This window comes from Thalassotalea sp. 1_MG-2023, from assembly GCF_030546745.1.
GTDB lineage: Bacteria > Pseudomonadota > Gammaproteobacteria > Enterobacterales > Alteromonadaceae > Thalassotalea_C.
Window position 1 is genome coordinate 1 of the sequence record NZ_JAUOPD010000018.1, and the last position, 57,671, is coordinate 57,671.

The 57,671-nt window shown below is 37.9% G+C and carries 50 protein-coding genes and 1 pseudogene (1 of these 51 running past the window's edge); 25 read left to right on the plus strand and 26 right to left on the minus strand.

All coding sequences use genetic code 11. From position 1 onward, the window contains the following. A pseudogene (locus Q4489_RS13500) lies at positions 1 to 326 on the plus strand (hypothetical protein); the annotation flags it as partial. A gap of 342 nt (positions 327 to 668) precedes the next feature. On the opposite strand, the gene Q4489_RS13505 reads toward Q4489_RS13500, so the two are convergent. From Q4489_RS13505 to Q4489_RS13515, 3 genes are read right to left on the minus strand one after another with little or no spacing between them, the layout of a single operon-like run. Beyond that, complete coding sequence (locus Q4489_RS13505; protein WP_303481298.1) at positions 669 to 1,208, minus strand: hypothetical protein; 540 nt, start codon at positions 1,206 to 1,208, stop codon at positions 669 to 671. Then, positions 1,091 to 1,393 carry an RHS repeat-associated core domain-containing protein gene (locus Q4489_RS13510; protein WP_368389608.1) on the minus strand — a complete coding sequence of 101 codons (303 nt, stop codon included), beginning with the start codon at positions 1,391 to 1,393 and terminating at the stop codon, positions 1,091 to 1,093. The genes Q4489_RS13505 and Q4489_RS13510 overlap by 118 nt, the downstream gene beginning before the upstream one ends. 34 nt (positions 1,394 to 1,427) lie before the next feature. Beyond that, the gene (locus tag Q4489_RS13515) at positions 1,428 to 1,976 is read right to left on the minus strand and encodes a YkvA family protein (RefSeq protein ID WP_303481216.1); all 549 of its coding nucleotides are present in this window, start codon (positions 1,974 to 1,976) and stop codon (positions 1,428 to 1,430) included. Positions 1,977 to 2,151: 175 nt separating this feature from the next. On the opposite strand from Q4489_RS13515, the gene Q4489_RS13520 reads away from it, so the two are divergent. Next, the gene (locus Q4489_RS13520; RefSeq protein WP_303481218.1) at positions 2,152 to 3,381 is read left to right on the plus strand and encodes a DUF3667 domain-containing protein; all 1,230 of its coding nucleotides are present in this window, start codon (positions 2,152 to 2,154) and stop codon (positions 3,379 to 3,381) included. 73 nt (positions 3,382 to 3,454) lie between these two features. Here Q4489_RS13520 and lysS read toward each other — a convergent pair whose 3' ends face one another. From lysS to dsbC, 4 genes are all read right to left on the minus strand, one after another. Beyond that, entirely contained in the window at positions 3,455 to 5,008 is a 1,554-nt protein-coding gene (gene lysS / locus Q4489_RS13525; RefSeq protein ID WP_303481220.1) for a lysine--tRNA ligase, read from the minus strand. A 59-nt stretch (positions 5,009 to 5,067) separates the two neighbouring features. After that, positions 5,068 to 6,166 (minus strand): peptide chain release factor 2 gene (gene prfB / locus Q4489_RS13530; protein ID WP_303481222.1). Its coding sequence is split into 2 segments (ribosomal slippage): positions 5,068 to 6,090 and positions 6,092 to 6,166, totalling 1,098 coding nucleotides; the frame shifts between segments, so codons are not numbered across the junction. 113 nt (positions 6,167 to 6,279) lie between these two features. Then, positions 6,280 to 8,016 carry a single-stranded-DNA-specific exonuclease RecJ gene (gene recJ / locus Q4489_RS13535; RefSeq protein WP_303481224.1) on the minus strand — a complete coding sequence of 579 codons (1,737 nt, stop codon included), beginning with the start codon at positions 8,014 to 8,016 and terminating at the stop codon, positions 6,280 to 6,282. Positions 8,017 to 8,028: 12 nt separating this feature from the next. Next, positions 8,029 to 8,796, minus strand: coding sequence for a bifunctional protein-disulfide isomerase/oxidoreductase DsbC (dsbC, locus tag Q4489_RS13540; RefSeq protein ID WP_303481226.1), 768 nt, complete (start codon positions 8,794 to 8,796; stop codon positions 8,029 to 8,031). Positions 8,797 to 9,069: 273 nt separating this feature from the next. Between dsbC and fldB the strand changes: the two genes are divergently transcribed. The 4 genes from fldB (at position 9,070) to Q4489_RS13560 (ending at position 15,218) form a co-directional block, all read left to right on the plus strand. After that, positions 9,070 to 9,594, plus strand: coding sequence for a flavodoxin FldB (fldB, locus tag Q4489_RS13545; protein ID WP_303481228.1), 525 nt, complete (start codon positions 9,070 to 9,072; stop codon positions 9,592 to 9,594). A 226-nt stretch (positions 9,595 to 9,820) separates the two neighbouring features. Next, entirely contained in the window at positions 9,821 to 11,056 is a 1,236-nt protein-coding gene (gene srmB, locus Q4489_RS13550) for an ATP-dependent RNA helicase SrmB (protein WP_303481229.1), read from the plus strand. 184 nt (positions 11,057 to 11,240) lie between these two features. Further along, on the plus strand, positions 11,241 to 12,263 hold the full coding sequence (locus tag Q4489_RS13555; protein WP_303481231.1) for a FecR family protein: 1,023 nt from the start codon (positions 11,241 to 11,243) through the stop codon (positions 12,261 to 12,263). A gap of 228 nt (positions 12,264 to 12,491) precedes the next feature. Beyond that, positions 12,492 to 15,218 (plus strand): TonB-dependent receptor, encoded by a 2,727-nt coding sequence (locus tag Q4489_RS13560; RefSeq protein ID WP_303481233.1) that lies wholly within the window; start codon positions 12,492 to 12,494, stop codon positions 15,216 to 15,218. A 36-nt stretch (positions 15,219 to 15,254) separates the two neighbouring features. Here Q4489_RS13560 and yaaA read toward each other — a convergent pair whose 3' ends face one another. Then, positions 15,255 to 16,025, minus strand: coding sequence for a peroxide stress protein YaaA (yaaA, locus tag Q4489_RS13565; RefSeq protein ID WP_303481234.1), 771 nt, complete (start codon positions 16,023 to 16,025; stop codon positions 15,255 to 15,257). A gap of 204 nt (positions 16,026 to 16,229) precedes the next feature. On the opposite strand from yaaA, the gene tal reads away from it, so the two are divergent. From tal to Q4489_RS13580, 3 genes are all read left to right on the plus strand, one after another. Then, positions 16,230 to 17,183 (plus strand): transaldolase, encoded by a 954-nt coding sequence (tal, locus tag Q4489_RS13570; protein WP_303481235.1) that lies wholly within the window; start codon positions 16,230 to 16,232, stop codon positions 17,181 to 17,183. A 155-nt stretch (positions 17,184 to 17,338) separates the two neighbouring features. Then, on the plus strand, positions 17,339 to 17,512 hold the full coding sequence (locus Q4489_RS13575) for a DUF3545 family protein (protein ID WP_074497120.1): 174 nt from the start codon (positions 17,339 to 17,341) through the stop codon (positions 17,510 to 17,512). A gap of 120 nt (positions 17,513 to 17,632) precedes the next feature. Further along, positions 17,633 to 18,127 carry a hypothetical protein gene (locus Q4489_RS13580; RefSeq protein WP_303481236.1) on the plus strand — a complete coding sequence of 165 codons (495 nt, stop codon included), beginning with the start codon at positions 17,633 to 17,635 and terminating at the stop codon, positions 18,125 to 18,127. On the opposite strand, the gene Q4489_RS13585 is transcribed toward Q4489_RS13580, so the two are convergent. From Q4489_RS13585 to Q4489_RS13645, 13 genes are all read right to left on the minus strand, one after another. Beyond that, complete coding sequence (locus tag Q4489_RS13585; protein WP_303481238.1) at positions 18,109 to 18,882, minus strand: EAL domain-containing protein; 774 nt, start codon at positions 18,880 to 18,882, stop codon at positions 18,109 to 18,111. The two genes, Q4489_RS13580 and Q4489_RS13585, sit on opposite strands and share 19 nt — an antisense overlap. 94 nt (positions 18,883 to 18,976) lie before the next feature. After that, positions 18,977 to 21,283 (minus strand): DNA topoisomerase IV subunit A, encoded by a 2,307-nt coding sequence (gene parC / locus Q4489_RS13590; protein ID WP_303481239.1) that lies wholly within the window; start codon positions 21,281 to 21,283, stop codon positions 18,977 to 18,979. A gap of 221 nt (positions 21,284 to 21,504) precedes the next feature. After that, positions 21,505 to 22,704 carry a GGDEF domain-containing protein gene (locus tag Q4489_RS13595; protein WP_303481241.1) on the minus strand — a complete coding sequence of 400 codons (1,200 nt, stop codon included), beginning with the start codon at positions 22,702 to 22,704 and terminating at the stop codon, positions 21,505 to 21,507. Next, positions 22,697 to 24,625: a diguanylate cyclase gene (locus Q4489_RS13600; protein WP_303481242.1), complete on the minus strand. Its 1,929-nt coding sequence runs from the start codon at positions 24,623 to 24,625 to the stop codon at positions 22,697 to 22,699. Before Q4489_RS13600 ends, Q4489_RS13595 begins: the two co-directional genes overlap by 8 nt. A gap of 99 nt (positions 24,626 to 24,724) precedes the next feature. Continuing rightward, the gene (locus Q4489_RS13605; RefSeq protein ID WP_303481244.1) at positions 24,725 to 25,132 is read right to left on the minus strand and encodes a VOC family protein; all 408 of its coding nucleotides are present in this window, start codon (positions 25,130 to 25,132) and stop codon (positions 24,725 to 24,727) included. 135 nt (positions 25,133 to 25,267) lie between these two features. Then, complete coding sequence (locus Q4489_RS13610) at positions 25,268 to 25,978, minus strand: copper homeostasis protein CutC (protein WP_303481246.1); 711 nt, start codon at positions 25,976 to 25,978, stop codon at positions 25,268 to 25,270. Next, positions 25,971 to 26,957 (minus strand): HD-GYP domain-containing protein, encoded by a 987-nt coding sequence (locus Q4489_RS13615; protein WP_303481247.1) that lies wholly within the window; start codon positions 26,955 to 26,957, stop codon positions 25,971 to 25,973. The genes Q4489_RS13610 and Q4489_RS13615 overlap by 8 nt, the downstream gene beginning before the upstream one ends. A gap of 11 nt (positions 26,958 to 26,968) precedes the next feature. Next, entirely contained in the window at positions 26,969 to 30,289 is a 3,321-nt protein-coding gene (locus Q4489_RS13620; RefSeq protein WP_303481249.1) for an MHYT domain-containing protein, read from the minus strand. Positions 30,290 to 30,360: 71 nt separating this feature from the next. Next, entirely contained in the window at positions 30,361 to 32,250 is a 1,890-nt protein-coding gene (parE, locus tag Q4489_RS13625; RefSeq protein WP_074497097.1) for a DNA topoisomerase IV subunit B, read from the minus strand. Between the two features lie 37 nt (positions 32,251 to 32,287). Beyond that, complete coding sequence (locus Q4489_RS13630) at positions 32,288 to 32,863, minus strand: YqiA/YcfP family alpha/beta fold hydrolase (RefSeq protein ID WP_303481250.1); 576 nt, start codon at positions 32,861 to 32,863, stop codon at positions 32,288 to 32,290. Between the two features lie 4 nt (positions 32,864 to 32,867). Continuing rightward, complete coding sequence (locus Q4489_RS13635; protein WP_303481252.1) at positions 32,868 to 33,614, minus strand: metallophosphoesterase; 747 nt, start codon at positions 33,612 to 33,614, stop codon at positions 32,868 to 32,870. Between the two features lie 15 nt (positions 33,615 to 33,629). Then, positions 33,630 to 34,079, minus strand: coding sequence for a DUF1249 domain-containing protein (locus tag Q4489_RS13640; RefSeq protein ID WP_303481253.1), 450 nt, complete (start codon positions 34,077 to 34,079; stop codon positions 33,630 to 33,632). 25 nt (positions 34,080 to 34,104) lie between these two features. After that, positions 34,105 to 34,731 (minus strand): NUDIX domain-containing protein, encoded by a 627-nt coding sequence (locus Q4489_RS13645; protein ID WP_303481254.1) that lies wholly within the window; start codon positions 34,729 to 34,731, stop codon positions 34,105 to 34,107. 179 nt (positions 34,732 to 34,910) lie between these two features. Between Q4489_RS13645 and tolC the strand changes: the two genes are divergently transcribed. Then, positions 34,911 to 36,287 (plus strand): outer membrane channel protein TolC, encoded by a 1,377-nt coding sequence (gene tolC, locus Q4489_RS13650; RefSeq protein WP_303481255.1) that lies wholly within the window; start codon positions 34,911 to 34,913, stop codon positions 36,285 to 36,287. Positions 36,288 to 36,386: 99 nt separating this feature from the next. Here the strand turns inward: tolC and hldE are convergent, their stop codons facing one another. Then, positions 36,387 to 37,814, minus strand: a complete 1,428-nt coding sequence (hldE, locus tag Q4489_RS13655; RefSeq protein WP_303481257.1) for a bifunctional D-glycero-beta-D-manno-heptose-7-phosphate kinase/D-glycero-beta-D-manno-heptose 1-phosphate adenylyltransferase HldE — start codon at positions 37,812 to 37,814, stop codon at positions 36,387 to 36,389. A gap of 68 nt (positions 37,815 to 37,882) precedes the next feature. Here hldE and lpxL point away from each other — a divergent pair, with 68 nt between their 5' ends. Further along, positions 37,883 to 38,821, plus strand: coding sequence for an LpxL/LpxP family Kdo(2)-lipid IV(A) lauroyl/palmitoleoyl acyltransferase (gene lpxL / locus Q4489_RS13660; protein WP_303481258.1), 939 nt, complete (start codon positions 37,883 to 37,885; stop codon positions 38,819 to 38,821). A 60-nt stretch (positions 38,822 to 38,881) separates the two neighbouring features. After that, the gene (locus Q4489_RS13665; RefSeq protein ID WP_303481259.1) at positions 38,882 to 39,538 is read left to right on the plus strand and encodes a TcpQ domain-containing protein; all 657 of its coding nucleotides are present in this window, start codon (positions 38,882 to 38,884) and stop codon (positions 39,536 to 39,538) included. Positions 39,539 to 39,565: 27 nt separating this feature from the next. Here the strand turns inward: Q4489_RS13665 and glnE are convergent, their stop codons facing one another. Continuing rightward, positions 39,566 to 42,463: a bifunctional [glutamate--ammonia ligase]-adenylyl-L-tyrosine phosphorylase/[glutamate--ammonia-ligase] adenylyltransferase gene (gene glnE / locus Q4489_RS13670; RefSeq protein WP_303481261.1), complete on the minus strand. Its 2,898-nt coding sequence runs from the start codon at positions 42,461 to 42,463 to the stop codon at positions 39,566 to 39,568. Positions 42,464 to 42,575: 112 nt separating this feature from the next. On the opposite strand from glnE, the gene Q4489_RS13675 reads away from it, so the two are divergent. From Q4489_RS13675 to Q4489_RS13715, 9 genes are all read left to right on the plus strand, one after another. Further along, a complete protein-coding gene (locus Q4489_RS13675) occupies positions 42,576 to 43,562 on the plus strand; it encodes a hypothetical protein (protein WP_303481296.1) in 987 nt (328 codons plus the stop codon). A 24-nt stretch (positions 43,563 to 43,586) separates the two neighbouring features. Beyond that, a complete protein-coding gene (locus tag Q4489_RS13680) occupies positions 43,587 to 44,489 on the plus strand; it encodes a DUF350 domain-containing protein (protein ID WP_303481263.1) in 903 nt (300 codons plus the stop codon). A 4-nt stretch (positions 44,490 to 44,493) separates the two neighbouring features. After that, a complete protein-coding gene (locus Q4489_RS13685) occupies positions 44,494 to 46,206 on the plus strand; it encodes a polyamine aminopropyltransferase (protein ID WP_303481265.1) in 1,713 nt (570 codons plus the stop codon). A gap of 122 nt (positions 46,207 to 46,328) precedes the next feature. After that, positions 46,329 to 46,742 carry a YjfI family protein gene (locus Q4489_RS13690; protein ID WP_303481266.1) on the plus strand — a complete coding sequence of 138 codons (414 nt, stop codon included), beginning with the start codon at positions 46,329 to 46,331 and terminating at the stop codon, positions 46,740 to 46,742. Between the two features lie 24 nt (positions 46,743 to 46,766). Further along, entirely contained in the window at positions 46,767 to 47,456 is a 690-nt protein-coding gene (locus Q4489_RS13695) for a PspA/IM30 family protein (protein WP_303481268.1), read from the plus strand. A 60-nt stretch (positions 47,457 to 47,516) separates the two neighbouring features. After that, positions 47,517 to 48,158, plus strand: coding sequence for a hypothetical protein (locus Q4489_RS13700; protein WP_303481269.1), 642 nt, complete (start codon positions 47,517 to 47,519; stop codon positions 48,156 to 48,158). Further along, the gene (locus Q4489_RS13705; RefSeq protein ID WP_074499843.1) at positions 48,159 to 48,488 is read left to right on the plus strand and encodes a hypothetical protein; all 330 of its coding nucleotides are present in this window, start codon (positions 48,159 to 48,161) and stop codon (positions 48,486 to 48,488) included. It begins immediately after the preceding gene. 166 nt (positions 48,489 to 48,654) lie between these two features. Next, on the plus strand, positions 48,655 to 49,149 hold the full coding sequence (locus tag Q4489_RS13710; protein WP_303481270.1) for a potassium channel family protein: 495 nt from the start codon (positions 48,655 to 48,657) through the stop codon (positions 49,147 to 49,149). Positions 49,150 to 49,158: 9 nt separating this feature from the next. Further along, on the plus strand, positions 49,159 to 49,398 hold the full coding sequence (locus tag Q4489_RS13715; RefSeq protein WP_303481271.1) for a hypothetical protein: 240 nt from the start codon (positions 49,159 to 49,161) through the stop codon (positions 49,396 to 49,398). 37 nt (positions 49,399 to 49,435) lie between these two features. Here the strand turns inward: Q4489_RS13715 and Q4489_RS13720 are convergent, their stop codons facing one another. Together Q4489_RS13720 and Q4489_RS13725 are read right to left on the minus strand one after the other, a co-directional pair. Next, entirely contained in the window at positions 49,436 to 50,320 is an 885-nt protein-coding gene (locus tag Q4489_RS13720) for a L,D-transpeptidase family protein (RefSeq protein ID WP_303481272.1), read from the minus strand. Between the two features lie 5 nt (positions 50,321 to 50,325). Then, on the minus strand, positions 50,326 to 51,840 hold the full coding sequence (locus tag Q4489_RS13725; RefSeq protein WP_303481274.1) for a CYTH and CHAD domain-containing protein: 1,515 nt from the start codon (positions 51,838 to 51,840) through the stop codon (positions 50,326 to 50,328). 158 nt (positions 51,841 to 51,998) lie between these two features. On the opposite strand from Q4489_RS13725, the gene Q4489_RS13730 reads away from it, so the two are divergent. Both Q4489_RS13730 and Q4489_RS13735 read left to right on the plus strand, forming a co-directional pair. Next, positions 51,999 to 52,601 (plus strand): TIGR04211 family SH3 domain-containing protein, encoded by a 603-nt coding sequence (locus tag Q4489_RS13730; protein ID WP_303481277.1) that lies wholly within the window; start codon positions 51,999 to 52,001, stop codon positions 52,599 to 52,601. A gap of 74 nt (positions 52,602 to 52,675) precedes the next feature. Further along, a complete protein-coding gene (locus Q4489_RS13735) occupies positions 52,676 to 53,749 on the plus strand; it encodes a CDP-glycerol glycerophosphotransferase family protein (protein ID WP_303481278.1) in 1,074 nt (357 codons plus the stop codon). A 16-nt stretch (positions 53,750 to 53,765) separates the two neighbouring features. Here the strand turns inward: Q4489_RS13735 and Q4489_RS13740 are convergent, their stop codons facing one another. Continuing rightward, the gene (locus Q4489_RS13740) at positions 53,766 to 55,217 is read right to left on the minus strand and encodes a capsule assembly Wzi family protein (RefSeq protein WP_303481280.1); all 1,452 of its coding nucleotides are present in this window, start codon (positions 55,215 to 55,217) and stop codon (positions 53,766 to 53,768) included. Between the two features lie 174 nt (positions 55,218 to 55,391). Between Q4489_RS13740 and Q4489_RS13745 the strand changes: the two genes are divergently transcribed. Both Q4489_RS13745 and leuA read left to right on the plus strand, forming a co-directional pair. Next, positions 55,392 to 55,787 (plus strand): adenylyltransferase/cytidyltransferase family protein, encoded by a 396-nt coding sequence (locus Q4489_RS13745; protein ID WP_303481282.1) that lies wholly within the window; start codon positions 55,392 to 55,394, stop codon positions 55,785 to 55,787. Between the two features lie 394 nt (positions 55,788 to 56,181). Continuing rightward, positions 56,182 to 57,671, plus strand: partial view of a 2-isopropylmalate synthase gene (gene leuA / locus Q4489_RS13750; RefSeq protein ID WP_303481284.1) — the 5' portion only. The gene runs 61 nt beyond the window's last position; only the first 1,490 of its 1,551 coding nucleotides appear in the window; it begins with the start codon at positions 56,182 to 56,184; the stop codon falls past the right edge of the window.

Here is a 57,671-nt window from a genome sequence, read left to right on the forward strand (position 1 = left end):
AAGGCTTTAGGGATATGAAAAGTCATCAGTTTGGGCAAGGGTTTGAATATAATAGAACACACAACACCAATAGACTGGCCATTCTTATCTTACTGACAACGTTAGCTCATTGGCTACTGATGGCTATCGGGTTAGCGGCTAAAAAAGCGCATAAACATTATCAATATCAAGCAAATAGTGTAAAGAATAAGAATGTGCTGTCACTTCACTTTATTGGCTTAAGAGTCATGGCAAATCGATATGAGAAGCTCTCATATCTCGCGCTTCTCAAGGCAATTAAGCAATTGCATTTAACTGGAGGAGCACATTCCTTTGATACTTTATAGAATTTGTGGGGATCACTCAGACTCTGACCCATGATTTTATTTAATTTCTAACTTTTTCCGATAAATGTACGGTATAACTAATCCATAATAAATCGAAATCAGTGTGGCAATCATTACATCAATTATAAAAGGCTCCTTTAATCTCAGCAGCAAAAAATAGGAAGTGCTACACCAAAAGGAAGCCAAAAGTTAAATGACATTTTGCGCAGATCTAACTGACTTTTCTTAGACAAAATAAAGCGATATACACCCAATTCTAGGAAAGTCAATACAGCCCAATATATTAGAAGGTTGATATAACTTAACGATTCTAACCAAATTAAGAAATTTCCCATAATGTACCTATTTTTCCTTTGTTAATACGTTGTTTGTAGAATTCACTACACCAACCATATTTAAAACTAAACCTGAATTACCCAAATCATGTTTCACAGCTTTAAAATCCGTACTATACCTAGGACTCAAAGTACGCATACTTTTAGGTAATGTTAATAGATTTAACCCCAATAAATCAGCAGTTAAGTTTATTATTGCATTTGTTGCGGCAGCTTCTTTTTCAGTCATTCTAAATTGTACTTTAATTGCTTCTTGCGTAAGATTGAACCCTTCACCTCTTCGGTGAAGAAATCCTGTTAATGACTCTCCAGCATTTGAAACTCCTAACACAATTAAAGGCGCTCCAATCAAACCTCCCAATCCTGTAGAACAAGCAACATAACCCGCTCCTATTTGACCTGTTCCACCTAGACCAGTTATAGAGTTACTTATAATTTTGCTATCAATTTTAGGAAAAATGCTGTCATTGTCTTTTTCATCACTTCTTTTACTTCCTGATGGGATAAACTCGCTACAGTTAGGATCACTAGCACAACCTTTGAACATGCCATTAGGGTCAATAACTTATAAGGATTATTTGCAACATATGCATATCGGTTAAATGAATGCACGTCACCCACAAACCCTATAGGATCATTACTATAAAAACGACCTATGACGGGCTCATAGTATTGTGCCTGCATATACATTACATAAACACATAAAAGAAAAAGCACTAACGGCAAAACCATTAGTGCTTTTTAATATTCAATTAGCTTTAGTTGATTAAAAAATCGAACGGAATGATGAACGGCCACCACGACGTGTTGATCTTCGGTTACGCATACGGCTATGAAGTTCACGGCGTTTAGCGTCTAACCAATCTTCAGTTGTAATTGGTGCGTCACCTGAGCGAGCTTGCTCACGCGTACGGTATGCACAAAACTCTTCAAACGCTTCAATGTCGTCTTTAAGTTCTTCTGCCACTAATTCAATCATGATCGCATCATCTAAAAAGCCTAATGCAGGAATATGATCAGGAACTAAATCTTCAGGGTCACTAAAGTAAGCAAGTGCTGTAAGCACATCGTTCTTTTCTTCTTCGGGTATTTGCCACTCGCTATCTTCAATCATGGCAACCAGTGTTTCTAATTTTTTAATACGCTCACTAACAAAAGCAGGAACACCACCCTTCACATCTTGGCTTAATTTACGTGCATTTTCTAAAATACTTGCTTGTGATAATGATTTTGCTCCATGTTGAGCTTTTTTCATTACATCACGAAAATGGTCTAGATCTGAATCTGATAGTTCAAATGTCACTTCAAACGCCATTATAATTCTCCTACTGTTGGCTTTTTTGTGAGAAATTCTCAATAGACTAAATTTAACAGAACATTTTGCATTCATCACCTAAAAGATAGCATTTCATCACAATATCTTGAAAAAAATGCTACTGCCGCTAACAATGACCTGATAATATTAACTTTTTTAATGTGTTTTTATTATTATGGTTCATGAACAGCAGCTTCAAAAAAATCCTCCTGAGGCATCCGCTCAACCACATAACAAAGAATGTGACAATTGTCATGCACCAATTAACGGGCCTTTCTGCTCACAATGTGGACAAGAAGCTGAATCAACGCTGAAATATTTCTGGACTGTCATTCTACATATTTTAGACGATATATTTAGTTTTGATTCACGCGCTAATAGAACATTATTACCGCTGTTATTTCGACCAGGCTTTTTAACAAACCAATACTTTGCAGGTCACCGGGTACATTATATCCCGCCGCTTAGGCTATATCTGTTTATTAGTATTATCTTTTTTATCTCATTAAAATTTTTTGCTAGCGCAGATTTACAATCAGATCATGCTAAGGAAGTTGCAAGCTTATCAGAAGATATTAGTAAAATTGAAGCCATTTACAAAGCACAAGAAGCCACTCCAGAGCAGACTGAAAAATTAACATTATTAGCGTCTTTTCAAAATAAACTCTCTGATATTAAAACTAAAGACACCATCAAAAATCGTAGCTATTACTTATTAATACAAAAATTGGTTGAAGCTGCACAAAAGCAGACAACAACGAATGAATTAGCCGTAGAAGAGCAAGAAAAATATCAAATACTTGTCACTCAATGGCAGAATGTGCTCGCTGGAAAGGTCGAGCTTAACAGTAATAGTGGAGTACAGTTTAGCAATAATCCAGATGGCACTTTTACCTTTGACTGGTTAACCCCAAGTGCAAACGAAAAGCTTGAACAAGCGACTAACTCTATTGAGAAAAAAGTACAAAACTCATCATTTGAACAACTGTTTGAACAAGCAATAGATAAATTGCCGCAACTCATGTTTGTGTTATTGCCACTTTTTGCCGTGTTATTGAAAGTGATGTATCTGTTTTCAAAACGACTTTATTTAGAACACCTTACTGTTGCTTTACACAGCCACAGTTTTATCTTTTTATCGGTGTTAATGATTGAATTAATTTCTCTGCTTCAAGATATGCTAGCGTCATCAAGTGACATAATGGTTGATGGTTTACAATTTATTATTACCCTCGGCATCATTTGGATACCAGTTTACTTATACATCATGCAAAAACGTGTGTATAAACAAGGATATTTTATTACGCTAATGAAATATGGCTTGATAGGAATAATGTATATACTTTTATTAACAACCGCCTTTTTAATCGCCTTTATTTGGGGAGTAACAGACTTGCCAAGTTAAGCTAGCTTACTTTTTTGATATTGACAAAAAAGGCAATCAAACGATTGCCTTTTTTAACGCTTAAATTTTTCAATTATTCTACAACAGGTCGCATGTGTGGAAATAAAATAACATCTTTAATCGTTGGAGAATCTGTAAATAACATCACTAATCGATCAATACCTATACCTTCACCGGCTGTTGGCGGCATACCATGTTCTAAGGCACGAATATAATCATCGTCAAAGTGCATTGCTTCATCATCGCCAGCGTCTTTTTCTTCTACCTGCTTACGAAAACGCTCTGCTTGATCTTCTGCGTCATTTAACTCTGAAAATCCATTAGCAAGTTCACGACCACCAACGAAAAACTCGAAGCGATCCGTGATAAAGGTATTCTCGTCATTGCGACGTGCTAACGGTGACACTTCCCAAGGATACTCTGTGATAAACGTTGGTTGATCCAGCTTATGTTCAGCTAATTCTTCGAAGATCTCACAGATATATTTACCTGGCCCCCAAACTTTTGCCGCATCACCTTCTTTGACATGTGCTTTCTTCGCTAAAGCTTTTATCGTTTCAACGTTATTTTCAGGATCACGCAATGCTGCTTCATCTTCTGAAGAAACTAAACCTTCTGGCGCATATTTTAGAATGGCGTCAACCATAGATAAACGTACGAATGGCTTACCAAAATCATAAAACTTTTCTTCAACCACTTCACCATCAGCGTTCTTCACCGTATTACGGATCATGCTTGTGCCTAATACCTCTTCGGCAACTGTGCGAAGCATTTCTTCGGTTAAATCCATCAAGTCATTATAGTCAGCATAAGCTTGATAGAACTCAATCATGGTAAATTCTGGGTTATGACGCGTTGATAAACCTTCATTTCTAAAGTTACGGTTAATTTCGAAAACACGCTCAAAACCACCGACAACTAAACGCTTTAAATATAACTCTGGCGCTATACGCATAAACATTTCAACGTCTAACGCGTTATGATGGGTAACAAATGGTTTTGCCGTTGCGCCACCAGGTATGGTTTGCAGCATTGGCGTTTCAACTTCCATAAAATCACGTTCGGCTAAAAAGCGACGTATACCTTCAACAACTTTCGAACGAATTTTGAAGGTATTACGTGTTTCTTCGTTAATGATCAAATCTACATAGCGTTGACGGTATTTTGTTTCTGTATCTTGTAAGCCGTGAAATTTTTCAGGTAACGGTCGCAATGATTTAGTTAATAACTGATATTCATCCATATTAACGTATAAATCACCTTTTCCTGATTTATGCAGCGTACCTGTTACACCGACAATGTCACCAATATCTAGCAATCCCCAGCGAGCTTTAATATCTTTTTGTACATTCTTATCTGCATAAGCTTGCACGCGACCTGTCATATCTTGAAGCACCATGAATGGGCCACGTTTCGCCATTACGCGGCCAGCAATGCTATAAACGTCAGTTTCAGATTCAAGCGTTTCTTTATCTTTTTCGCCGTGTGCAGCTTGTAAATCAGCTGCATAGTGTTTTCGGTCAAACTTGTTTGGATGGCCATTAGCCGAACAGTTTTCTCGAATTTGCGCTAATTTGCCGCGACGCTCGGCAATCAATTTATTTTCGTCTTGAATTTGCTCTGTCATTTGAATTCTCAAGTGTTACTTATGCTTCCCCAATAAAACATTGGGCATGTTTTTATGTACTACAAACCTGACTTAAGGCTTGCCTCAATAAATTTATCTAAATCGCCATCGAGTACTGCTTGTGTATTGCGGTTCTCAACACCGGTTCGTAAATCTTTAATTCTACTGTCATCAAGTACGTAAGATCGTATTTGGCTTCCCCAGCCAATATCAGATTTACCATCTTCTAGTTCTTGCTTACTTTCGTTTTGCTTTTGAATTTCCATTTCATACAATTTTGCTTTTAATAGCTTCATTGCTGTTGCACGGTTTTTATGTTGCGAGCGGTCACTTTGACAAGCTACAACAGCTCCGGTAGGAATATGGGTAATACGAATAGCTGAATCTGTTTTGTTTACATGTTGCCCGCCTGCGCCTGAGGCTCTAAAGGTATCAACACGTAGATCAGCAGGGTTAATATCAATGTCGATATTGTCATCAATTTCCGGATAAATAAACGCTGAAGCAAATGAGGTATGTCTTCGACCGCTAGAGTCAAAAGGTGACTTTCTTACTAGACGGTGAACTCCAGTTTCAGTACGTAACCATCCATAGGCGTAATCGCCAGAATATTTAATTGTGCAACCTTTAATGCCAGCTACATCACCATCCGTTACTTCGATAACTTCGGTTTTGAATCCGTGAGCTTCCCCCCAACGTAAGTACATACGCATAAGCATTTCAGCCCAGTCTTGTGCTTCGGTACCACCAGATCCTGATTGTAAATCTAAGTAACAATCAGCGGCGTCTTGTTCACCGGAAAACATGCGGCGAAATTCTAATTTTTCTAAGTTTTCGACTAAAACAGCAACTTCTTGTTGTGCATCTTCAAAGGTTTCTTCGTCGTCTTCTTCTACGGCTAGCTCAACTAACCCTTCAATATCTTCACAACCGGCTTCTAAGGTAACAATGGTTTCTACCACGGCTTCTAAATTAGCGCGTTCTTTACCTAGCGCTTGCGCACGTTCTGGCTCGTTCCAAACATCTGGTAATTCTAATTCTCTAACAACCTCAACAAGTCGCTCTGCTTTAAGATCATAGTCAAAGGTACCCCCGAAGCATCTGTGTACGTTCGCGAATTTCTTTTATTTGATTTACTACTGGATTTACTTCAAACATAGCCATTTTCTGAAATTATTAGGGTTCTTTAGATAACGAAAAAAACAATCGCGCATTGTAGCGTAAAACATTAGGCAAATAAACGCTTGCCGACGGTTTTATCTGTTTATTTTTTAACGGGGTTCAACCAATATTTGCTCAACTAAAAGTTGAACATTTCGTTGACCTCTAAATTCATTTATATCTAATTTATATGCAACACGAACAGACTTTGCAGCATGGTTTGGCCATTGGTTGATATCAACGTTAAACGCGATGGCATCAAACATTTGCTTATCTTTTGCTAATACCAGTTTTAAATGTTTTTCACCAACAATTCGTTGCTGCTCTAGGGCAAAAACACCTTCAAATACAGGCTCTGGGAACGCTTGCCCCCAGGGGCCACTTTGTCTGAGTAATTCCGCAAAAGGTAAGGTCATGTCTTTAATGGCAAGCTCTCCGTCGGTAAGCAATTGCCCTTGCAATTTATCAGCAGCAATCCATTGTTGTGCGTATTGATTAAACAATTCTTGAAAACGTGAAAAGTCCGCTTTTGCAATACTAAGCCCAGCTGCCATCGCGTGACCACCAAACTTTAAAATAAGCCCGGGGTGCTGACTGTCAATATGCTCCAGTAAATCACGAATATGTAAGCCGACAATAGAGCGTGCAGAGCCTTTAAGTTCATCGCCAACATCATTGGCTGCAAACACAATGGTAGGTCGGTAGTACTTTTCTTTTATACGCCCTGCAACAATACCGATTACACCTTGATGCCATTGCGGATGAAAAAGTGAAATCGCAAACGGTAAGGCGTTAATATCAACATCTAAGCGTTGTAATATAATTTCTGCTTCTTGTTGCATTCCTTGCTCGATTTCACGTCTTGACTTGTTTAATGCATCAAGCTCTATTGCCATTGCTCTTGCTGACATCATGTCAGGTGCTAATAAACAATTAATGCCAAACGACATATCATCAAGCCGACCAGCCGCATTTATACGCGGACCAAGCGCGAAGCCAAAATCACTCGCGACTAATTGTCGTTGATCTTTATTAGCCACTTCGATCAATGCTTGAATACCTGGCCTTGTATGCCCAGCTCTGATCCTTTTTAACCCTTGTTCCACTAAAATTCGATTGTTATTGTCTAACGAAACAACATCAGCCACAGTACCAAGCGCCACTAAATCTAAAAGTCGCGCTAGATTAGGTTCTGCCAACCCTTGCTCGGTAAACCAATTAATATCTCTAAGATACTTTCGCATTGCCAACATAAAATAAAAAGCAACACCTACACCGGCTAAAGACTTACTAGGAAACTGACACCCCGGTTGATTAGGGTTAATAATCGCGTCTGCATTCGGTAAGGTGTGACCGGGTAAATGATGATCTGTGACAATCACTTTCATTTCTAACGATTTGGCGTGCGCTACACCACGAAGACAGCTAATACCGCTATCTACCGTAATTAATAACTTTGCTTTTTGCTGGTGGGCAATATCGACAATTTCAGGAGTTAACCCATAACCATATTCAAAACGATTTGGCACAATAAAATGATGATGTTTGCTGCCAAGCCAAGTTAATGCCTGCATCATTAATGCTGTGCTTGTTGCACCATCGGCGTCAAAATCACCAACAATGACAATTGTTTCTTGGCTGATTATCGCTTGGTGTAATACCGAACAGGCAGCATCAAGCCCCATCAATTGCTTTACGTCAATAAGCTTATTTACGTTAAGAGTTAATTCATCAGCATGATTAACCCCTCTACTGGCATAAATTTGCTTGATTGTTGGATGTAATTCATTAGGAAGGAAGCTATCGTCAACGATAGCTCGACGTGTAATCGTCATTGATTGTGTCATTGCTGTTACTTATTAACCATCAGTCGGCATACTTTCTAATATTTCAATTAAAGATGATGGCGTTTTATAACCTGGGATCATCATGCCATTATCAAAAACAATCGCTGGTGTTGCATTAACACCTACTTGGCGGGCAAACTCAAACTCTGCTTCTAAAGGTTTATCACAAATACGTTGTGCAACAGAAGAGCCGGCTTTAGCTTTTGTCAGCGCGTTATCTGGCTTTTCATGACACCAAATAGAGCGTAAATCTTTAAAGCCTTGCGTTAAATTACCAAAACGGTCGACAACACCAGAACGCGGATAAGGCAAGTAGCGAATTGTTATGCCAAGGTCGTTATAGTCACTCATTTGTTGATGTAGCTGACGACAGTAGCCACAAGTAATATCAGTAAAGATGGTAACGACATGTTTTTCATTTTTAGCAGGGTATACGATCATATCTTCTTCAAACTTAGAGAGCCCGGTCACGCGTAATTTTGCAAGCGATCTTTCTGTGTAATTTATTACGTTATCCCCTATGCCATATAGCTTACCTTGGATCAGGAACTTTCCATCTGCACTGGCATAAAAAATCCCTTGATCTGTTGTCACCTCAATAATGTTATCAACAGGCGTTGGCGTAATAGATTGAACGTCCAAACCAATTAATTGGTTCAGTCGTTGTGATAATTTTTTACTCTCTGCGGATACACTCTCATCTGCACTTACCGCAGCTATTGACGAAAACAAAAGTGCTGCGTTAAATATCGCAGCGGAAAAAACACGTGTTGAAAACATAAAACTACCTAAATATCGAATTATTAACCACAGTGTATCATTAGCAAAATAGACAAATAAACCGATTATCGCTAAATCCTTCACCGATAAATAAAGATTAAAGATGATGTAAAAAAAGCTCAACTGTTAATCTGTAAAAATAAGACCTGAAAACAGACAATAAAATTACGCAATGCTAATCACTTGTGATGACAAACTAGCAACATACTATCAGCATCTGATAAACTGCGCGCGTAATCTACTACTCATTAAAATACGGCGTTCAACAACTCAATGAATATTGGTCTTTTTTACGGTTCAACAACCTGCTACACCGAAATAGCAGCTGAGAAAATACAGGCAGAGTTTCCAGAGCACAACATCACGTTGTTTAATTTAAAAGAAACAAGCCTAAGTGAATGTTTAACATTCGATATCCTTATTTTTGGGATTTCTACATGGGATTACGGTGAAATTCAAGAAGATTGGGAAAGCCAATGGCAAGACATTGCGCTATTAGATTTGAATGGTAAAATTATCGCCCTTTATGGCATGGGTGATCAAATTGGTTACACAGACTGGTTCCAAGATGCGCTTGGTTTATTGCATGATCAAGTTATCGCCCAAGGCGGTTATGTTATTGGTCAATGGCCAAATAACGGTTATGAATTTTCCGCATCTAAAGCATTATCTGAAAATGGTGAACATTTTGTTGGTCTTGCACTTGATGAAGACAACCAATATGACTTATCAGATGAACGTATCGCCACTTGGTGCCAACAGATTAAAAATGAAATATCAGAAATTCTACAACATTAACTTGATTGCTTAACGTTACTTGTAGTTGTTTTTTATTTTCTATGTCGTTTTTACTTATTTATAAATGAACGCCCTCTTCACATAAGTTAAGCCTTGTACAAACAGCAAGTATGAGGCGTAAAAATGGATAGCAAAGATCAACACGCCCGAGTAATAATCTTAGCTAATTTTGTGTAAACCCATTATAATTAGCGCCAATTTTTGTTAACAACCCAAAGCAGTATATATGTTTGAACCTTTTGAACTTGATTCAGCCCTATTAGCCGGTATTAAAGAGGCGGGTTATAAGAAGCCGACTTCAATTCAATCTTTAGTTATTCCAGAGGCAATGAGAGGAAAAGATATTCTTGCATCGGCTCCTACAGGTACTGGAAAAACCGCAGCGTTTTTATTACCCGCTGCTCAGCATTTGCTTGATTACCCAAGAACAAAACCCGGCTTTCCTCGAGTATTAGTGCTAACACCAACACGCGAACTTGCTTTGCAAATCAGCGAGCATAGCGAACAGCTAACCGCGCAAACCAATATAAAAACAGGCGTGATCACAGGTGGTGTAAATTACGGTAGCCATAAAGAAATACTCACCTCTACTACTGACATGCTAATTGCCACTCCCGGTAGATTATTAGAGTACATAGAAACAGAGCAATTTGATGCACGTGAAATTGAAATATTGATCCTTGATGAAGCTGACCGAATGTTAGATATGGGCTTTTCAGAAACCATTAATCGAATTATCGGAGAAGCTCGCTGGCGAAAACAAACCATGCTGTTTTCAGCGACTCTAGAAGGATCAGGAGTTGTAAAATTTTCAAAAGATATACTTAATGAACCAGTCTATCTTGAAGCTACTCCATCGAGAAAAGAAAAAGGTAAAATTCATCAGTGGATCCACCTAGCTGATGATAAAGATCATAAATTAGATCTATTAATTAACACTTTAAAACAAGAAGAAGTTACCAGAGCGGTAGTTTTCGCCAATAAAAGAGAAACCGTACAAACCTTATCTGGCAAGTTATATGCCGCACAAATTCCCTGTGCTTGGCTTGAAGGGAAGATGCCACAAGATAAAAGAAACAGTGCCGTTGAACGTGTACGTAACGGAAATGTGCGCGTGCTAATTGCCACGGATGTAGCAGCGCGGGGTTTAGATATAGACGAAATATCTCACGTTATCAATTTTGATCTACCACGAAAAGCTGATATTTACTTACATCGTATTGGCCGAACAGGTCGAGCAGGTAACAAAGGTACCGCAATTTCTTTAACAGAAGCGCATGACATGGCAAACGTAGCCAAAATAGAACGTTATATGGGTGAACGTCTTGCTAGAAGAATAATCGAATCATTAAGACCTAAACATAAAGAAGCACGCGTTGCAGTAAAAAAACCTAAAGTAAAGAAGTCAGCTGCACAAAAAAAAGCCAAAGCTAAGAAAATTAGTAAGCGTGCGAAAAAGTAGTTCATCGTTTTAAATTGAACATTTGAACAAATTTGGTTGCCAAGCAATATAAATTAAGTAAAAATACCAACACGCCAGATTGTATACTATATTAAGTATTATCTGCTGTTGGTATTTTATTTACTATTTTTGATACTTTTACCCAAAATAGACAACGAGCTACTTTTAAGGAAAAATAAGCGCGATGGCAAATCATTCAGTTCATGACCCTATACGTTTACAAGCGAGTGCTTGGATAAGCCGCTTAAATCGTGGGCTCACGGATGAAGAAAAGCCGCAATTAATCGCGTGGATTAATCAAAACCCTAAACACCATAAAGCCATTTATAAATGTGCTTCTTTTTTTGATAATATTGCCCACCTTGAAGAACTCAATGGTGTATTTCCTTTAGAAGAAAATCCCAGTATCTGGACAACTAACGTTATCATTTCTACCGCCATCTTACTGGCAATTGCAATTTCTTTAACGGTTGCCTCTTTCTATTGGATTAAAAAACTCAACAACACACCGTCTACACATTTTTATGCCACGAATATTGGTGAATCACACCAATATACTTTACCTGATGGTAGCAAAGTATTACTAAACTCTAACAGCAAAGTCAGCGTAAACTATACGGAAACCTCAAGAGTCGTTAATTTAATTTATGGCGAAGGTCAATTTGATGTTGAAAAAAATGATGACAAACCCTTTATTGTTATTGCAGGACGTAAGTCATTTACCGCATTAGGCACTATTTTCAATGTTGAAAAAAGCAACGAAATGGACATGGAACTGATTGTAACCGAAGGTGTGGTTTTGATTAGTGATTCAACCCTAGATCATGCGCAATTAAAACAACGTATAAACCACGAGCAACAAAAAACTCACTCAAGAGATATTATTACTGCGCAAGAGAAAGCCAGCATTGAAAATACACGAAATCAACACGTCGCTACGCTATCTGTGCCGCAATTATCAAAAGCACTTGCTTGGCAACAAGGCATGTTAATTTTCGACGGCCAGCCTCTAGTAGAAGTACTGCAAGAAGTAAGTCGTTATACAGACATTCAATTTGAAATATTGTCGAACGATGTAGCTAACATTGAAATATCAGGCACCTATAACACTGGTGATGTGAAAAAACTACTAGCATCTTTAACACATAATTTTAATGTTCAATATAAGTACAACGCGACAAACACCGTACAATTATCGTTAAAATAGGCGATTATATAATGATTGCCTTTTCCCTTTAACCTCATCGTAATATACTAACGCTTAATTACATTCACTTATGATTAAGTGTCACAAACTTTTATGTTGTTTTCTCACCTAACCACAAGAGAAAAAAAGCGTGTTTATTGGGCAAAGTTCTTCAGCTTTAAGCTATTGATATTTTGTACCATTATACTTGTTACTTTTGTCAGCAGAGCTAAAACTAATGATCTGTATTTGTTCGAGATACATGCACAAAGTGTCGATAAAGCATTAAGTTTATTTGGTCAACAAACACAGCAGACATTAATTTATTCATACGAATTAACCCATCCCTTTACATCAAACGCAGTACATGGGTATTACACTCAGCAACAAGCGTTACGTATCTTATTACGCAACACTAAATTACAAGCTAAAATAAGTAAAACCGGTGAAATAAAGATTATTAAGCAGCATAATAACGCGAACAACGCTATTGCAAAAGCGAATGATAGAATATTAGCAATTACTAACAACAACAGTGAAAGACTCATTGAAAAGATTGCCATTATTGGCAATCGGGGATTTTCAAGAAGCCTTACCGAACTGACAATACCGGTTGATATTCTAACCAACAAAGCATTATTAGCGACCGGGGAAACAGAATTAGGCCGAATGATTCAAAAGCTCGCTCCTTCGTTTAATTTTTCAAGCTCTTCAATCAGCGATGGTACTGATGTATTAAAACCCGCCACACTCAGAGGCTTAGGCCCAGACCAAACACTCATACTGATTAATGGTAAACGTAGACACCATGCAAGTTTAATTCATATTAATACATCAGTAGGTCGAGGAACTGCAGGTGCAGACATTAATGCGATCCCTGCTAACGCAATAGATCGAGTAGAAATTCTTCGAGATGGTGCGGCTGCGCAGTATGGCTCAGATGCGATAGCTGGTGTTATCAATATTGTTTTAAAATCTGGACGGCAAAAAAACAATATAAATACTTCTGTTGGACAGTTTAAAAAAGGTGACGGGGAAACCGTAAATAGCAGCATAAATTATCATCAGACTATTGGCACAGAGGGCTTCATAAATACAACGCTGTCATTAATACACCACAACAGTACAGATCGTTCAAGCTTACATGGCACTTGCCAATACACAAACTGTAAAGAACTAGAACCGGGGATATACCTATCAGATGATCCAAGAGAAGCTACCGCCAATCGTAATACATTTCGTATCGGTGACCCTCATTCTAAACAACTTAACTTAGCCTATAATTCAGAGTTTACCTTAGCGCAAGGAAAGTTATATAGTTTCGCTGTGTATTCAAAGCGTGACAATAACACCGCTGCTTTTTTCAGGCATGCCAATAATCAAGGGGCAAACCCAGTATTAACAGACGGTCTTGCAACGGTTAAAGATGGTTATCTGCCCATTATTGACTCAGACATCACTGATAAATCGTTCACGCTTGGCTATAAGGGAACAATAGCTAAAGATTTATTTTATGACCTTTCATATACCTATGGAAAAAACAGCATTGATTATGAAACCCAGAACGCCATAAATGCTTCTTACGCGAATTCATTACAAACACAATTTTCGCCAGAGGAGATAAGAGAAAAAACTCCTACTAACGCAAGCGCATACGGTTTATCTTTATCATTACAAACATTAAACCTTGATTTAAAACGCCAATTCAGTGAATTTGATTTAGCCTTTGGCCTAGAAGTCAGAAAAGATCATTATCAAGTCATTGCAGGAGAACGATACAGTTACTTTGACTATGACAAAAACTTGCAACTCCCCGTTAATGCACTTCCTGGGATCCAAGGATTTCCGGGTATTTCACCAGACGAAGCCGTAGATGAACAACGTGATGTTTTATCCTTCTACCTCGAGTTAAACACTAGTATCACGCCAAATATTGACTTTACAGGTGCATTGCGTTTTGACGACTATGATGGCGTTAACGATATTTCTAATGTTAAATTAGCCGCCAATTGGCAAGTAAACAAAGCTCTTGCCTTACGAAGCTCTTTTAGCACAGGGTTTAGAGCGCCATCAATGCAGCAATTATATTTTAACAACACCAGTACTCAGTTCGTGGTTGAAGACAGTCAAGAGCTTGTAGCAGAACAAATAGGTACATTTAGAAATGATAGTCAGCTCGCAAAATCTATCGGTATTCCCACATTAAAAGAAGAGAAATCGACAAACTTTTCGTTAGGCGGCGTGTTAGATTTTGATGACTTAAAAATGACGCTTGATTATTACGCGATCAACATTAAAGACCGCATCGTGATCAGTAATCAATTATGTGCTGATTATTCAACAATTCTTACTGAAGCTTTGGCACAAGAGCATGTTGATAAAGCACAAGTGTTCCTCAATGCAGCTGATACAAAAACACGAGGTCTCGATTTCATCGCAACCATCGATAAACAACTCCCCTACGGTGAATTAGCGTTTACTCTTGCTGCAAACATCACGAAAACTGAGGTAACTCAATTATATTCACCGAAAGACAGTGAGTTACATGAACTCGAAGTCGATGATGTTTTTTCCTCGCAAGACATTTCCATTATTGAGACATGGCAACCACAAGACAGAGTCAGTTTAATAACACACTTCCAGCGTGATACTTGGCGCGTTAATTTTGCATTAAATCGCTACGGGGCTTATACCATCAAAGATGGTGGACAACAGCGTTTTGAAGCAGAATGGTTAACAGATATCAGCATCGAACAAAAACTGACACCTGCCCTGTCTTTGTATGCTGGCATCAACAACCTTTTTGATGTAATGCCCGATAAGAATAAAATTGGTAATGCGCATAGTGGCACAATTATCAATTCGAATAATGAGGTAATTGTAGAAAGCGACGGCGTATTTAAATATTCAAGACGCTCAGCCCCTTTTGGTTTTAACGGGCAATATTATTATGTTGGCTTACTGTATCATTTTTGACAATACCGCAGCCAACACAACTTCAAATGTTTATGCTTACTCTTTTCGGGTAAAAACCCAATCATTACCTTTAGATAGTTCAGTATTGTACTGATACCCTGCGGCATTAAAGGCTTTTAATGAAGACAAGCTATCTACTTTGTTTTCAATAATATATCGTGCCATTAAACCACGTGCTTTTTTCGCAAAAAAGCTGATCATTTTATATTGGCCGTTCTTCCAATCTTTGAACGCCGGTGTGATCACATTAGCCTTTAATTGCTTTTTCTTCACCGATTTAAAATATTCGTTTGATGCCAAATTAATTAAAATATCATCGCCCTGCGCTGAAATAGCATCGTTTAACCTATCGGTGATGATATCTCCCCAAAACTCATATAAGTTTTTGCCACGTTCATTATCAAGCTTAATGCCCATTTCAAGACGGTAAGCTTGCATTAAATCAAGTGGTTTTAACAAACCATAAAGACCTGACAATATACGCATATGACGTTGGGCAAAGTCAAAGTCGTCATCCGATAAACTTGCTGCGTCTAAACCAGTATAAACGTCACCATTAAACGCTAACACTGCAGGCCTTGCATTATCAGTCGTAAAGGGCTGGTGCCAATCACCAAAACGTGCGGCATTTAAGCCAGCTAACTTATCACTAATTTTCATCAAACTTGCAATATCCGCAGGCGACAGTTTTTTGCAACGATCGACCAAAACTTGGCTATGTGATAAAAGCGCTGGTTGCGAATATTTTTCGGTGGCTAACGGCGACTCAAAGTCTAGGTTTTTTGCGGGAGATACAACGAATAACATAGAATACCTAACAGAAAAAGACGATAATTAACTACTATATCACAGCGATATACAATTAAAATAATTTGCACTAAGAAGTCTCTTGCATTCAAGCTGTTTGTTAGGGCATATTAGAGCTGAAACTCAAATTAACAATATCGTTAACAAAGGTTAATCAGCACCATGATCAACCTTCTCTTTTAGGAAATTATTAAGGCAACAAGTATGGCGACGCAATTAGAACAATTGAAACAAATGACAACAGTAGTAGCAGATACCGGTGATATTGAAGCTATTGCAAAGTTTCAACCGCAAGATGCAACCACTAACCCATCGCTACTACTAAAAGCAGCTTCATTACCTTCTTATCAGCATTTACTAACACAAGCGGTTACATGGGCTAAAGAGCAATCATCAGACAGGAAGCAACAAATCATAGATGCCAGTGATAAGCTGTCAGTATTAATTGGTTTAGAAATTTTAAACATTATACCTGGACGTATTTCAACAGAAGTTGATGCTCGACTTTCCTATGATACTGAGGCTTCTATTGAGAAAGCACACAAGTTAATCGCGATGTATAATGAAGCTGGTATTAGTAACGATAGAATATTAATTAAACTCGCTTCAACTTGGGAAGGCATCAAAGCTGCTGAAAAGCTCGAACAAGACGGTATTAATTGTAACTTAACCTTACTGTTTAGTTTTGCCCAAGCACAAGCATGTGCAGAAGCAGGAACATTCTTAATTTCTCCTTTTGTTGGACGCATTTTAGATTGGTATAAAAAAGACACTGGTAAAACTGAATATTTATCTCATGAAGATCCAGGTGTGATCTCAGTAACCAAGATCTACAACTATTATAAAGCTAAAGGCTATAAAACAGTTGTTATGGGGGCAAGTTTTAGAAACAGTGGTGAAATTCTCGAATTAGCTGGCTGTGATAGATTGACCATCAGTCCACAATTACTTGATGAACTAGCGTCAACTGAAGCTCCTCTAACCCAAAAACTTGCTGCAAATCAAGCTCCGTTAGAGCCAGAAGCTGCGTTAACAGAAGCTCAATTTCGTTGGGCATTAAATCAAGATGCAATGGCGACAGAAAAGCTTGCAGAAGGCATTCGTAATTTTGCCGCTGATCAAGTAAAACTAGAGCAGCAGTTAAACGACTTATTTTAATATCAACATACGTTTGAAAGTTATTAGGTTGTCGTCTTTGGAAATAAAAAACACTTAAAATTCATTTTGTTATTAAAAGTTAGTTAAAAAATGTTTCATTTATATAACAGAGTATGGTATTAAAAACATGCTGTTGTAGAAAAAAGGAGCATTCCATGAATAACGTAGAACAAATATTGGACTCACTAAGTAAGCAACCTAAGGCGTCAACATCAAGCAACAAAAAGCGAAAATGGCGAGAAATAGAACAAATAAAAGAAAGATTCCAACTCGAAAAAGAACTCAAAGAATACGAGGATTCACTTGAGTATATGTTGGATGAGTTTTAACGAACACAAGCCATTACACAAAACCCAGTTTCGACTGGGTTTTTTATTAGGGTTTGTTGATCAATATCGGAGTTAATTATTAAAGGCCTTGGCAATACAAATGCAGCAATAAATGTTTATGTGGAATCAACTCCTAATATTGATAAATATCTTGAACAATCCACTTGCCGCTTTATAGAATTAGATGAGATTAACGCTATTGGCCAGCAAGCAGGAAATGGCTGGAGAAAAGTGTTTAATGTGTACGCAAAGTTTATCTATGAATTATCGATTCATGAAGCTCACCCTTTTAAAAGCTGGCAACAATTCCGTGATAAACAATTATTGCAAGCAGGATCATCGTTATGCCTTTGGCTTTCATGCTCAGCTGAACAGTTAAATAGCAACCTTAACAAAAGCAACTCTATTCATATAGTTATGGGCAAAGGGTATGCAAGTAAACTATCACTAGCAGAACAATGTTTTTGGTTGAGTGAAGACTTTGCCATCAATAGTAAGCAACATCTAATCATTTGCCCTTATTTTGACTATAGGCAACTGACTAATGAAAAAATCACTTATTTATGCCAGTTGCTGAAACAATCGTTTCCTGATTTTTATAAAGCACTCAGTTGATATAAATTATCACTAAGCAACCATGTAGGATAAACTTGACTAGGTTCACTCGCAGGCATTGCAAGGTAGTATCCTTGGGCAAAACGCATACCTAAGCTACGTAAAAGAGTAAACTCTTGATGATTTTCAATACCTTCGACAATAACTTCAGCATCGGCAGACTTTGCTAACTCAAAAATAGCAGTAAGAAATTTTCGCTTAAAGCTATCTTGATGACAGTTTTCAACAAAGTAACGATCAACTTTTACAATATTAGGTCGTAATAAGCTCCACATTTTTAAACCAGAATAACCTGCGCCTAGATCATCAATAGCCACATCAAAGCCAAATTGACGATATTTTTCTAATGCCTGTTTTAACATCGTCGCATTTGGATAAGGATACTTTTCACTTAATTCAATAACAATTTGATGACAATTTAACCCTGCTAATTCAACTAACTTTATTGTTTCCCCTTGAGGGTGAGCCTTATCAAGTAGTACTAACGGACTAATATTAAGAAATAGCTTTCCTTTAAGCCCTAATTGAACAAACCTTTTGATAGCAATATCACGACAAAGAATTTCAAGCTCCGATAATAATCCAAAGTCAGTCGCACATTGGAATAAACGATCCGGAGCATGCAATGCACTATCTTTAGGCCCCCTGGTTAATGCTTCGTACCCAAGAATGGATTTATTTTGAACATCAAATATCGGCTGAAAAACAGTGGTTACTGCTTTGTTCTTAATTATTTTTTCAATTTCTCTATACACTAGAATCTCCTTACCAGTGCATAGTAGGCGCTGTGCATGACATTTTTATGACAAACACAACACCTTTATTGTTGTTTTACGAACAACAGCTCATTTATGGTTCTTCACTATTTAAATTTTCTGAACCTTCAGTTGCTGTTTCCACATGTGCCGATTCAATATCTATGCGGTCAACACGTTGCAAGCCTCTTGGTAATTTATTACCTCGGCGACCTCTTTCCCCACGATAATGAGTAATATCGGTTGCTTTTAAGGTTAACTTACGTTTACCAGCGTGAAGTGTTACAGCGTCACCTTCTGCGATAATTTCAATAAGGGTAACAAACTCTTCTCTTGCTTTAGCACGTGCTGAAGCAATATTTATAATTTTATTGCCTTTTCCTTTACTTAATACGGGTAAGTCTTTCACTGGAAAAACCAACATACGGCCTTCAGATGTAATAGTTAGCACTAAAGAAGACTCGAAATTATTAATCGGCTTAGGTGATAAAACCTTAGCATTACTTGGCAAACTTAGCAGCGCTTTACCATTTTTATTCCGGCTGACCATGTCAGAAAATTTACCTACGAAACCATAGCCGGCATCGCTACTTAACAGGTAGCTACTTTCATCATCAGCCATAACGGTTTGTTCGAAGTTCTCTCCTGTTGGTAGATTAAAGCGACCGGTTAGCGGCTCTCCTTGACTACGAGCTGTGGGCAAAGAGTGGGCATCTGTTGCGTATGCCCGCCCAGTTGAATCTATGAATACTACCGGGCGGTTGCTTCTACCGCGAGCAGAACACAAGAAAGTATCACCAGCTTTATAACTCATCGCCTCAGGGTCGATATCATGGCCTTTTGCACATCTTGCCCAGCCCTTTTCTGAAATCACTACAGTAACAGGTTCACTTGGTACTAAATCTTTTTCTGACAACGCTTTAGCTTCTGTACGCTCAACAATTGTTGAACGACGCTCATCACCGTACTTCTCAGCAGCTGCAAGTATTTCCTTTTTCAGTAACGTATTCATTCTCGCTTTAGAATTAAGCGTTTTTTCTAAGTATTCTCGTTCTTTGTTTAGTTCGTCTTGTTCCGCTCTTATTTTAATTTCTTCTAATTTGGCGAGTTGACGTAGTTTAATTTCCAAAATCGCTTCAGCTTGGCGCTCAGATAGCGAAAAGCGAGAAATCAACTCAGCTTTTGGATCATCAAAGTTTCTAATGATCTCAATAACTTCATCAATATTTAAATAAGCGATTAATAAACCTTCAAGAAGATGTAACCTTGCTAATACTTTATCTAAACGGTATTGCAATCTTCTGGTGACGGTTTCACGCCTATAAACTAGCCACTCTGACAAAATGTCACGTAAATTTTTAACCGCAGGCTTACCGTCTAAGCCAATCATGTTGAGGTTTACACGATAGTTTTTTTCTAAATCAGTCGTGGCAAATAAATGTTGCATTAACTGTTCAATATCAACACGATTAGAACGGGGTACAACAACTAGTCGCACTGGGTTTTCATGATCAGATTCATCACGTAGGTCAACAACCATCGGCAGTTTTTTCGCTGTCATTTGTGCTGCTATTTGCTCTAAGACTTTTCCGCCCGAAGCTTGGTGAGGCAATGCGGTGATCACAACTTCACCATGTTCAATATCATAAACGGCACGCATTTTAATACTACCGCGGCCTGTTTGATAAATTTTTTCAATGTCAGATTTTGGCGTTATAATTTCAGCGTCGGTTGGATAATCAGGGCCTTTTACGTGTTCAAGTAATTCATGTAGTTCTGTTTTAGGAGCTTCAAGCAGTTGAACACAGGCACTAGATATTTCACGGACATTATGAGGAGGTATATCGGTCGCCATACCCACCGCAATCCCAGTAATACCATTTAACAAAATATGAGGTAAACGCGCAGGTAACGTTTTTGGCTCTTTCATAGTGCCGTCAAAGTTAGGCACCCAATCTACCGTACCCTGCCCCAATTCAGCTAAAAGTACTTCACTAAATCGTGAAAGCCGCGCTTCGGTATATCGCATAGCGGCAAAAGATTTAGGATCATCTGGAGCACCCCAGTTTCCTTGTCCATCGACCAATGGATATCGGTATGAAAATGGTTGAGCCATTAACACCATGGCTTCATAACACGCAGAGTCACCATGAGGGTGAAATTTACCCAACACATCACCTACGGTTCTCGCTGATTTTTTATATTTAGCAACGGCCGATAATCCTAGCTCTGACATTGCGTATACAATTCGTCGCTGTACTGGTTTCAAGCCATCGCCAATATGCGGCAATGCACGATCCATGATGACATACATGGAATAATTTAAGTAAGCTTCTTCAGTAAACTGTCTTAACGGACGTTGTTCTATTCCGTCTAAACTATAATCAAGCGCATCAGACATTCATCTTTCCCAAAATTTGCTAAATACTGTTAGGTATCAATAGCAATAATTACTCGTATATTGTTTTTTTCATCTTAAAAAAGTTAAGTTGTTACATAACTTCAACTCCCCTTCGTAGCTTAGCGAATTATTGCACGGGAAAAAACTGTTTGTTGTATATATTTTGAAATACAGTAAACCGCTTATTCGCTAACGATCGACGGGTTATGTAAGCTCAGTTTTCATTGACAAACTTGATTACGACCTGAGGTTTTAGCTCGATACATTGCTTCATCAGCTGCATGCAATAACTGATCAAAGTCTTTATTCGTCGGAGACAATGCTGCCACACCAATACTGATGGTTACGTTAATATTATCAGTCGCTTGATCTTCTGGCTCAAAGACGTGTTGTTGTACTTTTTCCTTCAATCGTTCAGCTATTGCTTTGGCTTCTTTTAATTCTGTTTGCGGTAAGATAATGGCATACTCTTCGCCACCAATTCGTGAAAAAATATCTTTCGCTCTCAATGTTTCTTTTGCCAAATTAGCCACAGCAACGATCACTCTGTCTCCGGCATCATGCCCATAGGTATCGTTAATATGTTTAAAATGATCTATATCAAGCATCATTACACATAGCGGAGCTTGTTTTTGTTGATGTTCTTGTAAAAGCAATACTCCTTGTTTAAACAATACACGACGATTGTATAATCCAGTTAAACTATCCGTTTTTGCAAGGTACTTTAACGTTGCTCTTATTTTTAGTTGCCTAATAAGCAACACTAAAATAATGAATGCGGTTACCATTAAAATAGCTAAGTTACGTTGTTGTGATTCGCGTCGCTTCGTTGCCTCAGCCAATTGTAGAGACTTTAACTTTTGTTCGTTTTCGAGCAACTCATTTTCTTTAATTTTCAAATCAGTCGCATATTTTTCATTCAAACTTGCAATGCGTATTTTTTGTAATACTGAACGATTCTTCTTCCTTTTTTCTAAGTAATGCTTTTTTTCATCATAGGCAAGTTTATATTGTCCTTGACGTTGATAAATTTCAGCTAACAAAAAGTGAATATGCGAGAAATTTTCAGTATTAAGTTGAGCGGTATCCATTTTCTCTTCAAATGAAAGTGCTTGTGTTAATTCTGTGACACTGAGCGCTAATGCACCTTCTTGCTTATGAATATAAGCACTTACCATTAACATCAAATACTTTTCTGCAATATTGAAGGTGCTTTCTTGTGACTGTAATCGTTGAAAAATAGTCGTTATATCTCCCTCTTTTTTTCGCACTTTTTCAACTAAATCACTTATTCTGTCATCAACTGGCAACGTTTGCTGCTGCGTTAGTAACTTACTTTCGCTGCGTTCTTGTGGAAATGCTTCGATATTAGTGCTGAAAAAAAGCAACAATAAAAGGTAATAAATGTGCATGTTATTCATCGCAAAACACCTTATCCTTCCCTTGATGTTTTGCTTTATAAAGCAACTGATCCGCTTTTTTCAGTAATGTTTGGCTACTGGTATAATTGCCTTGATGTAAACTCACTACGCCAATACTTAAAGTAATTGTGGCAGTTCTGTTGTGCTCCCACGTGCTTTCTGCCACTTGTTTTCGTAAACGTTCAGCAATAGTATTTACCTGTGAAGATGCTACACCAGGTAACACGGCAATAAACTCTTCGCCACCATAGCGCCCAAAAGTATCAGTTTCACGCATTAACGCTTGACCAATTAATGCGATTCTAGCTAATACTTGATCACCGACTTTATGCCCGAATTGATCATTAATTTTTTTAAAGTCATCAATATCAACCATAAACAGGCTAAGTGGTGTACCTTGTTCTGTGGCGGTGTGAAACGCTTTCTCTACCTGCTCAATAATATGGCGGCGATTAGCTACGCCTGTTAAAGAGTCTGTTCGAGTTGCATGTAACAGTTTACGTTGTCCAGAGGCGATTTTAATTAATATCCAGCCTAATATTAATGCCACAATACCAAAGAACACAATGAACCATTGACGGTTTTCTACCGTTCGTTGAGTTTCACTCAACATTAGCGCCTGCACACTTTCTTTTTGTTCTAACAGTTGCTTTTCTAAATCAGCTTGTTGGCTTTCATAGCGCATGCGTAAATCTTCTACTTCATCAACGTTACTTTGTTCAAGTAAGTGTGTTACAAATTCAATTAATAAATTTTGTGCTTCATTGGCGTCTTTATATTGTTTTAACTGGTAATGCAATTCACCTTTTAAATATAAAAAATCCAGTTTAGCATTATTGGCTACCGTGTTCTGCTCACTGTTTTTATAACGTTTTATATGTTCACTTGCCCTATTTAAGGCTATAAGCGCTTCTTGAAATCGCTCAAGCTCAAAAAATAAATAAGCTTGGTTTAAAGCATGATTAATAGGAATATTAGCTTGTTCAGCATCTTCTAAATATTTAGTGGCCATACGCATATATTGGTATGATGCTTCTGAGTTTTTATCCTTCTTTCTAGCATGTGCCCATGCTAAACCAACATAAACGGATGCAATTAATTCGTTATTCCTAATTTTATCAACGTCTGACAGTAGTTCTTGATAGGTTTCTATAGCATTTTCATACTGCTCTGTTGAAGAATAGTGTTGGGCAATATTACGTATAGTGTTATAAACATATTGGTGCTTACCGGCATCAATGTAATGTTGCTTAGCTTTTTGATAAAAAATCAGTGATTTATCTTTTTGATTGATAAAATCATATAAAATACCTAACTCATTGTTAATAAAACCTAATAATTCGCTTTCTTTAATTTTATTCGCAATTGCTAAAGCATCATTAAACATGATTAATGCACGATCAAATTTTTCCATTAGATAATCAAGCGCACCTAGATTGATTAAACCCATAGCAACAAATTTTTGATTTTTTAGGGAATTAGCAACTTCAAAACCATTCAAATAATCTTGTCTTGCGCTTGTAAAATCTCCTAAGCTTTCGAGTGAAAAACCGCGGGCGTATAAAAGTTCGGTTGTGACAATACTCGGGTTTGATAATTTTCTCGCAAGTTTTAATGCTTTATCGGCAACCTCTTTCGCCTGTTGGTACTGCGCTTGATCCACAAAGAGTTCTGTTTGTAATTTGTAGAAAACTAATTGCTGTTCAATAGAAAGCGTATGCAAATGCGATATTTGTTTTTCAAGCTCATAATAGGCTTCGGTAGGATCTTCGTCTTTTAATTGTTCAATTTTCGCAACAAATTTATCAAAACTCGCTGAATCCAACATTTCATCAGCATTTACTTTACAAAAATTTAACAAAAAAAGTAAGAAAACTAAGCTGCTAATTTTGACATAATTAAATGTAAATTGATCAGACAACTTTCTTTCCTTAAATAGAAAACTTAATGAAATAATATTCACGTGAATTAACAGAGATTGTTAATATGTAAACAATATGGCGTATATTCACTTTCAATATCACTTTTTATCGAGGCGCCAATAACTTGCTTCTATTTTGTTACCATCATGGTCAATAATAAAACAACCATAGTAAGGCTCGCCATATTCAATTCTACCACCCGGTTTTCCATTACACTTACCACCTAAAGACAACGCTATGGCGTAAAATTGGTCAACTTGTTCCATCGATGTTGCGACAAAACCAAAATGAACGCCATTACCAAATGATGCCAATTTTTTATCAAAGGGTTGCTGCACCCAAAACTCTGGGTATCCCTTACCAAAGGCGATAGCATGTTCATATGAACTCACTAATTCTATACCTAAAACAGCTAAAATCGGTTGATAAAATGTTTTCGCGCGCTGTAAATCATTTGTGCCGATAGAGGCGTGACAAATGCTTCGGTTAACTCTATGTTCAATCATCTCGAATGTTTACAATTATAAATAGATTAAATCGTCCCTAAAAAGTGAGAACGTTACGGTTTAATAGAACTTAAATGATTAACAATAATGTAAATAACGAGTTAGTGAAAGGTTTTTTGTGATAAAACAATCGTTTTAATGTTGTAAATGTTTGATTGCTAGCGCGTCAATAAGGTCGTTATTTAAGACACCTGAATAACTATGGAAGCTAACTCGTGCATTGCCAAGTGAAAGCTGACGAGTAATTGCTGAGATATTATTGGCTGAGACCCCTCCAGCTATCACAACTTCTATGTGTTCACCCGCCAAGGAAAGATACCGATTGATATTATTGATGCCATCAAGTGCATTACCTTTTGTTTTCCATGCAACACCAGACGTTAACACACGATCAAACGCTAAATCCTTTAATTGTGCTAGTGCGGTTTCTCGTTCCAATATGGCATCAAAAGCACGATGGAAAGTTGTTTTTAATGATAACTTCTTTGTTGTGTAGAGCAACATTTGACAAGCATTTAGGTTTATTTGCTGCTGATGGTCAACCACGCCAAAAACTACTCCATCAGCGCCACATTCTTTAGCTTGTATGATTTGCTCGTTCATTGTAATCAGTTCATCGACAAAATAATTAAAATCTCCCGCTCTAGGGCGTATCATTACCATGAGCTCGCCACTTGGAAAGTTTTGTCGAGTAATTCTGATTGCTTCAAAACTAGGGGTCAAACCATCTACATGCATATCAGCACATAATTCGATTCTATCGACACCTGCTTTGTTACATATTTTCGCATTTTGTGCCAAGACAGTTAAATTGTCGGCATCAAGACAAACTTCAATACTATTCATCTTGATATTGCTGCTTAATTGCGAGTACTTTATCAAGTTCTTGATCTAGTAATTCAACGAGCTTAGGCTCAAAGTGTTTACCTTTTTGCTCTCTAATAAAGCTCATAGTTTCGTCGATGCTCCAAGCATCTTTATAAGGTCGTTTACTCGTTAGTGCATCAAAGACATCGGCTAATGCAACAATACGTCCTTCGATAGGAATATCTTCACCTTTTAATCCGTTTGGATAACCACTACCATCCCATTTTTCGTGGTGGGTTAAGGCCACCACTTTTGCAAGACTAATTAACTCAGAGTCATCTTCACCTAAAATTTCAACACCGATTTGAGGATGAGTTTTCATAATGGTAAATTCTTCATCGGTTAATTTACCTGGTTTTAGCATGATATGATCTGGTATACCTATTTTGCCAACATCATGCATAGGGGCAGTGTGTAAAAGCATGTCAGCGTTAGCTTCACTGAACCCATATGCTAAAGCAATTATTTTTGAGTAATGGCTCATACGAACCACATGCATACCTGTTTCGTTATCTTTAAACTCTGACGCTCGCCCCAAGCGTTGAATTATTTGTAAGCGTGTTTCTTTTAATTCTTCAGCATTCACTAATGATAAATGGGTAGCAACCCTTGCTCTGACAACTGCAGATGAAACCGGTTTTGTAATGTAGTCAACAGCGCCAATCTCAAAACCTTGTGTTTCATCTGTTTCATGATTTAACGCCGTGACAAATATAACGGGAATTTTTCTCGTAAGCTCTGCTTCTTTTAGTTGCTTACAAACATCAAAACCCGTCAAATCAGGCATCATAATATCAAGTAAAATTAAATTTGGTTGTTTACTTACTGCTAATCTAAGTGCTTCTTCACCACTTTTAGCAAATACCAAACGATAATCTTGATGTAAAATTTGTTTCAGTACCCGCAAATTGGCAGGTTCATCATCAACAACTAAAATTAATGGTCTATTATCTTGCATGTTTCTATACCTTAACGATTAGCCATTCGATTTAATACATCTTCAATCAATGCGACAGCTTGTGTAAATTCAAAATCGTTAATCGATTGATTAATTGCATTAAGCTCAGACTGAAAACACTGCTCTTCTTGAATGTCGGTGATTTTAAGTAGCGCCTGTTCATCTATTTCATTTTGCTGCGCAGCAGCTTTTAATGTTTGCAATGTATCAATAAGTTCTTCTGCATTGCCAAGATTACCTTCTGTGGAAGCTACCGCATTCCCTTCCTGCTCTACTTCAGCTTTTACCGCATCAAACATCGCTTGAATAGCATCAATAACAGGGGCGCTTTGTGCCGGATGGCTAGTAATGATTGCTTCTAACTTTTCTAAATGACGCATTAAACTAATTAAAGATAAGTTACCGCAAACGCCTTTTAGCTTATGTGCGAGTGCTTTTAACTCTTGCCAACTTTGTGCTTCGCATAGTGGCGTTAACAACGTAAAATCTTCTGGGTATTGCTGGGTGAACTTGACCAGTTCTTGATAATATCCTTCTTTAGAACCCCACAAGGCAACCCCCTTTTTCTCATCAATAAGCTTACCTAATGCTTCTTCTGGTTCTGTTATATCTGGTTGATAAGTCTCAACACCTAACACGCGAGCGGCCTCATTAAACAATGCAAAAATATCAACAGGTTTATTGGCAAAACCATCCATACCAGCATTTTTTGCAGCAACACGATCGTCGTCTAAAACACTAGCGGTAAAGGCAATAATAGGAATATGATCAAGCCCTTCTTCTTGCTCTACTTTTCGTCGCTCTCTTGCTGCGGTTAAACCATCCATGATAGGCATTTGAACATCCATAATCACTAGGTCTAGATTGGTTTCTGCTGCCATGCGAATTAACGCTTGTTGGCCATCTCGAGCTGTTAAAACCGTATGGCCTTCTCGCTCTAATAGAACAGAAAGTAAATCAATATTTTGCTGAATATCATCAACAACTAAAATTGTCATCGGTGGTAACTTTATACGTTCTTGTTTCTGTTCTACAACAAGATTTTTACGCGCTTGGAGAGGAAGAGTAAACCTGAAGGTACTGCCTTTATTTTCTTCACTTGTCGCGCTAATTTTACCCCCCATTAACTCTACAAGTTGTTTACTAATAGTTGTTCCAAGCCCTGTTCCACCAAAGCGACGACTCATTGAAGCGTCTGCTTGAGTAAAGGGATCGAATACCGCAGAAAGTTGTGATTTACTCATACCTATTCCACTATCTTCAATCACAAATTCAATGTTGTTTTCTTGTGCTGGTGATACGGTAATTTTCACATAGCCCTGTTGCGTAAATTTAACGGCATTACTCACTAAATTGGTGAGTACTTGACGAACTCTTTCTGGAGAACCTGCATATGTTTTCTTTAATTTAGGTGATACGTCAACGGTTAATTCAAGCCCTTTACTTCTTGCTTGTAACCATAACGTAGAGACCACTTCGTCGACTTCTTGAATTAAAGAAAAGTCACGAATTTCGAGATCCAGTTTTCCTTTATCTAACTTCGCACTATCTAAGATATCATTCAATAAATGTAACAAAGATTTAGCAGAGTTATTGATAGTTTTTAAATGACGCTGGGGTTCAGCGGCTAAACCACTTTCTAGTAAAATATCACTGAAGCCAATAATCGCGTTCATTGGTGTACGAATTTCATGGCTCATATTTGCCATAAAGCTTGCTCTTGCAGACGCGGCTTGCTCTGCTGACTCTTTTGCAGTTCTTAGTTCTTCTTCCATGACACGACGTTCGGTGATATCCATAATGAAACCATCAATCCAAGTTTCATTTTTTTCTTCACCTTGCACATGACGTCCCTGCCCTATCATCCAACGAATATCACCGCTTCGAGTAACGATACGATATTCAATATTAAATGCGCCACCAAGAGCAATTTCTGCTGTCACATTATCAATATCGTCGGGGTGAACTAGTTCTGACAAACGTCGTTTAGGAGAAGGCAATAAAAAATCTTCCGGTGGGTACCCGGTGATATCTTCAACAGCATCACTAATAAAAATCATTGGCCGGCCAGGCACATTTTTACATCGATAAGCGATGCCAGAAATATTGGTAATTAACGAACGATATTTTTCTTCATTTTCACGTAACGCTCTCTCCATGCGTATACGAGGTCTGATATCAGAAATAAACGCAACAAAAAAATCATTGGTGCTTAATTTAACGTGTCCTATGCCAAGGCGAATTGCAACACCGCTACCATCTTTATGTACTGCTTCTACTTCGCGGCCTTTACCAATAATATTTGCTTCGCCAGTCGCTAAGTACCGCTGAATATAATTATCATGTTGCTCATGATACGGTGAAGGCACAATAACTTTTACGTTCTGTCCAATGAGCTCCGTCGATGTCCAGCCCAATAACTGTTCAGTCGCTTGATTGATACTTAATATAGTGCCTGTGCTATCTATACTAATAATGCCATCAACCGCGGTATCCATCATGGCACGCATACGATGTTCGCTTTCAGCTGCCTTTCTTGAAATATCTTTATAACGATAAATCATGTTTAGTCCTAACACTAAACAGATGATCACAATAGTAGTAATTGAAATGCCTAGCGCTAAGTAAATTGATATTTCAGATGTTTGCTTGCTTAACTCAAGCCCTGGTGGCCTAACAAACCGTGCTGCTGCCATGCCAGTGTAATGCATTCCTGTTATCGCACAGCCCATCACGATACTTGCCCACAAATGAGGGTGCCACCACGTAAACCCTTTATTGCGTAATAACGTTAATCCAAAATAAATCCATAAAGACAGCATTGCCAACGTAACAGCAACTACTATCGATAAGGCAAACATCCATGGTTCATAGCGCAATAATGGAGCCATCTCCATCGCTGCCATACCGGAGTAATGCATGGTGCCTATCCCTGCTCCCACCAAAACGCCACCGATTAATAATGATAAAAAGCCTTTTCTGTGACTATTAATATAATTTAGTGCAACCCATGAAGCGAAAATGCCTGGTAGCATAGAAAGAAAGGTAATTAATCCGTCATATTCAACCGTTGTACATAAATCAAAAGCGAGCATACCGATAAAGTGCATACTCCATATACCACCACCTAACGCAACGCTGCCTATTCCAAGCATGCTGTGTCGACGTAATGCTGATACTTTACCCTTTGCTTGAGCTGCAACCTGTAACCCCATAAAAGAGGCAAATATTGCAATAAAAATGGAAAGAGCTACCAGCCATGGATTATAATTACCATAAATCAAAATACTGTCGGCTGAGATTGTAAACTGCTCAATTACCCAATCTAACATACATCAAAACTCCAAAATTAAACGACCTTATAAGCCGTAAAATGCTTCACGATGCATTTCTACAAAGCAAATTAAATAACTTCTACTCGATCGCCGTGTTCTTGCAACCATTCTTTTCTATCGCCACTACGCTTTTTCGACAAGAGCATGTCCATAATTTCCATTGTCGCGTCAAATTCATCAACCGTGAGCTGCACTAACCGTCGAGTGTTTGGATCCATAGTCGTTTCACGTAATTGTAAAGGGTTCATTTCGCCTAGCCCTTTAAAACGTTGAACGTTAACTTTACCGCGTTTTTTCTCAGCCTCAATACGATCTAAAATTCCATTTTTTTCATCTTCATCGAGCGCATAATACACTTCTTTACCCACATCAACGCGATATAAGGGTGGCATAGCAACATACACATGGCCTGCTTGCACTAATGGTAAAAAATGTTGAGTAAACAGCGCGCACAGAAGTGTGGCAATATGTAACCCATCTGAATCAGCGTCGGCAAGAATACATATTTTGCCATAACGCAACCCTGATAAATCGTCACTGTCAGGGTCAATACCTAACGCCACAGATATGTCGTGTACCTCTTGAGAAGCTAAAATTTGACCAGAATCAACCTCCCAGGTATTTAATATTTTACCGCGCAAAGGCATGATTGCTTGAAATTCTCGATCGCGTGCTTGCTTTGCACTGCCTCCTGCAGAGTCACCTTCAACTAAAAATAATTCGCTTCGTGTAGAGTCTTGGCTACCACAATCCGTTAGTTTGCCAGGCAAAGCCGGCCCTTGTGTTACTTTCTTACGTACTATTTTTTTAGCAGCCTTTAAACGTCTTTGTGCATTTGAAATACAGAATTCAGCTAATGCTTCGGCAATTTCAGTATGTTCATTAAGCCACAGGCTAAACGCATCTTTCACAACACCGGTAACAAACGCCGCACATTGTCTGGAAGATAAACGCTCTTTCGTTTGGCCAGCAAATTGTGGATCTTCCATTTTAACAGACAAAATAAAAGCACATTTATCCCAAATATCATCAGGCGTTAGTTTTACGCCTCGAGGAATAAGATTTCTAAATTCACAAAACTCCCGCATAGATTCCAACAAGCCTTGGCGCAGCCCATTTACATGTGTACCACCTTGCACAGTTGGAATTAAATTAACATAGCTTTCTGCGATACCGTCACCGCCTTCAGGTAGCCAAGTAACAGCCCAGTCAGCAGCTTCATTTTGAGAAGAGAAAGTACCGATAAAGGGCTCTTCTGGCAAACTTTCGTAATTTTTTACTGACTCTTTTAGGTAGTCACATAGACCATCTTCATAGCACCACTGGTATTTTTGGTTTTCATTTTTATCGTGGAATTTTATCGTCAGACCAGGACATAAAACAGCTTTCGCTTTTAGCAAATGCACTAATCTACGTACTGAAAATTTAGCTGAATCAAAGTATTTTTCGTCTGGCCAAAACTTTACTCTGGTACCAGTATTACGCCGGCCAACAGTGCCAGTTTCATGTAATTCTTCTACTTTATCACCGTTTTCAAACGCCATTTCAAAAACTTTGCCTTCACGGCGAACAGCAACATCAACACGTTTTGATAACGCGTTAACCACCGAAATACCTACACCGTGTAGACCACCGGAAAATTGATAATTTTTATTGGAAAATTTTCCGCCAGCATGAAGCTTACAAAAAATTAACTCTACGCCACTAACACCTTCTTCTCGGTGAATATCTGTAGGCATTCCGCGACCATCGTCAATAATTTCTAACGATTGATCTTTATCTAAAATCACGGAAATATTTTGGGCATAACCAGCTAGTGCTTCATCAACAGAGTTATCGATAACCTCTTGGCCTAGATGGTTAGGCCGATTAGTATCGGTATACATACCTGGACGGTGACGGACAGGGTCTAGGCCACTAAGTACTTCAATTGATTCGGAGTTATATTGTTCGCTCATAATGGGTTCTAATAATTATTATGACTGTGAGTTGATGTTATTGCAGAGACAAGAATACCATTATTTCAGGTAACATTTTTTGATAATTAACAAAACTGTGATCACCGTTTGCTTGCACAATGATACGGTTACCCTGATATTTTTCTACTGCTTGACGATAATCTAACACTTCATCACCTGTTTGTACCATCATCATATAACGATTTATTGATATTTTTTTGTGATAAAGATCGTGTAATTCATGCATATGTTGTTCAGTCACATCATAAACTTCACCTGTATATGGGTTCTTTTGCACACCAATATAATCATGAAGCAGCTCAAATGGCTTCACCGCAGGATTAATTAATACCGCAGAATAACCATACTTTTCCGCTAAATAAGTAGCAAAATAACCACCTAATGATGATCCCATCAACCCCCATTGTTCATTAGGTTCACTCGCTAAAATTGCTTCACATTGCGCAATAGCAGCTAAAGGTGAACTCGAAATTTGTGGACAATGAAAAATTACATCAATGTTTTTATCATTTATATATTGTTTCGTTAAAATTGCTTTTTCTGATTGAGACGATGAATTAAAGCCATGTAAATATAAAAGATGTTTAGTCATACGTTTAAGATAAGAATACCGCTTCAGTGGTTAGCACATTGTTTGTATCGATTGTAAACAGTCTATATCCAGCCGGTAAGTGACTATTTACTAACGTAGCAGCTGTCTTATCGAATTGAATTGATGTCGCAGGACATGTAAATAAAGGTATGTCATTAACGTCTAACGATAACGTCATGGCATTATGTACATGACCGCATGCAATCGCCTGTATATTATCATATTTAGCCAGAAACTGATTAAAAAATTCGGGGTTTACTAACGGGTGCTTATCAATAAAGTAACCCACGTGTTTCGGATGATGATGCATTAAAATACATTGATACTTTACTGGGTTAATACTCTCGGCTAACCGAGCTGCTTCTTCTGCACTAAATACCCCAGCAGGCGTAGCACTTTTAGTGTTGATTAGTTGTATCTGCCAGTGCGCCAAATCAATTGTTTTTTCATGACAAAATACATCATCAGTAAAGAATTGGCAGAATTTAGCCAACTCATCATGATTACCCGCTAGATAATATACGGGTTTATTCGGCCCATATCGTTTAATTGCTTCGGTGAAGAGCTGATAGGCGCCATCTGAATGATCTTGGGTCAAATCCCCAGTAAATACTATAAAATCAATGGATTGATTGTTTTTTATCTCGATTAACACCTTCACTAAATTGTCATAAACATTCGCGTCATGATGACAAGCTTGACGGTCAGAAAATAAATGACAATCTGAAATTTGCACGAACGATACAGTCAATTTACCACCTTAAGTTTATGACAAAGCAACATGACTTTGACCTAGCTGCAAACTTAATTGCAACCATTCGGTCAGAAACTGATTTATTTGCTCTTTTTCATCAGGCAAGTGCATACGCTTATTCGGGTAGTCATATCGAGGCTTAATTTGTCGCACATCTTGATTTGAAACAACCTCTGCCATGCGGGCGTCATGGTATAAGCGAATGACCATTTTTGGACGTAAAAAAATTGATAAGTCAACACCGTTGATTGTTGCCACTTGCTTTATCGTTACCAAAGAAGTGTAACGAGTCACTTCATTTACCGTTAATTCAAACGAGAGAAAATCAGAAATAAAAAAATGCCGAGACTCACCTTGCTGCTCTTTACCAGCAAGCAACCTTAATAACAGCATATAATTAACCTCACAAATTGTCATCAACGTAGACAACTTAGGGCGATATGGCGCATTTACAGTGCTCATCAGTTAAATTAAACTCCAGCAACACTTACAAGGTTTGATAGTTTAGAGCTAGCCATTGTAACCCAATTATCGTTGCAGCATTAGTGATTTTTCCTTCCGAAAGTAAAGCCATTGCTTGTTCTCTTTTTATCACATGTACCAGAATATCTTCATGTTCTTCATCTAATCCAAAAACACCTCCGATATTTTCACTGTTTACTTTAGCCAAATAGACATGCATCGCCTCACTCATGCCACCAGGGCTCGAAAGATAGGTCATCACTTTTTGCATGTTTTCTGGTGCAATATCAATATTGGCTTCTTCTTTGGCCTCACGTATTGCGACATCCATCGGGGATTCATGTTCTTCAAACATACCGGCAACAAATTCTAACAACCAAGGGTTGCCGCCATAGCGAATAGCCCCAGCTCTAAATTGCTCTATCAAAATGACCTGATCTAGTGCTGGATCATAAGGAATAACAACTACGGCATCATCACGTTCAAATATTTCTCTACTGATCACTTCGCTAACACTACCGTCATATTTTTTATGACTGACTTGGTAGCCATCAATTTTAAAAAAGCCTTGGTATAATGTTTCTTTACTATGTAAAGTATAATCGCTTTGCGTGTAGCCTAATATTGCTGATACTGTATGCTTATGTTTCATTTTGTAAGATTCACTCTATCAAATGTAACGAAATAAATTTTTAGAAATAGTAATAAATATTTTGTTACACTAGAATGCCCTAGTTAACATTTATTCTATTTAGGTTAATCCTATGTCCATGTAGGATAACAACATATTAATAATAAGCACTAATAGCATATCTAAGGAATTGCTTCGACATGAAAAAATCAGTTACCTCGATAATTATCGGCATTGTATGTGCTACAAGTAGCGCGTTTACTTATGCGCAAGATCTATTATCGACTTATGAACTCGCAAAAGCGAATGACCCAGTTGTTCTTAAAGCACAAGCACAATTTAACGCTTCTCAGGAAGGAATAGTACAAGCCCGCTCTTTATTGTTACCACAACTGTCAGCAAACGCGAGCATAACAGCCAGTGAACGTGATAGCCAAAATTACAACAGTGACTTAGGTGGCTTTGGTAGCAACATAACCACAAAAACAGACTCTACTAGTTTTGGTGCTAATTTAAACATGCAGCTATACCATCACGATACTTGGTTAAGACTCGACAACGCGAAAAAAATAGCGCACAGAAGTGATATCTCGTATCAGGTTGCCAAGCAAGATTTGATCATTCGCGTTACAGAAGCATATTTTGGCGTGTTAAGTGCGAAAGATGATTTAGAGTTTGCTAAAGCTGAGAAAAAAGCCATTGAACGACAGTTAGAACAAACAAAACAACGTCATGCCGTTGGTCTAACAGCAGTTACAGCCGTACATGAAGCACAAGCGCAATTTGACAATGCAGTGACAGCAGAGATTCGCGCAGAAAATAATGTGTTTAACGCAGAAGAAGCCTTACGAGTTATCACAAATGTTTACCCTCGCGACATAAATATTCTAAATACTGAACGTTTTAGTGCTTCTCGCCCATCACCAGACAGTGCTAATGAGTGGCAACAAACTGCAGAAGCGAAAAACCTTGACTTAATTATTGAGAAAATCTCAGTGGATATTGCCAAAGAAAGCATTAACATTGCTCGCGCTGGTCATTATCCAACACTCGATTTAAATGGTTCTTATGGTCAAGACAAATCACAATCAGATTTTACTACTGGTGGTGTGACTCAGAGCTTTCCTGAATCGCCTTATAATGACAGCCAATCTATTGGTATTACCTTGAGAGTACCAATCTACTCAGGTGGGGCTACCACAAGTGCGGTAAGACAAGCTCAAGCAAACTATGTTGCAGCAAGCCAAGATCTTCAGCAGGCCCATCGTAATGTCGTTCGTAATGCAAGAAATTCTTACAATACAGTCATTGCTAATGTGTCGAGTATTAAAGCATTACAACAGTCTGTAATTTCTGCTGAAAGTGCATTAAAAGCTACTGAAGCCGGATTTGAAGTGGGTACCCGTACCATTGTTGATGTACTAGACAGTACACGTAATTTATATAACGCTAAGCGTAATTTATCATCAACTCGATATAATTATATTCAAGCAATTTTAAATTTAAAACGTGCTGGTGGCACTATTAGTGAAAAAGACATTACCGCAATTAACCAAGGGTTAAAAACCGCAAGTTAATTATCTATTGAGCAATAAAAAAGCCGATAAACACTGTTTATCGGCTTTTTTATCAGATAGAAACGGCCACCATTAAATACAATAGAGATGTGAGATCTTTTAATCTTCTAAACGAATGGTATTTATTATTTCAGTGGTAGAAATACCTTGTTCGAAATTGAGCACTTTTACCTGCCCACCAGCGGCAATAACTTCTTCACCACCAGCTATTTCTTCTACTTTGTAATCTCCACCTTTCACCAAAATATCCGGTAAAATATTTGCAATCAGCCTTTGTGGAGTATCTTCAGAAAAGGGCACAACCCAATCAACCGACGCTAAACCTGATAATACCGCCATTCTTCGGTCAACGGCATTTACCGGCCGACCTTCACCTTTTAAACGCTTGACCGAGCTGTCATCATTCACTGCAACGATAAGCCTTTCGCCTAATTCAGCTGCATGAGTTAAATATGAAACATGACCTGCATGCAGTAGATCAAAGCAACCATTGGTCATCACAATTTTTTCACCGCGAGCTTTAGCCAATTCTACTGCTATTTTTAACTGCCCCTCAGTGACAACACCAAAACCGCTTTCTTGACCAGATAAAACTGCATTTAATAATTCAGCTTCGCTTACTGTAGAAGTTCCCAACTTACCAACAACAATACCCGCAGCAATATTAGCTAATGCACTTGCTTGAGGTAAATCAGCATCTGCTGCTAAAGCCAGTGCTAACGTTGCTATTACGGTATCACCCGCGCCGGTTACGTCATAAACTTCTTTCGCCTGAGTTGGTAAATGAAATTCTTCATGATTTTGACGAAGTAATGTCATGCCGTGTTCGCTGCGTGTAACTAACATAGCATCTAGGTTCAACGACTGTAGTAACGTTTGTCCTTTAGCAACAATGTCAGCTTCATCTTTACAAGAACCTACAATCGCTTCAAATTCAGCCATGTTAGGGGTAAGCATGGTTGCACCTTGGTATTTGGTAAAATCAGTACCCTTAGGGTCAATAACAACAGGAACATTATATTTTTTCGCCACCTTAATGAGGTGTTCAACATCACTTAATGTACCTTTGGCATAATCTGAAAGTAGTAATACATCATGATCAGCAACAACTGCTTCAACTTGTTGTAATAATGTCGTTTTATTAACAGGGGCCAATGACTGTTCAAAGTCTAACCGCATTAATTGTTGATTTCGGCTCATCACACGCAGTTTCGTAATAGTAGGTATACTGGCATCTTTAGCAAAAAAACAGGATATATCCATTGCCGATAAGCGCGTTTCAATAGATTGCGCTGCTTCATCTTGCCCTGTAATCCCCACAAGTGAGACTTTACCGCCCATAGATGCAATATTCAGTGCCACATTAGCCGCACCGCCAGGTCTGTCTTCATCTTGATTAATATTAACAACAGGGACTGGAGCCTCAGGCGAAATACGCTGTGTAGGCCCATACCAATAGCGATCAAGCATAACATCGCCAACTACTAAAACACGTGCTTTGTTAAAAGCGGGAATATCTACTTTCATCCTGCATTCCATAACAGATATAATATCGATAGTGTATCATATCAAATTAAATGAGTTGACCTCTTACCGTGAGTAAAAACAAAGTTTTACAACCCAATTTTAAATTAGCGTTTTTCCTGCCGAAGTATTGGCTCACTTGGCTTGGCGTTATTATTCTATATAGCATCTCTTGGCTTCCTTACCGATTACAATTAGTACTAGGGCGCGGTATTGGCAAACTGCTATTTAAAATTGGTGGTAAACGACGCAACGTTGCTAAACGCAATATTCAATTGTGCTTTCCTGACATGTCTGAAGATGAAGTTAACACACTTTTACGTAAGAACTTTGAAAATACCGGTATTGCTTTGCTTGAAACTGGCATGGGTTGGTGGTGGCCTGACTGGCGAGTAAAGCGAAAAGTACAAGTGAAAGGGCTTGAGCATCTTGCACAAGCACACCAACAAGGTAAAGGTGTATTGTTATTGGCGATGCACTATTTAAGCGCAGAAATAAATTGTCGAGGTATCGGCACAGGGCACCCTATGGTGGTGTTTTATCGCCCGCATAACAATCAACTCATGGAGTTTTTTCAATACCGTGGTCGAGGTCGTTCAAACAAGTACATGTTGGGAAAACGTGATGTTAAGGGGTTACTAAAAGCGCTTAACGACGGTGAAACATGTGTTTATTTACCTGATCAAGATTATGGTAGAAAACGCAGTTTATTTGTACCTCTTTTCGCCGTACCTGATGCCGCTACAACCACTGGAACACTTATTTTTGCGCGCAATAAAAACACGCAATCTCATATGCTAATACCCACACGTAATGAGGATGGCAGCGGTTATACCATTGAAATTACCCCACAGCTTGAAAATTTTCCAACAAGCGATGATAGAGCTGATGTTATTCGCATAAACCAGGAGCTTGAAAAAGCAATATTGCAAAAACCGGAACAGTACATGTGGTTACATCGAAGGTTTAAAACCCGTCCTGATGAAAACGCTCCGTCATTGTATAAATAGCAGATTTTTATTATGTTATTATACTTAAGACGTATTTATTAAAAAGTTAATGGCTCGTTTATGATGTTTTGGCTAAAAAATATTGTGTTTGCACTACTGTTGCTCGGGTTGGCATATTACTTAATTGCCAATCAGGAGATACTGTTTTCACAAAATGATGAGCAAGAAATCATTTCAAACGACAATGCTATTACAGAAAAACCTAAAGTTTCAAAAAAAGAAACCAACCCTGCAGCAGAAGGTTTATCACGTTTTTACGCAAACCTAAGAGGTTCAGAAGATGAAGATGAACCTCGTGTAAGAAATAACATTGTGTACTTGCCTGCCCATAAAGGCGATATTGTTGACATTTTGGAAGCAAAGCGTTTAGTGACTCGACCATTAAGAAAAAACTGGAAAAGCACTAAGCTAAACAGACCATTTCGACCTGAACATACGTTACATCAGAAGTTAAGTGAATATGCTAAAGCAGAAGGCCTTGAAGTTATTTGGTGGCTCGATAAAGATTTCATCATAAAAGACCCTTTTCGTATCGATAAAGATATTGTAGATACCGCCTACCAAGTAGGTTTAGCAATCAATGGTCATTTTCAAGACGGTTTATCTACTTACTTTTGTTATCAACACCGAACATTAGTATTAATTGAAAAGCATAAATCTTACTTAGATGAAGAGTGCGTAAAATTACCGAGGAAAAGCCGAACTCGTAGTTATTAAGTACATATAAATATCTCACACTTTTTATTAACTTCTCGAAGATGTCTCTCGAAAAAACTGGTTGATGATAGTAATAATTGGCTGAGTTAATGCATCAAATTTTTGCTTGGGTAATTTATTATCTTCTTGTTGTAAGCTAGTTTTATGACCAAAGTCTCGTAATTGACAATAACATTCTGCTAATGCTTGTTGTTGTGCTTTCTCAATCACTTTATATTTTGATAACGCTTTAAATATACGTAAATTATCAGAAAAATAACAAATCTCAGGGAATTGACTACCATGACTTAGTACAAGATATTGTGCTAAAAATTCGATATCAACTAGCCCTCCTTTTCCTTGCTTAATATCAACTACTGAATCATCTGATTTATCAAGATGATTTCGCATTTTTTCGCGCATGTTTATAACATCCTGTTTTAACGATGTTAATTCACGCTCTTTTGCTAACACTGCACAACGTATTTTATTGAATTGTGAGGCTATTTGATCATCCCCATACACAACCCTTGCTCTGACCAACGCTTGATGTTCCCATGTCCACGCTTCATCTTGTTGATATTGTGCAAAGGTAGGCAAACTAACCACCAATACGCCTGAATTTCCAGAAGGCCGCAAACGCATATCTAATTCATATAATATGCCTGATGCCGTACGGGTATTAAAGATATGCATCATTCGTTGCGCAACTTTCGCATAAAACTGGCCAGCAGCAACTTGCTTAACACCATTAGTCATATCATTAATGTCATGATTGTGCACAAAAACTAGGTCGAGATCAGAGCTATAGCTAAGTTCAATTCCTCCAACTTTACCATAACCGATAACAGCGAAACCTTTGTTATTATCAGGTAATGCTGAGGGCACGCCATATTTTTCTGCAGTTTGTTGCCACGCCATATTAATCACTTCGGCAATGACCGCTTCAGCGAGTGCCGTTAGATGATCACTGACTTTAGTCACAGGTAATACATCAGCTATATCAGCTGCGGCAATTCGCAATTGTTGTGCTTGCTTGAATTGGCGTAATGACTCCATTTGTGCTTCTAAATCATCTTCAGGAATACGTAACAGTTGTTGCCGTAATTCATTTGCGTAGCTATCGAGCGTTGGTGGATTATGCAATAATTTTGGATCGATAAGCTCATCTAATATAATAGGATACTTCGCAATATGCTCTGCCATCCAATGGCTAGCATGGCAAAGTTTTACAAGGTGTTTAAGCGCCCCTACATTTTCAAATAACAATTCTAAATACGCTGTTCGTGTAACAATTTTTGCTAATATCCACAATACACGTTCAATACATCGTTCATTGGCTTGAAATTCAGAGATTTGGGTTAATAGCTGTGGCATCAATTTATCGAGAACTTGACGCCCCCTACTCCCTATTGAGCGACGATCAATATCACGCTTAAAATCAATTAATAGCTGATATACTTTTTCGCCATGCCACTCTTTCTCATGATTGGAAATCCATTCAATCGTTTCTTCTTTTGACCAGCCTCCATCCCATAAATCAGCCCAATGATCATCAATATCTTGCTGGCTCGGACTTTCTTCACCAATTAACAAAGTAAACTCTTGATGTACTGCTGCCATTAATTTATGTGTGTATGCTAAAAACTGTGGCCAACTTGGAAAAACATTATCACCTAATACATGTAGTAACCTACTTTGATCGAGTGATGAATCAGGAAGAGTTTGCGTTTGTTCATCATGTAGTGCTTGTACTATGTTTTCCACTCGGCGTAAAAAACGATATGCTTTCTCTAGCACTTGTTTACTATGCTCAGAAATTTCTTCATGAGCGACTAATTCAGGTAGTACCGAAAGCAAGTTGCGTTGTTGTAACGCTTTTGTCCGCCCACCACGAATCAGTTGAAATACTTGCACAATAAATTCAATTTCACGAATACCACCAGCACCTAATTTAATGTTGTTATTAAGTTGTTTACGTCTTACTTCTTGAGCAATCATCATTTTCATACGACGTAAACTATCAATAACGCTAAAATCGATATAACGGCGATAAACAAACGGGCGAAGCATGCTACTTAACGTACCATGGTATTTGCCTTCACCAATTAAACGCGCTTTTAACATCGCATAGCGCTCCCAGTCTCGCCCCTGCTCTTGATAATAGTCTTCCATGGCATTAAAACTAAGCACTATGGGGCCACTATCACCAAAAGGACGTAGTCGCATATCAACGCGATAGACAAAGCCATCTGCTGTTTTTTGATTTAACGCAGTAATGAGCTTTTGCCCTAAACGGGTAAAAAAGTTGTGATTATCGACTGACTTTCGGCCGCCCTGCGTTTCTCCCGCTTCGGGATAAACGAAAATAAGATCAATATCTGATGAAAAATTTAGCTCTCTACCGCCTAATTTTCCCATACCATACACGAGTAGTGGTTGTAATTCGCCTTTGCTATTAAGGGGCTTGCCGAGCGTTTGATAACAGGCATGAGAAAGCCAATTTAATGCAGATAAAATCAAGCTATCTGCTAACGCAGATAATCGAGAAAGTGACTCATCAAGTGATATATCCAAAACCATATCAGCAAAGGCAATTGCAACCATTTCCCGCATGCGAAACTGTCGCAACATGTGATGTAATATTTCTTCACTGTCGCAATCAGCTAATCGTTCATTTAGCATATCCTGATAATTAGGCTTTGTAGCTTGGTAGATATCATCTGATGCAAACAAAGCGGTTATCACTTCGGGTGCTTGTAATGCGGAACAATAGATAAAGTCACTTAAGGCAATAGCTTGTTTGAAATCAGCAACACGTTGTGGTGCTACCTTAGTTGAAAATTCAGTTGCTATCTCGGGGTATTGTTCACAAAATTGCTGCCAGTTGCTGTTTTGTTGTGTTAACAAAACAGGTAAAAGAGGTTTGCGAAATTCTTTATTCAACACTATCACCTATCGTATAAACTTGTATAATGCTAGTTAACAAAATATCAATAGACATATTATGTCAACAATGCTATTAATGAATGATAACCATAGCATTTTTGAGGGAACTATGGCAGAAATGCACCAGTTAACAAAATCGCTAATCATCGTTATTCTATTGCTGCTAATAGGATGCTCTGATCCATACATTGACAAAATAGCGCATCAAACACCATTAACCGAGCAAAGAATCACACAGCTTGGTGATGCGCTAGCCTCTGGTAATGTGCGCAATGCAACACTAATCAAACAGTATGCAGAGCAATTGATCGAGAGTAAACCGCAATTGCGTCCTGTAGTTGAAGAATTTTTGAAAGATTCAACGACACAAAGCCCAATGTATAAAGCACTGGTAGATCGATTAAATACCGTAAAACAGCAACCGCAAATGTTTGCCAGTAATGAAGCTGCTTTCGCAGAGTTACTCAACATTTATCAAGCAGCTGATCCTACGCTCTATTCCGACGCATTAAGTGATCCACTCAATGTGCTAGCTGATATGTCAGATGGCGCGTTACCACGCGTGAATGCATTAAGTAAATCACAAAGTTTGCAAGCAAATAAAGCACAAGACTTCGGTGTAGGTGAGCAATTAGTCGGTAATCCCAATTATGGCCAATGGCAAACAAACAGCAGCGGTATGTCATTTTGGGCTTGGTACGGTGTTTATTCTATGATGGATAACATGTTTGGTTATAATCGCAAACGTTACTATCACCAATGGGGTAAAGGCCGCAATTATAGTTACTATCATGATTATGGTCGTACGCGCTATAGTTCGCCCACGCAGCTTCGTAAACAGTCACAATTAGAAACACGTACGCGCAAGTCGTTTAGCAATAAAGGCCAACGATTTACCAGTCCTTATAGTAAAAATAAATCTGGTGCTTCTGCATTATCTGGTCAAAGCAGAAGTGCACAATCAAGCGCTAATAAATTTGCAAAAAGCAACCGCGCTAAAAGTAGCTATGCAAAAAAATCTTCGAGCTACAGCAAAAATGCTAGTTTTAGAAATAGTGCCAACACTACATCACGTAGTTTTCGTCGCGGAAAATAAGAGCAACAAACGCAAGGAATTAATATGAATACCTTACTTGAAAATATTGGCCTCAATGCAGACCTGCTAATCTATCTTGCGATTGATATATCTATTGCAATTCTTTTACTTGGTTTTATGAAATTTATTTCTGGTATTTCTGCCCAAGTAAATGCAACTGATGAGCTTTCAAAAGAAGATAACTTTGCTTTTGGTATCAGTGTCGCTGGCAGTGTCGCTGCGTTAGGCATTGTGTTAACTGGAGCCATTACAGGCGAAAATGCAGAAAGCTATGCGATGGAAGCCATTGGAATGCTTTCTTATGGGTTATTAGGGTTAATTTTAATTAAAATAGGCCGAGTTATTCACGATCGCTTAGCGCTCAACCAAATCAACAAAACAGAACAGATTAAAGCCCGTAACGTAACCGTAGGTATTGTTGATGCTGCTGGTGCAATAGCAACTGCCATCATTATTCGCGCAGTGTTACTTTGGGTACATGGATTAGATGCCAGTACTTTTATAGCTATCGTTTCAGGCTTTGTGGTATCTCAAGCAATGCTAGTATTAGTAACGCGTATAAAAGAAAAGCAATACGCAAAAAATAACCAACGAGATAGCATGCAAGAAGCATTTGCAAACGGCCAAGACGCGTTAGCCATCCGTTATGCCGGGCAAGTTATTAGTACTGCTTTAGCAGTAACAGCAGCGAGTTACTTTTTAGTTTACAGCCCAGACACCCTGTTTGAAACATTAGTGGGTTGGTTTGTATTTAGTATACTCATGACCTTATTGGTGGCGTTTTTAACCGCTATTGCTAAACGATTAATACTTTGGGGAATTAATTTAGTTGAAGAAGTAGACCAACAGCATAATATTGGCGTAGCAAGCGTTGAAATGGCTATCAGTATTTCTATCGCGTTAATCTTAACGGCATTAATGGCGTAAAACGTTGCCCAGATTTTTTGCAAATCGGCTATTTTGGTACGATGTATTATTAATACTTTCCATGGCTGTACTTGCCGGGTGTGGATTAATATACGAATATTTACTTTCTCATTATGCTGGGCGCGTACTCGGTATAATGGAAAGTGCCATTTACGCCATGATCGGGTTAATGATTGTCGCTATGGGTTTAGGCGCTTTCGCTGCACGTAAAATTTCTTGTGCATTTAATGGTATTGTTTGGCTTGAATTGCTAGTTGCGGTTATAGGCTCTACGGCAATTTTAATCATTGCAGGCCTTATTGCTGTTACGCAATTACTGCCACAAATAATCAGTGATACCTTTTCACTACCGCCTGATGTTTTCCCTCGTGGCGGCTTTATCAAACAATTCACTTGGTTAGCGTTAAACAGTCCATATTTTTTCGGCTTAATGCTGGGCTTTTTCATTGGCATGGAAATTCCGCTAATAGCTAAAATTCGTGAAGCATTACACGAAAAGCATTTAAAAAATAACTTAGGTACAATTTACGGCGCGGACTATATCGGTGCCGGCATTGGTGCAGCTATCTGGGTGACTTTTTTACTGACCATTGATATCAGCAAAGCGAGTGCATTAACTGCCGGGCTTAATTTAATTGCAGGTTTTGTGTTCATCTTTGCTTTCTGGCAGCATCTTCGTTGGCGTAAACTACTGATTATTTTACACACAGTGATGTTTGTCGGCTTACTGTTTATTTATCAACAAGGTAATCAATGGCTTAATACCATGAGCAATCTGTTATATTTAGACAAAGTCATTTACACAGAGAAAACACGTTACCAACAACTAACATTCACGGAACGTAAATTAGGTAATGATCGCCCCTCTATTTTAAATTTTTATCTCAATGGTCGGTTACAATTTTCGTCTGCAGATGAGCACATTTACCACAGCTATTTAGTCACTCCTGCCTTAGCAGGGTCAGCAAGGCATGATGATATATTAATTATCGGCGGTGGTGACGGTTTAGCATTACGAGATGTATTAGCATGGTCACCTGAAAAAGTAACACTAATAGACCTAGACGAACAATTAGTTAATATTTTCAAACACCCTGAAAATCACGTCAGTTCGGCATTATCAACAAAAATACGCCAACTTAATCAAGATAGTTTACAAGACAAGCGAGTAACGCTCATTCATCAAGATGCTTTTCTTGCTATTGATAACTTCCTTTCGATTGCGCGAACTTTCGATAGTATTATTGTCGACTTACCTGATCCTAATCACCCGGATCTTAATAAGCTTTATTCGGTTAACTTTTATGCAAAGCTTAAACAATTACTATCAGGTGATGGCCTTATTTCCGTGCAGTCAACTAGTCCGTATCATGCTAAAGACGCTTTTATCGCCATTGGTAAAACAATTAATGCTGCAGGATTTAACCATGTTGAACAATTTCACGATAATGTTCCTAGCTTCGGTGAATGGGGTTGGACAATCGCATCAAAAAATGGTGCAAGTCCTAAAACAAGGCTTTCAGCGTTAACCTCTATACCTATCCAACAGACCTGGTTAACCCTTCCTATGTTGCTTGGAGCTTTTGAGTTTTCGACTGATTTTTACCTAACTCAAAAAGATATCCCTATAAATTATTTAGGCAGTCATACAATTTATCAATTGCACCAACAAGCTTGGCGTGAACAGCAGGGGCTAAATAGCGCTTATAATCAATAATAAATTAATAACAACAATACACTTGACATATTATGTCACGGTGTTACATTTAACACATCGACATAATATGTCGTAGATAAATTCGATAACACGTTATCGAGCTTTTAGAGATGAGGAATCAAATGAATATTCACAAAATAGCGAATCACTTGAATGCATTAGCAGATGACTCAGAAACAGGTATGGTATTTGATTGCCAACCTATTTCAGGTGAAGTTGATGTATTACAGATCACTGTAATTGGACGTGAAGAATTACCTATTTTTGTTTCGGTGACAGATGATCAAATTCTATGCATTACCTACCTTTGGGGTGAAGATGAAGTAAAGCAAGACACCCGAGCAGATATGCATGAAGCCATGTTAGATATGAACATACCTATGCCACTGTCTTCATTTTCTAAAGTGGGTGATAAATATGTAATTTTTGGTGCCTTATCTATTAATTCACCTTATAGCGATGTAGAACACGAGCTTGCTGTATTAAGTAACAATGCTGTCGAAGTTATCGACGACATGAGTGACTTTCTATTATAACCACCCTATTACTGGAGTAATATTATGAGCATTTTTAAAAAAGTTATGACTGCGATCCGTGGTGGTGCCACTGAAGTTGGCGAAGCCGTGGTAGACGCAAACGCAACACGCATTTTCGAACAAGAAATTCGTGATGCTGAAAACCATTTAACCAAAGCTAAACGTGATTTAACTGGCGTTATGGCGCAACAAATGGCTTCAAGCAGAGAAGTTGACCGTATCAAGCGTGAAATTACCGAGCATGAAGGCTACGCAGTGCAAGCACTTGAAAAAGACGATGAAGCCTTAGCACTTGCAGTTGCTGAAAAAATTTCAGCCCTAGAAACGGAACTTAGCGCTCAACAGCAGTCGTTAGATAGCTTTGAAACAAATGCCAATCGATTAAAGGAATTGGTGAAGAAAAGTGAGCGTCAGGTACAAGAGCACAAACGCCAATTATCAATGGTAAAGACCACAGAAAGTGTGCAAAAAGCAACGTCAGCTATTACTGATAACTTTTCATCAAGCAATTCTAAATTGCTAAGTGCTAAAGATTCTTTAGAGCGGATCAAAGCAAAACAACAAAAATTTGATGATCAATTAAAAGCAGCTGAAGTACTAGAATCAGAAAATGCCGATAATTCATTAGAAGCTAAGTTAAAAGCAGCGGGTATTGGCGAGCAAGAAAAAAGTGCAAACTCTGTACTTGAACGCTTAAAAGCAAAACAGAAATAATCAAACCTTAACCCTTTGGCCACTTGTCTCCCAACCAAGTGGCCTTTTTTGGTATTTAAAATGAGCTTATTTAAAAATATTTTTAGCAAAGACAAACCGGCACCAAGAAAAATTAACCAGGTAAATGATTTAAATACTGGTGATATTATTCAATTAACTGACAGTTTTGCTCTGCCAGAAATATTACGAGGGCAACAATTTGAAGTAACAGCCATTAATAGCTATGAATTCGAGCACCAAACTGAAACAGAATGGGTACTCACAGGTAGTAGTGATCATCAAGTGTTTTTATCGCTTGATATAGACGATGTTGTTTACTTAAAGTTTGCCATGAAAATTGAACATACTGATGTAGAAACATTATTTGATCTCGACCAGTTTTCACTCTTATTTGAAGAACCAGGCAATGCTGCGCTTGATAGAATAGCTGATAACGACAATACTTCACAATGGAGTGATCAACAATACCAGCAACGAATTTTTGCCCAAATAGGTTATTTTCATCGGAAAGATCATCGGTCAGAATCACTTTCACCTTTTGAGGGCAAAGAAGCTGGTGAGCAATTAGAGCGTTACCAATTACTTAATCAAGATGAAGATAAAGGCATTGAAGCGGAAGTTTGGACAGACGGCGACACAGATATCTTCTTAACCTTATACCGTCCAACAACAGATATTGTCGATATGTACCCAGGAAGCTAAATTGTGAGTAGAAAAATCCCTGAAAAATGGCAATCTTCTGTCAAAGCAGCAAAAGCAACCCAAGTCGCTTTTGACCTTGATGAGCGATTTCAAATGCATATTCGCCGAGAAGCACTAGAATCGGGTTTAAGTCCCTCTGATAGAATCCGAGAAATTCTGGGCTTACCTGTTAACAAGCGACCTAAGCGCCCCCGTCTTACCGTTAGCCTTTCTGGTGAAGACTATCAAGCACTTGCTGAAAAATATGGCTTAGATGCAAGCCAGCAACTTGAAATCAAACGAAAATTAATGGAAGATTTAGTCATTCACGTGGATAAAGAACAACAATAGGCACTGTATATGTGTGCTGTACTCAATAATTCAACTTACAATATACAAAAAATGAAAGCTGTTTCAGTGCCTATAATATTTCTTGTCCTACAGTATTCTATGCAATTGGTTAATACTTTATCCTCGATTGTAACTCAAACTTTCACATTACGCGGACGATAAACATATGGCATTTATTTTTCAAGTAGCTTCCAGCAAAAGCAAACTCTATTCTGTTGATGAGTTTGGCGTCATCAATTATAAGACACGGTTTGTTGCTATGTTGTGTATATTATCAATGGCAACTTTAATACTTCTGTTTGGCGGCATTACTTATTATGCGGAATTTGGCACTGAAGGCGCTACCATACAAAGCTTTGGCGATGCCTTATGGCTGATGGTTATGTCTAGCACGACCATTGGCTTTGGTTCACAATACCCCGTAACCGTTATTGGTCGTGTAATGGTCACTATGATGTTCATATCCGGTGTTGGCATTATCGGCGGTTTAGGTGCATTGGTCGCGTCAAAACTACTCGGTTTTTCAGATACTAATGTAAAAAATCGTGAATTGCGGAAACAAAATGCCGAAATTTTAGCGATGAATAAAAAGCTAGAACAAAAATTAGACTTGCTTGTAGAAAAAATTGAACCTATGGTAAGTAACAATAAGAATGATTAAGGAAATAAAATGAAAGCAACGATATTTACCGGCTTGACAGCCATCATATTATTTACTGGCTGCGCAAGTTCAAATAATCTTGAGCAACAAGTTACGACGTTATCAAACAAAGTAGACAAACTGACAACTGAAGTGAGTAAATTAAAAGAGCAACACCAAAAAACAGAAAGTAAACTGACCCAATTACAAAATGCTAACAAGCAAACCACGCAAAAATTACATAATATCTCTTCAAGTTTTAAAAAATAATCACATCAAAAGCACGCTGAAGTAATGTGTTGTTTCATTACTTCAGCGCGTAGACAACACCCTGCTGCTCTTCAAGTAATTTTTTTATTTTTGCATTGCTAATGCTTTCACCTAAAAAAGCATTCACCGCTTCAGACATTCGACTCTTCTTAGCATGTGGAAACTCACTTAACGGTCTATGTACCTCAATATATTTACGCCCTTGGGTTTCATAACTCATTTTTATTGGCTGATCGATAATTTTTACTTGAGTGCCTATAGAAATATTGTGATATAGCCATTCAATATCATCAGCATACATACGTATACAACCGGAACTTGCTCTTAAGCCAATGCCCATTCTTTGATTTGTGCCGTGGATTAAATATTCACTAGTGCCTATTCTTAATGCGAATTTTCCAAAGGGATTATTAGGTCCTGGTGGGATTTCTTTGGCTAAGTCAATACCATGTTCTTCTTTATAACGTTGCCGTAATGCACTTGGTGGACGCCAAACAGGGTTCTTACGTTTATCACCAATAACGCTGATTAAATTTGGTGTTGATAAACCTTCACGGCCAATACCAACAGGAAAAACGTAAACAAGTGGCTCTTCAGGGGGGAAATAATATAAACGCAACTCCGCAAGGTTAATGATAATCCCTTTGCGTTCTGCATACGGTAAAATCATCCGTTTAGGTATAATGATATCTGTGCCAACCGGCGGTAAAAAGGGATCCACATGAGGGTTAGCTTCAATTAACGCAAGTAATCCAACATTATAATACTCAGCCAGCGCCTGAAAATAATCTCCAGGTAACACCTCATGTTCGACATCTTCACCAATGATTCTACTTTCAGAAGTAGGTAAAGCGTAAACACTCGCTTGAAGCGACAACGTAAACAATATGCTTAACGAAAGAAGAAAACGCAGTAATACCATGATGCTTAATTTTGCCAATAAGCAGGCAATGACAATGCAGCATCTTTAGTATGCGATAATGCAACAAGTAAGTTTTCTACTTTTCTTTGCTGCCAGGTAATGACTTTCACGACAGATTCATTGTTATCATCTGCAAGCTTTTCTAATTGCTGTTTAATAATCCATAAGCTTTGTAATTCAGCTAGCCCTTGTTGCATATCAAGCCAAGGAACTCTAAATTGATGGCGATGTTGCTGATCAAAAAGATGACCAAACCAGTTCCCCGTTAACAAACAACGATGCAGCACTTTTCGCTTTGCTAGGAATTGTTCAGCATCTGTTGGATCAATTGCTTCAATTGCATCATGGAGCTCTGTTAAACTTTTATTCATTTGTTCACGAGCAAAAAGAAGTAATGGGGGTTGTTCAACCAGTAAAAACGCCTTTGAGGGATCATCATTTAAAATAAGTTGTAATAAACGCATTTGTAATTGATTAAAGCGTTCACTGTGTAATAGTTCTGACACCATTTCAGCATCAGGAAATCTTCGCTTTTCAAGCTTAAGTTGCTCGATTAACTGCTGGCTATATTCAAGCTTTTTGCGATAATTTCCGGTTTTATTCATCACTTCTTTAAGGTAAATCGCACTATCAACCCAAGCAAACAACTGAATAAAATGACTTAATTCTCGCCTAATTTCTTTACTATGTTCAGTGATAATTTCATCGTACAGCCAAAAACCGTGTCTAATAATAGACAGTATTTCAACAAGTTGCATAAGCGCTGATAACTTTCTATTTGTCAGGTAATTTTCAGTCGCTAATTGAAGTTGTTGCAAATAATGGCTCAGTGCGGCAATAAACCATTGCTGTGTGTTATCTTGCGTATAGTCATCGCTAAAAAAAAGAGTGGCATTGTAATTGAATGGCTTATCAGCAAAAAGTCGATAACCTCTTGCAGCTTTACTATGAATGCCGGCACGCAATGAAAGTTGAGAAAATAATAATGTTGATAAGCTATATAAAGCAGATACATCACCTTCAACTAATTCAAGTTCAATTTCATTGATAGCCTCTTGTCTGCCATCAGATAGAATTTCCCCTTGATCAAACGCCATTTCAACCTTGCTGCCTTCAATTTCTACCAGCCATGTTTCACGCTGAAAATTTGTTGAAAACAAAGAAGTTAGTTCACGTTGAATAGCCTCAACATTGATATTATCAGGCCAAATATTGCTCGGGAATAATGACAAATCTGGAAAGTTATGCTCTACATTAATATTATATTCTGGACGCTGATGCAATCCGCCAAGCACTTTGCCAGATGTTTTAATTGTTTGCTCTAAATGCGTTTCATATTGGCGAATTCGCAGGCCAAAGTCCAAAGCTCTAAGCTGTAAGTCTGCAGTGTCAAAATAACAGTTATGTAGCCTTCTGATGTTATGTTGATACGAAATATTATGGTGTGTTAATAATTGCTTGATTTTTTCAGATACATCTTCACTTAAAATCAAGAATTTAAGTTCAACTTCGGTGATCATTAGTTATATTTTACAAACTCTACGGTAAAGTTGGCTTTTATTTAGTTTACCATACAAAAGCTAACGCGAGGGTGCAATATTTTTCGCTTGCTATCGTCGTGTCAAAGACCTACTATTTTCATCATCAAAGAAAGAAAAAGGTGTATTTAGGTAACTAAATGAAAATAATGACATGTCTGGTGATTGCAACGTTGTCGCTACTAGCGCCACAAGCCTTATCTGAAGAATCACAACAAGAACCGAAAGAATCAGCGTATATTATCGATGATTTATTTATTTATATGCATGCAGGTGCGGGTGCTAATTATCGTATCGTAGGTAGCGTAAATGCAGGTGATGAAATTAAACTTACCGGCAACGAGTCTAATGGATACACGGAAATCATTGATCCACGCGATAGAATTACTTGGGTAGAAAGCAAATATTTAAGTAAAACACCAGGCATGCGTGTTGCCATTGCTGAGTTAAATACGAAATTAGCCAACCAAGAAGAAAATGTAGAACAATCTGAATCAAGCTTGTCGTTGGCCAATCAGCAAATTAATCAATTAAAAGCCAATGAAAAAGCGTTAAATAAACAAATTACCACTTTAACTCGTGATTTAAAAACTGCACAGTCAAAAGTTGATAATCAAGATTTAGCGGTCAAAAAAGAATACTTTTTTAATGGCGCTATTGTCTTAGCCATTGGCCTCATCTTCGGACTTATTTTACCTAGGCTTGCTGCTAGAAAGCGCTCTAGTATGGATAATTGGAAATAAATAACCAACATTGTGGCAAATAAATGCTAACATTAGCGGAGAATTTCGCTCAAACATAACATTTATTTGCCATTATGCATCTTATTTTCGACGTACTCCATCTATATTATTTACCACAATACCTGCCTGTTTATCACCAATTAATAAAACAAAATGCTGGCCACGCGACCTTCGTATTTTACCATGGTATACATGATGAAATTATTCAGTCGATTATTGAACAAGAGCAACTCAATCATCTATGGGTTGAGAATGAAGAACAAGCTTTAGCATTTTATCAATCACAGGCTGCCGATTGGATTTTTTTTGCCAACAGCTTCTCTTATCTAGATGATGTTCATCAGATGAGCAAATCTGTACAACTTGGTCATGGAATTGGCCCAAAGTCTTGTTATTACACTTGTTCAGGTACTGCCACTACCGTTAGGTTTGTTGAGGGTGAATATCGTACTCAACGACTTAAATCGATGTACCCTGATGCTACTTTTGTTAATGTTGGTTATTGTAAATTAGACCCAATAATTAATAATGCATTGATTGACTTTGACTTGGAAGAACATCAACTTGACCCGACTAAAAAAACAATTTTATACGCACCAACTTTTTATCCTAGTAGTATTGAGTGTTTCCCAAAAGACTGGCCTAAAGCATTTGAGCAATATAATATTATCATTAAACCTCATTACTTTTCCCTCAGTAAGGAGAAATATAAGTCACAACAAGCCTTACTTCTGCATTGGCAACAGTATGACAACGTTTATTTAGCTGACGTACACGATTACTCTCTAATTCCTTTTATGGCAACCGCAGATCTATTAATTAGTGATGCTTCATCAGCCTTATTTGAATTTGCAGCCCTTAACAAACCTGTAATCTGGTGTGATTTTTTAAAGTTGCGTTGGAGTTATCGAGGCATTTTCTCCTATCGATTTAAAAAGCGGATGGATCAAGACTATGGAGAGTACGCAGATATTGCAGTGCATGCAAAAACCTATACTGAACTAGTAACACTTGTTGATGAACAAATATCATCGCCTAAACAACTAGAAAAGACACGCTTATCTTTCGCAGAGAAGTTAGCAGGTAAACTCGACGGTAAAGCAAGCGAACGTATCGTAAATTACCTAGTTGACTCTGTTAAGAAATAAACAATCTACAAACTTACTACCACATATAGGATAAACTAGTACGGATAAAGTTATCACCAAAGTTATCTTTTCCTCCAGAAACAGTCAAGCCAACAAAAGCATCATCAAATAAGTAGTTAAAGGTTAAATCAAGTTGATGTGAACGCTCATATGATTTTAATGAGCCTGCTTCGATATTAATTTGTTGGCTTCTATATTGAACAATCACACTGAGCTTTTCTCTATCGTCCCAAGTTAACTTAGTACTTATAGCTTCACCTGAAGATGGATCACCTTGTGTTTTACCATCTCCCCACCAATGTCCCATAACATTATGCTTATTTGTATAACCTTCGCCGTAAATATGATGAATGTACCAAAGTCGATGAAATTTCGCCCACTCAAGATTTAACGACATACTTTCAGTTAAATAAGGTAAAAACACACCGAAATTTCGACCAATATTCCCAAAACTAGTTTTATTAAAATCTTTAGTATCTTCACCGCCATAATCAATAAACAATGAAACTGGAAAGTCACCAAGTGAAAAGTCAAATCGGCTTGTAATAGATGCTATTTGGTTACCAACTTCCTGATCACAATCTTGAAGGCTAGTACCATCACCACCACAATTATCACTATTTACGGGATCAATTACTGCATTCCATACATCTTTAAATGCAATACTTCTTTTTCCACCACCAAACATCATGGTTCTATTGCCTCCAAGTGTCCACCAGTCAAATAGCTGAACACTCAGATGCATTGTCAGAAAACCCGGTTTACCAGAATAACGCTCTTGTTCAAATAAAATGTTATCTACGCTATTAAGTAAACCGAAAGACATTTCATATTTCAACTGCCAGTCTGTAAAAGGTGTGACATTACTTAACGTTAAAGTTAATGGCGGCTCTGCTTGAGTACTTAATAATAAGCTACTATCGTGGTGCGGTGCTAACCAATGTTCACGATAACCAAAGTCAAGCTGTAACTCATCCCAACCTAACGAAACAAATGTGTTATGTGGCACCGCACTGCCTTGAAAAAAACTACCGCCAGAGTTCACAATAAGATATGAATTATATTGATAAAAGCTTGCAAAACTAAACCGATAATTATCTGAACTGTTTTGTCCCCTTTTATTATGTAAAGCAAAAGCATCTGAATCGCCAAAGTCTTCAGATATTTCAGCAGAAAAGTGCGTAACTGCTTTTTGTTTTTTGTAGCGTTTAATATAAGTATGTAGTCGGCTATATAACATTGGGTGAGTATGTTTCACCTGTTGTAAGTAACGGTTTACAGTTACAATTTGATATGGTTTGATTAACGTAGGTAACCCTGTAACACTGACTAATCTCTCAATTTCAAGTTCAACAATAGGATCAAGCTTTAAAGGCAAGTAAGGTGAAACTCCTTTTGCATGAGCAGACATTGAAAAGAAAATAAAAAAACAGACAATTAAAAAATTACGCAAAACTACAGATTCCATACTATATGTTAGGGGCATATTTTACCTCCCTCTAAATTTATAACAATCAATATTGGAGACTTATTTAGTACATTTCTATAACGCTTTATTCTGAGGAACGTTACTATTTCATACTGTTATTTTATTCAGCTTATAATTATGTTTAAATTAACAATAAAAATAGATAGGTTTTTAATGAGAGTAATCACATTCGGTACATTTGATGTTTTTCATGTAGGTCATGTAAATATTTTAGAGCGCGCAAAACTGCATGGAAACCAGCTAATCGTTGGTGTTTCGTCTGATGAGTTAAATATGTCTAAAAAACAACGGTACCCAATTTACTCTGAAGAAGACCGTGTGCATATTATTCGATCTTTAAGCTGTGTCGATGAGGTTTTCATTGAGGAGTCTTTAGAATTAAAAGCTGAATACATTAATTATTATAATGCCGATATTCTTGTGATGGGTGATGACTGGCAAGGAAAGTTTGATCATTTAATGAATATTTGTCAGGTTGTTTACTTACCAAGAACACCGTCAGTATCAACAACTGAAATAATTGAAATTGTTAAAACTAAACGGAAGTAATCAACTTATCACTTAGATAATTAAACTTTTCACTCGCTAGTTCAAAGTTCTTATAATCAATCCTATTATATATATAGCATTTAACTATGAATAAAAATTTGACAAAATTTGAGTAAATACGCTATTAATAGCTCACTGATCTAATAAAATTACAATTTATTACTAAACGGCAATGATAAAAAAGCCGATTAGTACTAAGGCAAACATAGAAAATAATGAATTTTAACTTCAACAACACATTAAACCTCCTCCTCCTCGCATTAACGTTGCGCGGATAGCTTGTAGGTGACTGTTGAAGAATTAAATTAAACAGAAAGAATCACTAAAACCCGCGCTACTCAACGCGGGTTTTTTTATGCTCGCATGTTTAGACATACACTTTAAGGGAAAAAAAATGGATAATCAGGTCATCATATTCGATACCACCTTACGCGATGGTGAACAAGCATTAACAGCCAGTTTATCAGTACATGAAAAGCTACAAATTGCACAAGCAATAGAGCGCCTTGGTGTTGATATTATTGAAGCTGGCTTTCCCGTTTCATCACCAGGTGATTTCCACTCAGTACAACAAATTGCCAAGACCGTTAAAAACTCAGTGGTTTGCGGTTTAGCAAGAGCAGTGGAAGCTGACATACAAGCTTGCGGAGACGCATTAAGTGTTGCAGAGCAATTCCGCATTCATACATTTATTTCTACATCAGATGTGCATGTTCAACAAAAATTACGCAAAGGCTTTGATGATGTAGAAGCGATGGCAATCAATGCTGTAAAGTTTGCGCGAAAATTTACTGATGATGTTGAATTTTCTTGTGAAGATGCAGGCAGAACGCCTATTGATAATTTATGCCGTATGGTAGAAAGCGCCATTAAAGCAGGTGCCACTACCGTAAACATCCCCGATACAGTCGGTTACACGCTACCCAATGAATTTGGCGGTATTATCACCCAGTTATTTAATCGCGTGCCTAACATAGATCAAGCAGTTATTTCCGTACATTGCCACAATGATTTAGGATTAGCCGTTGCTAATTCAATCTCTGCTGTACAAGCTGGCGCAAGACAAATTGAATCAACCATCAATGGTATTGGCGAACGAGCGGGTAATTGTTCATTAGAAGAAATAGCGATGATCATGAAAACTCGACAAGATATGTTAGGCGTGCAAACGAATATCAACCATCAAGAAATCGCTCGCACATCAAAGTTAGTTAGCCAGCTTTGTAATATGCCAGTACAACCTAATAAAGCAATTGTAGGTAGCAATGCATTTAGTCATTCATCCGGAATACATCAAGATGGCATGTTAAAAGCAGCGAATACCTACGAGATCATGACGCCTGAAAGCGTTGGTATTGCGAAAACAAAATTAAACTTAACTTCACGCAGTGGTAGGCATGTTATTAAGCATCGTATGGAGAGTCTTGGATATAAAGAGTCAGATTACCAATTAGATGAGTTATATAAAGACTTTTTAGCGTTAGCTGATAAAAAAGGCCAAGTGTTTGATGATGATTTAGAAGCGTTGTTATTTAACATTCAACAACAAGATCAAAAAGATCACTACACGCTTGAATCTATCAACGTGCAGTCTGGCGGCAGAGAATATGCAACCGCAGGTATTAAATTAGTAATAGGTGAAACAAGTCAGATCACATCTGCTACAGGCAATGGTCCAGTAGATGCGTTATATCAAGCGATTAAACAATCTGTAGATGTTGATTTTGAAGTGAGTGATTATAAAATTTCAAACAAAGGCTCAGGTGAAGATGGACTAGGTCAGGCTCACTTAGTCGTTGCTTGGCAAGGCAGAAATTTTCACGGTTACGGATTAGCTACTGATGTTATAGAAGCATCAGGACAAGCATTAGTGCATTGTTTAAA

Bases quoted from the DNA above. Each gene is read 5' to 3' on its own strand.
- Q4489_RS13745 (WP_303481282.1), top strand. From the start codon at position 55,392: ATGAGAGTAATCACATTCGGTACATTTGATGTTTTTCATGTAGGTCAT.
- Q4489_RS13620 (WP_303481249.1), bottom strand. From the start codon at position 30,289: ATGTTAGATTGGGTAATTGAGCAGTTTACAATCTCAGCCGACAGTATT.
- Q4489_RS13610 (WP_303481246.1), bottom strand. From the start codon at position 25,978: ATGAATAGTATTGAAGTTTGTCTTGATGCCGACAATTTAACTGTCTTG.
- Q4489_RS13640 (WP_303481253.1), bottom strand. From the start codon at position 34,079: ATGAGCACTGTAAATGCGCCATATCGCCCTAAGTTGTCTACGTTGATG.
- parC (WP_303481239.1), bottom strand. From the start codon at position 21,283: ATGTCTGATGCGCTTGATTATAGTTTAGACGGAATAGAACAACGTCCG.
- Q4489_RS13710 (WP_303481270.1), top strand. From the start codon at position 48,655: ATGGCATTTATTTTTCAAGTAGCTTCCAGCAAAAGCAAACTCTATTCT.
- hldE (WP_303481257.1), bottom strand. From the start codon at position 37,814: ATGAAAGTAGATATTCCCGCTTTTAACAAAGCACGTGTTTTAGTAGTT.
- Q4489_RS13605 (WP_303481244.1), bottom strand. From the start codon at position 25,132: ATGATTGAACATAGAGTTAACCGAAGCATTTGTCACGCCTCTATCGGC.
- Q4489_RS13510 (WP_368389608.1), bottom strand. From the start codon at position 1,393: ATGGTTTTGCCGTTAGTGCTTTTTCTTTTATGTGTTTATGTAATGTAT.
- tolC (WP_303481255.1), top strand. From the start codon at position 34,911: ATGAAAAAATCAGTTACCTCGATAATTATCGGCATTGTATGTGCTACA.
- Q4489_RS13615 (WP_303481247.1), bottom strand. From the start codon at position 26,957: ATGCAAGATAATAGACCATTAATTTTAGTTGTTGATGATGAACCTGCC.
- Q4489_RS13720 (WP_303481272.1), bottom strand. From the start codon at position 50,320: ATGGTATTACTGCGTTTTCTTCTTTCGTTAAGCATATTGTTTACGTTG.
- Q4489_RS13520 (WP_303481218.1), top strand. From the start codon at position 2,152: ATGGTTCATGAACAGCAGCTTCAAAAAAATCCTCCTGAGGCATCCGCT.
- Q4489_RS13515 (WP_303481216.1), bottom strand. From the start codon at position 1,976: ATGGCGTTTGAAGTGACATTTGAACTATCAGATTCAGATCTAGACCAT.
- yaaA (WP_303481234.1), bottom strand. From the start codon at position 16,025: ATGTTATTCGTTGTATCTCCCGCAAAAAACCTAGACTTTGAGTCGCCG.
- Q4489_RS13630 (WP_303481250.1), bottom strand. From the start codon at position 32,863: ATGACTAAACATCTTTTATATTTACATGGCTTTAATTCATCGTCTCAA.
- Q4489_RS13575 (WP_074497120.1), top strand. From the start codon at position 17,339: ATGAATAACGTAGAACAAATATTGGACTCACTAAGTAAGCAACCTAAG.
- recJ (WP_303481224.1), bottom strand. From the start codon at position 8,016: ATGACACAATCAATGACGATTACACGTCGAGCTATCGTTGACGATAGC.
- Q4489_RS13735 (WP_303481278.1), top strand. From the start codon at position 52,676: ATGCATCTTATTTTCGACGTACTCCATCTATATTATTTACCACAATAC.
- dsbC (WP_303481226.1), bottom strand. From the start codon at position 8,796: ATGTTTTCAACACGTGTTTTTTCCGCTGCGATATTTAACGCAGCACTT.
- Q4489_RS13740 (WP_303481280.1), bottom strand. From the start codon at position 55,217: ATGGAATCTGTAGTTTTGCGTAATTTTTTAATTGTCTGTTTTTTTATT.
- Q4489_RS13505 (WP_303481298.1), bottom strand. From the start codon at position 1,208: ATGTTCAAAGGTTGTGCTAGTGATCCTAACTGTAGCGAGTTTATCCCA.
- Q4489_RS13690 (WP_303481266.1), top strand. From the start codon at position 46,329: ATGAATATTCACAAAATAGCGAATCACTTGAATGCATTAGCAGATGAC.
- fldB (WP_303481228.1), top strand. From the start codon at position 9,070: ATGAATATTGGTCTTTTTTACGGTTCAACAACCTGCTACACCGAAATA.
- Q4489_RS13715 (WP_303481271.1), top strand. From the start codon at position 49,159: ATGAAAGCAACGATATTTACCGGCTTGACAGCCATCATATTATTTACT.
- Q4489_RS13645 (WP_303481254.1), bottom strand. From the start codon at position 34,731: ATGAAACATAAGCATACAGTATCAGCAATATTAGGCTACACGCAAAGC.
- Q4489_RS13700 (WP_303481269.1), top strand. From the start codon at position 47,517: ATGAGCTTATTTAAAAATATTTTTAGCAAAGACAAACCGGCACCAAGA.
- Q4489_RS13595 (WP_303481241.1), bottom strand. From the start codon at position 22,704: ATGAATAACATGCACATTTATTACCTTTTATTGTTGCTTTTTTTCAGC.
- tal (WP_303481235.1), top strand. From the start codon at position 16,230: ATGGCGACGCAATTAGAACAATTGAAACAAATGACAACAGTAGTAGCA.
- Q4489_RS13665 (WP_303481259.1), top strand. From the start codon at position 38,882: ATGATGTTTTGGCTAAAAAATATTGTGTTTGCACTACTGTTGCTCGGG.
- Q4489_RS13555 (WP_303481231.1), top strand. From the start codon at position 11,241: ATGGCAAATCATTCAGTTCATGACCCTATACGTTTACAAGCGAGTGCT.
- Q4489_RS13680 (WP_303481263.1), top strand. From the start codon at position 43,587: ATGAATACCTTACTTGAAAATATTGGCCTCAATGCAGACCTGCTAATC.
- Q4489_RS13725 (WP_303481274.1), bottom strand. From the start codon at position 51,840: ATGATCACCGAAGTTGAACTTAAATTCTTGATTTTAAGTGAAGATGTA.
- parE (WP_074497097.1), bottom strand. From the start codon at position 32,250: ATGAGCGAACAATATAACTCCGAATCAATTGAAGTACTTAGTGGCCTA.
- Q4489_RS13695 (WP_303481268.1), top strand. From the start codon at position 46,767: ATGAGCATTTTTAAAAAAGTTATGACTGCGATCCGTGGTGGTGCCACT.
- lysS (WP_303481220.1), bottom strand. From the start codon at position 5,008: ATGACAGAGCAAATTCAAGACGAAAATAAATTGATTGCCGAGCGTCGC.
- Q4489_RS13675 (WP_303481296.1), top strand. From the start codon at position 42,576: ATGGCAGAAATGCACCAGTTAACAAAATCGCTAATCATCGTTATTCTA.
- Q4489_RS13730 (WP_303481277.1), top strand. From the start codon at position 51,999: ATGAAAATAATGACATGTCTGGTGATTGCAACGTTGTCGCTACTAGCG.
- srmB (WP_303481229.1), top strand. From the start codon at position 9,821: ATGTTTGAACCTTTTGAACTTGATTCAGCCCTATTAGCCGGTATTAAA.